Raw genomic sequence first — 57,671 nt, 5'->3', positions numbered from 1 at the left:
ACTTCGAACCCAACGGCGTGAAGCTGGACGCCATCCTCTTCGGCGGGCGGCGCAAGACCACCGTGCCGCTGGTCACCGAGTCCCGGGATTGGAACCACGGCATCTTCTTCGGAGCAACGCTGAGCTCGGAGACCACAGCCGCCGCCGAGGGGCAGGTCGGAACAGTGCGGCGGGACCCCATGGCGATGCTGCCGTTCATCGGCTACGACGCCGGCGACTACCTCAACCACTGGGTGGAGGTCTCAGGCAAGGCTGACCCGGACAAGCTGCCGAAGATCTTCCTGGTCAACTGGTTCCGCCGCAACCGCGACGGCGGCTTCGCCTGGCCCGGATTCGCTGAGAACACCCGCGTGCTGAAGTGGATCGTCGAGCGGATCGAAGGGCGCGGAGAGGCCGTGGAGACCGCCATCGGCTACACCCCGATGCCTGAGGCCTTGGATCTGAGCGGCCTGGACGTGGCGGAGACCGATATTGAGGACGCCCTGAAGGTCGACCCGCAGGAGTGGACCGAGGAGCTGGCCGACATCGAGCAGTGGTTCGCCTGCTTCGGCGAATCCCTGCCGGCCTCTATCCGCGAGGAGCTCGAGGAGCTGCGCAGCCGGGTTCAGCCCGCCTGACAGTCCGAGCAGAGGGCCGGGAAGCGCGGTGCTTCGGCACCCCTCCCGGCCCTTTCGGCTGTCAGCATGAGACGCTGCAGCGATGCGTCAGAGCGCCCGACTAAAAAAGTGTTAGGTGAACCTATGCTGCATTGGGTAATATGCAGCTGTGCAAAAAGTTGAGATGACTCGGGCAGCCACCTTCCACGGTCGCGACGTCACCGTCTCCTACGGCGAACGGCAGATTGTTCACGGGGTCGACGTCGACCTCATCCCCGGAGCGGTCACTGCCCTGATCGGTCCCAACGGCAGCGGAAAAACCACGCTCCTGCGCGGAATGTCCCGCCTCACCGCAGCTGAGGGAGCCCTCGCCCTCGACGGTGAGGAGCTGAGCTCCTTCTCCCCGCGCAGCTTTGCCAAGCGCCTGACAATACTGGCACAGCAGCGGCCGACTCTCTCCGGTCTGACGGTGGCCGAAGTGGTGGAGCTGGGCCGGCATCCCCACCGAAGCCGATTCGGGCGCACGGATCCCGGCGGGGCCGAGGCTGTGCAGCGCGCCGTGGCGCTGACCGGCCTGGAGCAGCTGAAGCACCGCCCGGTCTCCGAACTCTCCGGCGGACAGCTGCAGCGCGTGTGGTTGGCGGCCTGCCTGGCCCAGCAGACGGACGTGCTGCTGCTGGACGAGCCCACCACGTTCCTGGATCTGAAGCACCAGATGAGCCTGCTGGACCTCATCCGCGAGCTCGCCGACCTGCACGGATTGACCATCGGCGTGGTGCTGCACGACTTGGAGCAGGCCGCCGATATCGCTGACCACGTGGTGCTGCTGGACGAAGGCCGCGTCGTCGCCGCCGGAACCCCAGAGACGGTGATGACCTCCGAGCTGCTCAGCGAGGTCTACGGGGTGCCGATCCACGTGGCGCCCATGCCTGGCGGCGGACTGGCGGTGCGCGCCCAGCGGGCCGGGCGCCGCGGCGTTCACCAGGAGAAGCGCGCCGAGTACGCCTCCGCAGCACCGGCAGCCGCCTGATATCTACCACCGACCTACTGGAAGGACAATCACATGACCCTGACCACCTCTGCTCCGGTTCGCTGGCTGCTGGCAGCTGCGACGCTGAGCACTTTGGCGCTGACCTCCTGCGGCACCACCGACGTGGACGGAGGTGGCCAGAACGCCGATCCGGCCGGGGAGTCCATCACCGTCACCGATTACGCAGGCGAAGAGGTCACCCTGGAGGGACCCGCTCAGCGGGTGGTCACCCTGGAGTGGGCTCAGACCGAGAACGTGGAGCTGCTGGGCGGCAACCACGTGGGTATGGCGGATCTGGAGGGCTACGAGGCCTGGGCCTCGGCCGCGGAGGTGGATGAGGACGTCGTCGACGTCGGGCTGCGCACCGAGCCCAGCCTGGAAGCCATCGGACAGGCGAACCCTGACCTGATCCTGGGAGTGGAGGGGTCTGTCCCGGACGGCCTGCGCGCCGACCTGGAGGAGATCGCCCCGGTAGTGCTGCAGGAGCCGGCCGACGCCTCCGACCCGCTGGGACATATGGAGCGCACCTTCTTCCAGACCGCCGAGCTGCTGGGCGCCCAGGAGCGCGCCGAGGAGATCTGGGCCGACTATGAGCAGACCCTGGACGAGGCCGGCCAGCAGATCGCCGACGCCGGCGCTGAAGACACCCCGTTCGTGGTGCTCTACCCCTCAGTGGAGGGCAACACCGCGACCTTCCGGATGCACGGACCTGGGGCGTTGGCCAGTGCCGTGGGCGAGGAGCTGGGACTGAGCACCGCCTGGGAGGATGAGGGAGACCCCGAATGGGGGATCAGCACCTCCGACGTCGAAGGGCTGATGGCGCTGCCGGAGGACACCGAGATCTTCTGGTGGACCGCCTCCACTGAGCCGGAGAACCCCTTCGCGCCCCTGAAGGACTCCGCTGCGTGGAACTCCCTGAGCTTTGTGGAGCAGGACCGGATGTACCCGGTCGAGCGCATCTGGATCTACGGCGGCCCAGGCTCTGCCATGCAATGGGCAGAGTACGTCTCTGAGACTGTCGCCGGCAGCTGAGCGCAGACGCCGCGCATCGACCCGCTGACGTGACACAGACCCCCGACGCCCTGGCCGCCGGCCGCACGGCAGCTGCTGAGCGGACCACCCCCGCGCGGGCACGTGCGGCTGTGCTCACTGTGCTGGTCCTTGGTGCGGCTGTGCTGGTGCTGCTCAGCGCAGTGCACCTAACCCAGGGAACATCCCAGGCCACCGCCGGTCAGCTGCTGGGCGCCCTGCTCAGCGGTGAGGACTCACAGCTGGCAGGCATCGCAGTGGACTCCAGGCTACCCAGACTGATCGGCGGCGTGGCCGTGGGGGCCGTGCTGGGGCTTTCCGGCTGCGCGCTGCAGGCCATGACTCGCAACCCGCTGGCTTCCCCGGACACTCTTGCGGTCAACGCCGGAGCGCATCTGGCTTTGACCGCGGCCGCGGCCTTCGGCATCAGCCTGCCGCTGATGAGCTCGGCGGCACTGGCCTTCACCGGAGGCTTCCTGGCCGCCGGGCTGGTGCTTGCGCTGACCGGGTTCTCCGAGTCCGCGCCCATCCGGCTGGTGCTGGCCGGAACTGTGGTGGCGATGGGGCTGGCCTCGGTAACCGCAGCACTGCTGATGATCTATGCCCAGTCCACCCAGGGCCTCTTCCTCTGGGGCGCCGGCACGCTTAACCTCTCTGGTCTCAATGGTGTGCTGCGGCTGCTGCCGGTAGTGCTGGCCGCGGCGGCCGTGCTGGTGCTGCTGGCCCGCTCCACCGATGTGCTCTCCCTGGGCAGCGACACCGCTCAGTCCATGGGAGTCCGGGTCACCGCGGTGCGCGCCGGGCTGCTGGTCTGCTCGGTGCTGCTGGCCTCCTGCGCAGTGACCATGGTGGGCCCGCTGGGCTTCGTAGGACTCTGTGCCCCCGCCATTGTGCGGCTGCTCTCCACCCGGGTGATCCGCTTCGGCCGCTTCGGCTGGGCGCTGGCCGGCTCCGCACTGCTGGGGGCTCTGATCGTCATCGGAGCCGATGTGGGGGTGCGTGCGGTCTTCCTCGACGGAATCTTCGGCTTCACCGATCCCAGCCTTGCTGTGGGCATCCCCACCGGCGTTGTGACCTCCCTGCTGGGCGCGGGATTCCTGGTGGTGCTGGCTATCCGGATGCGCAGCGCAGGCGGAAACCAGGAGATCAGCGCAGTGGGGGTGCCCAGCGCGGTCCGGCTGAGCCGGCGAGTCACCGTGCTGGTGGTCAGCTGCACGCTGCTGGCGGCCCTGGTGGTGGCCGGCATGCTGCTGGGGGACTGGTGGCTGCGGCTGGGAGACGTACTGCTGTGGCTGGGCGGCGAGGCGCCGCGGAGCATCGAGATCACCCTGGACTTCCGTGCCCCGCGCGTGGCCGCGGCTCTGCTGGCCGGCGCTGCCCTGGCAGCGGCCGGGGCTCTGGTGCAGACGGTGACCCGCAATCCGCTGGCGGAGCCGGGAATCCTCGGGGTCGCAGCCTCCGGAGGAGCCGGTGCCGTCATCGCCCTTATTGTGCTTCCCACCGGATCGGCCTGGACGATGTCCGCCGGTGCGGCCGCCGGCGCAGTGCTGGCCGGACTGATCGTCTTCGCGCTGGCCAGCTCCCCGGCAGGGAGCCCGGAAAAAGTGGTGCTGGTCGGCATCGGGGTGATGACGGCGGCCCAGGCGGTCACTCAGCTGCTGATCGCCACCGCGCATCCGCACAGCCAGGCGATGGCGATCTCCTGGCTGGGAGGCTCCACCTTCGGCACCGCCTGGCGGGACCTGGGGCCGCTGACTCTGATGCTGGTCGCCAGCCTGCCGGTGATGATCTTCCTGCGCCGCGAACTGGACCTGATCAGCATCGATGACATCACCCCGCGCGTGCTGGGCGTCTCCCTGACCACTGTGCGCGGTGCCGCACTGACCGTGGCGGTCGTGCTCTCGGCCGCCTCAGTCACTGCAGTGGGAGTGATCAGCTTCGTCGGGTTGGCGGCTCCGCATGCCGCCCGCATGCTCATCGGCCGTGAGCACCGCTGGTTCCTCCCGATCTCCGCCCTCCTGGGAGCGGCACTGGTCTCGATCTCCGACACCTTCGGGCGCAGCGTCATCGCCCCGTACCAGCTCCCTGCCGGACTGGTGGTGGCCGTCATCGGCCCTCCGTACCTGCTCTGGCTGCTGAAGCGCTCCACAGCCAAGACCTGAGCCGTGACCGGCGCGGCAGCAGAACAGACCTGCGTCGTCGCAGCCAGCCTCAGGCGCTGCGCACCAGCTGCAGCACCTCGTCCCGCACCGCGGCCATCTGCTCCTGAGTGTGGGCCTCACCGTTGAACCGCAGGAAGGGTTCGGTATTGGAGGGCCGCAGGTTGAACCACCAGCTGCCATCGGCGGCGCTGACAGTGACTCCATCCATGCGTCCGATGGCGACGTCGCGATCTGCGAAGGCTTCCAGCACTCGAGCCACTGCAGCGTCCTTGTCCTCCACCTTGGAGTTGATCTCCCCGGAGGCGAAGTAGGGGTTGTACTCGGCAGCCAGTTCATGAAGCCCCAACTGCTGCTCACCCAGGGCTGCCAGCACATGCATCGCGGCAAGCATTCCGGTATCGGCGTTGAAGAAGTCACGGAAGTAGTAGTGCGCCGAGTGCTCACCGCCGAAGACGGCCTGCTCCTGAGCCATCACGGCCTTGATGAAGGAGTGCCCCACACGGGTCTCGACGGCGCGGCCGCCCTCGCGCTCCACCAGTTCCGGGACCGCCCGGGAGGTGATCAGATTATGGATGATGACCGGAGTGTCCTCGCCAGCCGCCTTGGCGCGGGCGATCTCACGCCGGGCCACAAGCGCGGTCACGGCAGAAGGCGAAACCGGCTCACCACGCTCATCGATGACGAAACAGCGGTCGGCGTCGCCGTCGAAGGCCAGCCCAATATCAGCCCCGTGCTCCACTACGGCCTTCTGCAGGTCGCGCAGATTCTCGCTCTCCAGCGGGTTAGCAGGGTGATTGGGGAAGGTTCCGTCGAGTTCAAAGTACAGCGGGATGATCTCCAGCGGCAGCGCCTGAAGCACAGCATCGCCCAGCACCGCAGGAGTGGTCATGCCAGCCATACCGTTAGCGGCATCCACCACCACCTTCAGCGGCCGAATGCCGGAGAGGTCCACTAGCGAACGCAGATATTCGGAGTAATCCGCAAGCAGCTCGGAAGTATCGGTGCTGCCGGTGGTTTCTACTGCGGGGATGTGGCCGGCCTTGAGGTAGGCCTGGGCGGCGTCGCGGATATCCTCCAGCCCAGTGTCCGCGCTCAGCGGGACAGCGCCGGCTTTAGCCATTTTCATGCCGTTGTACTCAGCCGGGTTGTGGCTGGCGGTGAAGACCACCCCGGGTGCCTGCAGCTGGCCCGAGGCGAAGTAGAGCATATCGGTGGAGATCACGCCCAGCTGTGTGACCTGCGCCCCGCGCGCCACCGCACCTTCAGTGAACGCGGCAGCGAATTCCGGGGACGAGGGGCGCATATCTCCGCCCACCAGCACGCGCTGGCCGGTCAGTCCCAGGACGTCCACAAAAGCCGCACCTACAGCGCGGACCGATTCGGCGGTGATGGTCTCGCCTACGAGTCCGCGGACGTCATAGGCCTTGAAAGAGGCAGAAAGATCAGTAGTCACGGGGCACATCCTATCCAGCATGCCTCGTATTCAGCTCAGTTGCGTAGACTACGCCCATGGAAATCGTGGTGGTGCTTGCGGTAGGCGTACTGCTGTTCCTGGGTGTGCGGATGTTCATGCAGCGACAGGCGCAGCGAATGAACCAGCGGCTGCAGGAAGAGATCACTCCGCAGCGGGCACGTGAAGCAGCGCTTGCTCTCAATGACGAGCAGCACAAGGCCATCTACCAGGCCATTGGCGTGGAGGATGCTCGCCGCGCCCTGGGCCTATTCAAGGAAGCCACGGGCGCTTCGATCAAGGACTCCATCGTCGCGGTGCAGGCGCTGCACAGGTATCCGCAGAGTGCGCCGTCGGCCATCCGATTCGAAGAGGACTTCAACCTCAACTCCGAGGACGACATCAAGGACGAGTCCCTGGAAGATGCCATTGATGATCTGCGAGAAGACCTCAACGAAGAGGGTCCCATTGCAGAGGCAGATCCCAATACCGGTGAAATCCTCGGAGAGAACAGCAATAACGTGCCGGATATCCCCGGCGGCGAGCAGCCCAGTGTGTGGGACGAGGAGAAGAACGACGACGACGTCGACGCCCGGGCCCGTGAACTGCTGGAGAAGTCCGGCTTCGACCCGGATAAAGAACTGACCATCCCGGAGGACTGGGATGTGGCAGGTGAGGACCAGGCTGGTTTCCATCTTGAGGTTCAGCGCGGTGAGGAGAAGATCACGCTCTCCCATGAGGACTTACAGCCCTGGGTGCATGATCAGCTCTATGCTCTGCTGCGTGACGACGAGGTAGACCAGGCCGCAAGCCTGTTGGCGGCCAACTCACCGCTGACCCATGAGGAAGCCCACCGGTTCCTGGTGGTCTTCAAGAACCAGAGCTAACCCTTAGAACTCCTGTACGCCGGGGATGCTGTGGTGATGGCTTCTTGCAGCGGCACGCGGGCTACAGCGCGAGCACTAAGTCCTCGAGTCGCGTATAGTGTCTTTCTGGACTTTTCGCAGTCCAAGGAGGGCTGTCCGAGCGGCCGAAGGAGCTGGTCTTGAAAACCAGTGTGCGGCAACCCCGTACCGTGGGTTCGAATCCCACGCCCTCCGCCATTGGGCCCGATGCATAGGCAGGTCATGAAGATCTTCACGCGCCGACGTCGCGCAAGGCGTCTGGAGAAGGAGCTCGGCACCGGGCTCTGGAGGCAGGCTCATGATCGCTATGTGCGCGGCCTGGATCGGTATCACCAGATTCTGGAAGGGATCGAGGATGATGCCGTCTATAACCAGCTGGTGCCTATCGGCGATAGTTTGGCAGAGCGGCTGAACACTGTTTTTGAACTGTGCCAACGCGCCCACCAGCATTTCCCCGCTGATGGTATGCACGTTCCGGGCGGAGCCAATGCCCTGCATTCTGCACTTTCGCGGGCAGCCAATCATGTGGCCACTACAGCTGAAGCTGCGGCGATGGTCAGGCTGCAGCACGGGGATGTTCAGGCCGTCCAGAGGCGGGCCGAACAGGTCCATGCCTGTCTGGATCAGGCTGAAGCTGCCCTCTAGATGAGCCCGGCCATTCTGCGGCCGATATCCACTAAAGTGACGCGCTCAAGCTGCTCGACCTCTTCGGGAGTGAACCAGCCGACGTCGTCCGTTGAGCCCTCCTGCTCAACTGCCAGCTCCCCACCGGTGATCTGGGCGCGGTAGACAATGCGCAGCGCCTGCAGGGCAGTGCCCTGTTCCTCCTGGCGGATGCGGCGGTCTGCAGGAATCACCATACTGTCGATTCCCAGCAGCTGCTCGAGTTCGGCGGTGTAGCCAGTTTCCTCGTAGATCTCTCGGATGACTCCATCGGCGGGGTCCTCACCGGGATCGATGCCGCCACCGGGCAGGGTCCATCCGCCGTAGTGTCCGGTCTGCCAGTGGGGCAGTAATAGGCGGTTGTTTTCGTCGGTGATGATGGCATAGGCCGCGACTCTGATATCCATGGCAGTTCCAGCCTACGGCAGAGTAGAAAGAGAGTTCGGAGCCTCCAACCGGATTTGAACCGGTGACCTTTCCATTACGAGTGGAATGCTCTACCAGCTGAGCTATGGAGGCGCGCGGGCGCGCGAGTCAACTTTACCCGCAGAGCAGGCGGCTGCGCCAACTGCGCGCTGAACGGTCCCGGAGAGTGACCAGGGCGGCGTCTTGCGGTCTGGACTTAGCAGTCCTGGCGCCCCTGGAAGAGCTCCCCGGAGGTCAAGTATTCATCCACCACGTCAGTGACGCAGCTATTGCCCGGGCGATAGGCGATATGACCCTCAGCATCGGACACCAACAGCGAGGATGCCGGAATCTGTAGGTGCATGTCCTCGGCCCAGGCCACCGGGGTCGCAGGATCGCCGGTGGTGGAGAGCAACAGGACCTGCTCCACCTCGGGCAGCTCAGGCTCCCAAGGCTCATTCACTGGCGGGTAGGGCCACTGGGAGCACAGCACGCCGTCGTGACCCATGTAGGGGCCAAAAGTCGGAGCGCGCTCATTGAGTTCCTGCTGCTCAGCCTCAATCTCTTCCTGGGTCTGCGCGGTGGGATAGTCCAGGCACATCACAGCCCGGAACGCCCAGGTGTTGATCCACTCATAACTGCCATCTGGCCCGCGGCCAGCCTGCAGGTCCGCCCAGTACTGGAAAGCGTAGAAATCATCCTCCGTCACCGCGGCGGTGAGGCCATCGCGCAAGGGACCCCATCCCTGCGGGTGGTAGAGCGGGGTGATGAAGCCGCTTACTAATGTAGAAGCATTCAGGAGGCGGCCATCGGGCATCGTCCGGGGGTTCTGCTGGACATCGGTGAAAACCTCCTGCACACCGGCCACCACGTCCTCTGCCTCGCCTTCCACCGGGCACTGGTCGGACTCAGCACACCAGGCGGCGAAGCTCTCCAGAGCCGATTCAAAGCCGGCCGTCTGGGTCACAGCAAGCTCGTGTGCATCCAAGGAGACATCCATGACCGAGTCCAGCACGAACCGGCCGACGTACTCCGGGAACAACTCCGCATAGGCCAGGCCGAGCTTGCTGCCATAGGAGAACCCCACATAGTGCAGCTCATCCTGGTCAAGCACCGCCCGCATAATGTCCATGTCCTTGGCTGCGGAGAAAGTGTCCACATAACCCAGCAGCTCACCACTGTGTTCGTGGCATTGCTGAGCGATCCGTTCAGCGTCGGCGAAGGCCGCGGCGTAGGCGGCGTCGTCGTCGAGATCCGTGTCCCCGACCTGCTGACGATAGGCATCCATCTGCGTATCATCCATGCACACCACCGGAGTGGAACGGTGCACGCCGCGGGGATCAAAACCGACGATGTTGAATTCATCCAGCACCTGAGGTGTCACCGTAGCGCTGAGATTATGGGCAACGGCGTCAACACCCGATTGCCCCGGCCCTCCGGGATTGGTCAGCAGGTAGGGACGATCCTCGAGGGAACTGGTGATCAGGGCGAGCTCAATCTGGGTCCCCTGGGGATCCTCATAATCGAGGGGGACCGCGAGGCTGGAACAGCGCATATGCTCATCCACCCCGGTTTCGCAGTCCTCCCAGTTCAGCTGCTGCTGGTAGAACTCCTCCAGTTCAGCTGGGGGAGCAGCCCGGTCCTGGGCCTCAGAGACACCAGTTCCGCCGGTTGCATCCGGTTCAGGCCCTGGCGAGGGTCCGCCCCCTGGGCTGCTGCAGGCACTGACCACAAGCACGACGGCGGCCAGTGACGTCAAGACTGATCGACGGCGGCTGGTCACAGGCGAGGTCCTCTCCACGGTGTTTTCCCCTATCCCCGAATCCGGCGGGGTATCACCTGCATCATCAGGGCCTCCATCGCCAGCGCCGGCGGAACATTCTGTGTGATCCGCAGCCGAGCGGCATTCAGCGCATCCAGGCACTGCAGCGCCTGCTCAGCGCTGATCTGCCCGGCATAGTCGGTCAGTTCCCGGCGCAGCTGTTCATTGATCAGCTCTACGCCGGCGCCGAGCTTCAGACTCAGGACATCCCGGTACACCGCAGCTAAGTCGATCAGCGTGCGATCCAGCGCATCAGCCACCGCGCGCTTAGCCCGCCGGGTGTTCTCCTCTTCGAGCCGTTTGAACTGGCTGCGCAACTTGGCCGGAATCTTCTCCTCCGGTTCAAGACCCAAAGAGCGGCGCAGCTGCTCCTGGTCCTTGGCCAGGCGAACCTCTGATTCGGCAGCGGCGTCGTCCTGCGCAGTCTTGACCAGCTCCGCGGCTGCCAGCACCGCCTGGGACGCCGTGCGCACCCGCAACGGCAGAGACACCACCTGTTCACGACGACGACGCGCCTCGGGATCTGCCGCCAGCCGGCGCGCCACCCCAATATGGTTCTGCGAAATGCGCGCGGCAAATGCGGCCTGATCAGGGCTGAGCCCGTCACGTTCAATGAGCAGCCGGGCCACCTCATCGGTGGGTGGGATGCGCAGACTCACCTGCCGGCAGCGCGAACGGATGGTCACCAGCACATCAGCCGGGCTGGGCGCGCACAGCACCCAGATAGTCTGCGGGGGAGGCTCCTCGATGGCTTTGAGCAGCACATTCGTGGCCCGTTCGGTCATGCGGTCAGCATCCTCGACGACGATGACTCGCCAGCGGGCACCCTGCGGCCGGTCCTGAGCGGTGGTCACCAGCTCGCGGACATCCTCGATCCGGTACGTCACATTCTCTGTGGAGACCATAGACACCGAGGGGTGACCGCCTGCTGCGATCAACTGACAGGACTTGCACTGACCACATCCCGGCGTGGCACCAGGCGCGGTTGCCTCGCAGTTCAGTGCAGCAGCGAAGGCCCGCGCGGCATTGGACCGGCCTGAGCCCGGCGGTCCGGTAAACAACCAGGCGTGGGTGGGCGCACCGGAGGACGCAGCGGCTACCAGCTGCTCCACCACCGGCGCCTGGCCCACCAACTCATCAAAGACACTCATAGTGCCACCGCTGAATTCTTCAGCATCGGCTGCAGTCTGACCTGGATCTGCTGGTGGATCTGCGCAGGTTCCGCGGCGGCATCAACCACCAGGTAGCGCTGCGGCTCAGCAGCGGCTCGGTCCAAGAATGCGGCGCGGAGACTGGCGCGGAAAGTGTCATCAGCTGATTCCATGCGGTCCGCTGCTCCGCCGTCGCGCTGTGCCTGGCGAGCTCGGGAGACGGCGGGGTCGATATCCAGGACCACCGTAAGATCAGGTGTCAGGCCCGACGTGGCCCAGTCATTGAGCTCTGCGATAGCAGCGGCTCCCAGCCCGCGGCCTACGCCCTGATAGGCCACCGAAGAATCCACGTAGCGGTCGCAGAGCACCAGCGCCCCACGCCGCAGGGCCGGCAGGATTCGCTGCTGAACATGTGCGGCACGGGACGCGGCGAACAGCAGTGCCTCAGTGCGCGGATCCACCTCGCCGTGACCATGTTCGAGCACCAGCGCTCGGATGCGCTCCCCGATGGGTGTGCCCCCGGGCTCCCGGGTGCGCTCCACTGTCACACCGCGCTGGGTCAGCCACTGTTCAAGCAGCGAAAGCTGGGTGGTCTTGCCCGCGCCGTCGCCGCCTTCCAGCACTATGAAGAGCCCACGATTCTGATCAGTCACGGCTTAAGCCTATCGACCGGTCCTGACATCACCGACTTATGAAGTCCGGTATCTGAACTGAGTGGCCTGCCACACCGGTGCAGGAGGCCGGACTGGGATACCGTGACCTTGTGAGCACGGAGTCCTCGAATATCAGCCAGCCCCAGGGCAGTCACCCCCAGGGCAGCCAGCACGAACGCACCTATGTGGTCTCCGCCGGGCGCGGGTCCCACCAAGGGCACGCACCGGTGAACCAGCCGGTGGACTTCACGTCCACCTACAGCTATGTCCCGGGCGCGCAGCCAGCGGAGGAGACTCCCGGCGGCCAGCACTGGGCCTACGCCCGAGAGGGGATGCCCTCCTGGCAGCCCTTGGAGGAACTGCTGGCGCAGCTGGAGGCCGGGACCCGCTCCACCTATCAGGCCCAGGGATTCATCACCACTGCTGAGGACCACCCCGTGCCGGTGCTTCCGGGTCTGCTGTTCTCATCCGGAATGGCGGCGATCTCCGCTGTGCTGCATCTGCTGCCGCCGGGAGGTCATCTCATCCTGCCGCGGCACAGCTATATGGGTTTCACCACGCTAGCCCAGCAGCTGGCTGATCAAGGTCTGCTGACCCTGCATCCGGTGGACATCGCTGATACCGACCATGTCATCAGCACCATCCAGGACATCTCCACCTTGGCGCAGGCCCAGGATGCTCCCGTCATGCTCTGGGTGGAGTCGCCCACCAATCCCATGCTGGAGGTCGCGGATCTTCCGGCGTTGCTGGCGGCGGCGAAGAAGCGCGGGGTGCTCACTGCGGTGGACAACACCTTTGCCACTCCGCTGCGGCAGCGCCCGCTGAAGTACGGCGCGGATGTGGTGGTTCACTCGGTGACCAAGTTCATCTCCGGCCATTCTGACCTCATCATGGGTGTGGCGATCACCGGCAACCCGCAGCTGCACCAGAAGCTTCACCTGCACCGCACTCTCCACGGCGCCATCCCTGGCCCGATGGAGGTCTATTTGGCGCTGCGCGGGGTGCGTACCCTGGCCGTGCGGTTGGACGCCGCAGAGTCCAACGCTGCGCAGCTGGCTCACCGGCTGCAGGAGCTCACCGGAGGCTCAGCTGCCGGCGAGCGGCCCCTGCACCTCAAAGCAGTGAACTATCCGGGTCTGCCCAGTCACCCGCAGCACGAGCGGGCAGCGCAGCAACTCGGCGGATTCGGCGCGATCCTTACCATTGAGCTCGACGGCGACGGTGAAAGAACTCCCGCGCAGGTAGCTGATGATGTTCTGGCCGCTCTGACCTTGTGGACCCCGGCCACCAGCCTCGGGGGCGTGGAGTCACTGGCCGAGCGGCGGCGTCGTCATCCCGGGGAACCCGAGTCCGTCCCGGACGGGCTGATTCGGCTCTCGACCGGCATCGAACATATTGAAGATCTCTTCGCTGACCTGCTCAACGCGCTGCGAACCGCCGCTGAGGATCAGCGGAGCATCGGCTAGCATCGAGGTATGCAGTTACCTTCCATCTGGCAGCTGGCCGTCACTATGGAGTTCTACCTCCATCTGGCTTTCACCATCGGTTGCCTTGTGCTGGCCGTGGTGGCGCTCATCAAGTGTCTGCCGAAGAACGCCCAGCGCTTCGACATCGCGTTTAAGCGCACCAAGGGCTTCTGGATGCTCATGACCGGTGGCGCCTGCCTCTTGGCGCTTATCGGCCTGCTGGGGGCAGGGCCCTTCGGGATGCTCTTCCCGGTAGCCGCTGCCTGCATCGCCGCGGTGTACCTCACCGACGTCGACCCCGAAGTTTCCTAAGACCCTTCTCAATGTGAGGATCAGCAACCGCTTATGGCATACGACCTGATTCTGCTCCGCCATGGACAGAGCGACTGGAACCAGAAGAACCTCTTCACCGGCTGGGTGGACGTCCAGCTGACCGAGCAGGGGCGTGCAGAAGCTGCCCGCGGCGGCGAGCTGCTGGCCGAGCATGATCTGCTCCCCGATGTGGTCCACACCTCCCTGCTGCAGCGAGCCATTACCACCGCACACCTGGCTCTGGAGACTGCTGGCCGACTGTGGATCCCGGTGAAGCGCGACTGGCGCCTGAACGAGCGCCACTATGGTGCTCTGCAGGGCAAAGACAAGACCCAGATCCGGGAGACCTACGGTGATGAGCAGTTCATGACCTGGCGGCGCTCCTACGACACTCCGCCGCCGGCCATCGACGCCGACGACGAGTACTCCCAGGTTGGCGATCCCCGCTATGCGGATCTTGGCGATGCCGCCCCTCAGACCGAGTGCCTCAAGGACGTCGTCGACCGTTTTGTGCCCTATTTCGAGACTGAGGTGCAGGACGATCTGAAGTCCGGGAAGACTGTGCTGCTGGCTGCTCACGGCAACTCGTTGCGCGCACTGGTCAAGCACCTGGACGGCATCAGCGATGAAGACATCGCGGGGCTGAACATCCCCACCGGTATCCCGCTGCATTACAAGCTGGATGAGAACTTCAAGCCGGTGACCCCCGGCGGAACCTACCTGGACCCCGAGGCAGCCAAGGCCGCCATTGAGGCTGTGGCCAACCAGGGGAAGAAGTAGCGCTAACACCCAACAACGTCCCTCGGGCGCAAAACGTAAAGAAACTGCCGGAACTCCTGCTGATTTGCAGGGAGTTCCGGCAGTTTCTTTACGTTTTCTTTTCCACAGCTCGACGACGGGCGTCCCGCCGCTGCCGGGTTTGGGCCAGGCTGGCACTATGCGACCGCCAACGCCTCTGCCGAGCCAGCTGATCGGCCGCGTCTTCACGCGAGCCGAGGCGTTCGCTCTCGGGATTCGGGACCGGCGCCTGGGCGCCCGCGATATTGAGCGGCTTGGCAGAGGCACCTATCGGCATCTTCCGCTGGCCGATCAAGTGGCCGTATCAGGGGCGCCGTCGCAGACCTCTTCTCCGGAGCCGGCGGAGCATGCTGCGCTGCTGGCGGCGCTGTGTCGCAGGTCGGCGGCAGTGCGGGTGAGTCATCTCAGCGCCGCCAAGCTCTACCGACTCCGCCTTCCTGCGCGATGGGAGCAGGATTCTCGGGTGACTCTGACAGCTCAAGGGAGAACTCATCAGTCCGACGTCGATCCGTTAGTGGTCATCCACAGGGTGGCTGCGGCACCGGTGCGCAGGCGATGGATTCAAGGTGTGCCCGTGACTGAACCCGCTGAACTGTTCGTTGAGTTGGCTCGGTACCTGACACGCGATGAGCTGATCAGCTTTGGGGATCAACTGGTGCGTCTCCCGCGTCCCCGTCTGGAAGGGCGCAGCCACCCTTGGTGCAGCATCGCCGATCTGAATGAGGCCGTGAAGCTGGGCAAGGGACGGCATGGCATCATTCGGGCGCGGGAAGCCGTCGAGCTGGTCCGAGTCGGCGCGGACTCGCCGCCGGAGACGGCTATGCGTCTTGGGATTGGCCGGGCCGGGCTGCCGGAGCCTGAGCTGCAGATCAAGCGCGACCCGCAGGACCCCTATTCGGCTGAGGGCGACGCCGGCTACCGAGATCGGCGGATTGTTCTGCAATACGAAGGGGAACATCATTTCAGCGCCGAACAGCAGGCCCGAGACCAGCGTCGCAACGCAGAGTTCGCTCACGCAGGATGGACGGTCATTCAAGTCAATCGCGTGGATCTGGCGGAGAACTTCTCTTCGATGCTGAGGCGGCTGAGGGTGCTGCTGGGCAATGGGCCGGAACTTACGTAAAGAAACTGCCGGAACTGACCCTGATTGGCAGGGAGTTCCGGCAGTTTCTTTACATTATTCGCAACGACGGCGGGTGGTTGCGTCTAGGCGCTCAGGCGGTGGGCTCAGCTTCCCACTGGCCTGTGACCAGGTAGAGCACCTTCTTCGCCACCGAGACACCGTGGTCGCCGAAGCGCTCGAAGTACCGGCTGGTCAGGGCCGAGTCCACGGTGGCCGAGGGCGAAGCGTCCCAGTTATCAGCCGCGATAGCGGTGAAGATTCCGGCGTGCAGCTCGTTGATCTGCTCATTCAGCGCAGCGATTTCAGCCACCAGGTCTACCTGGCGGGTGACCAGCAGCTCCACCAGCTTCTTAGCGATCTGGATGTCCTTCTCGGCCATCTGCCGGTACACATCCACCAGCTGCTGAGGAGCAACCGGATCCGGATAGCGCAGCCGCACCAGCTGAGCGATGTGTCGGGCCAGATCTCCCATGCGCTCCAGCGAGGCGGACATCCGGAGCGCACCAACGATCAGGCGCAGGTCTCCAGCTACCGGACCCTGGAGTGCCAGCAGTTCGATGGCTTTCTCATCGAGGTCGTTCTGCAGCGTGTCGATCCGGGTGTCAGCAGCGATGACTTCCTCGGCCAGCTGCACATCAGCAGTCTCGTAGGCCCGGTAGGCTTTCTCCATTGCCTCGGAGACAAGCACGGAGATATCGGTCAGTTGGTCTCCGAGCTTATGGAGATCCTCCTGGAAGAGTTTGCGCACGTTACGCGGTTCCTTTCCTCGACGGGCCCTGTGTTGGCTCCTGGGACGCAGTATGCACCCAATATCTTCAGGTACTTGGGTAAACGCGCTCTGAGGTTCTAGGCAACCAGAAGATGAACAGAACGTGAACGATTAACGCCGGGCCGTCATGTGGGCAACACGAGGGTGAGCAAGAGCATAAGCTGGAGGATCGTGGACCCCCTGCTCATTGCTGCCCTCTCCGGCGCCGTCGGACTCGCCATCGGCGTGGTGGGCATGCATGCCTTCAGAGTCAGCGAACGACAGCGTGCCGCCGGTATCGACGTCGATGAACCCACCATGCCCGAAGGCGCCACCGAGGTTCTTGCCTCTCTGGGGCTGGCCTATATCGTGGTTGACACCGTCGACGGCGTGGTGCGCGCCAACCCTGCCGCCTACGCCTTCGGCCTGGTGCGTGGCCATACCGTGGTCCATCAGGAAGTGCTGGGGCTTACTGCACGGGTCCGCAGCGACGGAGTCATCATTGACCAGCAGCTGGAGCTGACACGCGGACTGCAGGGCGAGACCACGATGGTGGTGCACCTGCGAGTGGCCCCACTGGGGGACGAGTACATTCTTGTGCTTGCTGATGACCGCACCGAAGTCTCTCGCACCGAAGCGGTGCGCAATGATTTTGTCGCTAACGTCTCCCATGAGCTAAAAACTCCCGTCGGAGCGATCTCTCTGCTGGCAGAGACTATCGAAGACGCCGCAGATGATCCCGACGCCGTGGCCCGGTTCTCCCAGCGCCTGCACAAGGAAGCCAACCGGCTGGCTGCGCTTGTCCAGGACATCATTGAGCTTTCCCGAGTCCAGGGCAAGAACGTGGTCCACGCAGGAAAGCCGGTGAACCTCAACTACGTCATCGCTGAAGCTGTGGACCGTTCCCGACTGCCAGCCGAGTCGAAGGGGATAGAGCTCCGCGTGGGCGGGAAGCTACCGCGCCGAGTTCACGGGGACTCCGATCAGCTGACCATGGCCTTCCGGAACTTGATTGATAACGCCGTGCGCTACTCCCCGGACAACACCCGGGTGGGCATCGGGCTGACCAGCCGGGACGGTATCGCCCAGGTCACCATTACGGACCAGGGCATCGGCATCGCCCCGGAGAATCAGGAGCGCATCTTTGAACGCTTCTACCGGGTCGACGCCGCCCGCTCCCGCCAGACCGGTGGCACCGGCCTGGGGTTGAGCATCGTGAAACACGTGATCACCAACCACGGCGGTGAAGTAGCCCTGTGGTCTCAGCCCGGGCGCGGTTCGACCTTCACGGTGCGCCTGCCTGAGCTGGAAGAGGGGCTGGACAGCCTCACCGGCCTCGGCGAAGACCCCGTGGATCTCACCGCCCATCTGAATACCGATGACCTGACAGAAGACACCCAGTCCGCTCGCCGCAGCGCGGGTGAAGGAGGAAACGCGTGACCAGGATTCTCATCGTCGAAGACGAGGCTTCATTCTCGGAGGCGCTCTCGTACACCCTGCAGAAGGAGGGGTACGACGTAGCGGTCGCCGAGGATGGCTTCGAGGCGGTAGAGGTCTTTGACAAAGAGGGCGCCGACCTCGTGCTGCTAGACCTCATGCTGCCTGGTCAGCCGGGTACAGAGGTCTGTCGGCAGATCAGGCTGCGCTCCAAGGTGCCGGTGATTATGCTCACCGCCAAGGATTCAGAGATCGACAAGGTGGTGGGCTTGGAGCTTGGCGCCGATGACTATGTCACCAAGCCCTACTCCTCACGCGAGCTGCTGGCCCGGGTGCGCGCAGTGCTGCGTCGGCACACCGAACCGGAGTTTGATGACTCCTCCACCATTGTGGCCGGTCCTGTCCGGATGGATATTGAACGCCATATCGTAGAGGTGGCAGGCCGAATGGTGAATCTTCCGCTGAAGGAATTCGAGCTGCTGGAGATTCTCATCCGCAACGCCGGGCGAGTGCTGACTCGCGGACAGATCATCGACCGGGTGTGGGGCTCGGACTATGTGGGAGACACCAAAACTCTCGATGTTCATGTCAAGCGGCTTCGATCCAAGATCGAGGCCGACCCCGCCAAGCCGCGGCTGCTCGTGACCGTCCGTGGCCTGGGCTATAAATTCGATGCCTGATCGTCCACGTCGATCAGCGCAGGAGACCGGCGGCTAGACTGGTTCCCGGTCTTGACGGTTCAGCACTAAGGAGCGCCCATGGGTAACGAGCAGACTCTGAATCAGGAGCAGCAGAGCGAGGCGGGAGTTCAGCCCATCAGGCGCGCGCTGATCTCCGTTTTTGACAAGACCGGTCTGGCCGAGCTGGCCCAAGGTCTCCACGATGCCGGTGTGGAGATCGTCTCCACCGGCTCCACCGCCTCCCGCATCGCAGCAGCCGGGGTCCCCGTCATCGAAGTCTCGGAGATCACCGGATTCCCGGAGTGCCTTGACGGTCGGGTCAAGACCCTGCACCCGCGAATCCACGCGGGAATTCTGGCTGATCGTCGCCTGGAGGATCACCGCCGCCAGCTCACCGAGCTCGAGGTGGAGCCCTTCGACCTCGTGGTGGTCAATCTCTACCCCTTCGCCGAGACTGTCGCCTCCGGGGCCTCGGAGGAAGAGATCGTGGAGAAGATCGACATCGGCGGGCCCTCCATGGTGCGCGCTGCCGCCAAAAACCATGCCTCGGTAGCTGTCGTGGTGGATTCGCTGCGCTATAGCGAGACGGTGGCGGCTGCCAAGGAAGGCGGCTTTACGCTGGGCCAGCGCAAGCGTCTGGCAGCACTGGCATTCGCCCACACCGCCGCATATGACACGGCAGTGGCGCGCTGGACCTCCACAGAGTTCGACGACGACTTCGACACTGCTGCACTTCCTGCGCCTCCGGCGGCGGGAGAGAAGAAGCTCCACTTTCCGCCCTACGCCGGCCTGGCGCTGGAGCGGGTCTCCACGCTGCGCTATGGCGAGAACGCGCACCAGCCGGCAGCCCTCTACGCTGAGCAGAACGCAGCCGCGGGTCTGGCCCAGGCCAGCGTGCTGCACGGCAAGGAGATGAGCTACAACAACTACGTCGACGCCGACGCCGCGGTGCGTACGGCTTACGACTTCGATCAGCCGGCCGTGGCGATCATCAAGCACGCCAATCCCTGCGGCGTGGCCGTGGGTGAGACCATTGCCGCGGCTCATGCCGGCGCCCACGCCTGTGACCCGCTCTCGGCTTTTGGCGGCGTCATCGCCGCTAACCGGCCCATCAGTGCGGAGATGGCGCAGGCCGTCAGCGAGGTCTTCACTGAGGTCGTCGTCGCCCCGGATTTCGAGGAGGAAGCGCTGAGCATCCTCACGAAGAAGAAGAACATCCGGCTGATCAAACTGGCCGCCGGACACAGCCGTGACCGCATCGAATACAAGCAGATCTCCGGAGGCATGCTGCTGCAGGCCTCCGACGCCCTGCACGCTGAAGGCGATAGCGCGAAGAACTGGAAGCTGGCATCCGGATCCGCGGCCGACGACGCGACCCTGGCTGACCTCGAGTTTGCCTGGCGCGCAGTGCGCTCGGTGAAGTCCAACGCCATCCTGCTGGCCTCGGCAGGGGCCACCGTGGGCATCGGCATGGGCCAGGTCAACCGCCTGGACTCCTGCCGCTTGGCAGTGCAGCGCGCCAACACCCTGGCTGGCGACGGAGTCGAGCGGGCACGGGGCTCGGTAGCGGCCTCTGACGCATTCTTCCCCTTCGCTGACGGACTGCAGAGTCTGATTACCGCTGGGGTGACAGCTGTGGTGCAGCCCGGCGGTTCGCAGCGCGACAGCGAGGTCATCGCCGCAGCGGAGGAGGCAGGACTGACGATGTACCTCACCGGTGCGCGTCACTTCTACCACTAAGGGCGGGTAGTCTGATGCTTATGAGTCGATCAAGTACCTAGCCCCGCGGCGCAGACCTGTGAAGGTCACGCTGCCGCAGGGGCACGCCGTGACCACAGGCCTTGACCTACTTCACCACAGGGGTGGTATTGATGACTGAACAGCTGGACGAACTTGCAGATCTGATCCGCGATGAGCGGCTGCGTGAACTGCGCGTGGCACTGGATGAGCTCCACATTGGCGACGTCGTCGACTTCCTCGAGCGTCTAGGCGTCAAAGACCGGGCGGTGACTTTCCGGCTGCTGCCCAAGGACACCGCCGTGGAAGTCTTTGACATGCTGGATCAGGCACTGCAGCACGAGATCATCGAAGGCCTCAAAGACGGAGAGGTCGCGCACTTCTTCGAGTCTCTAGAACCCGATGATCGTGTGCGTCTGATGGACGAAATGCCAGCTTCGGTGGCACGGAAGATGCTGCGTCATCTGGATCCGCGCGAGCGGTCGCTGACCAATATCGTGCTGGGCTACCCCTCCGGCACTATTGGGCGTCAGATGAGTCCGGAGTTCGTCGCCATCCCCGAGCACTGGACTGTAAGGCAGGCGATGGAGAAGGTCCGCCGCGCCGGAACCGACGCGGAAACCATCTACACCCTTCCCGTAGTGGACCGTCAGCGGCTGCTCAAGGGCGTGGTGTCACTGCGGGATCTGCTGACTAATGATGATGAGCAGATCGTCGAAGCGCTGATGACCGAGGCAGACTCAGTAGATGCCGATCATGACGCCGAGGATGCGGCACGCCGCTGTGCAGACCGCAAGCATCTGGCCATGCCGGTCACGGACAAAGAGCACCGTGTGGTCGGGATCTTCACCGTGGATGACGCGCTGGACATCCTGGAGCGAGCCGAGTCTGAGGATGCTGCTCGCCATGGTGGTGCCGAACCGCTGCACCGGCCATACCTCTCCACACCGGTGCTGACGATTATGCGCTCCCGAGTGGTGTGGCTGCTGGTGCTCGCCGTCGGAGCTACGCTGACCGTGCAGGTGCTGGACATCTTCGAATCAACCCTGGAGCAGGTCGTAGCTCTGGCGCTGTTTGTGCCGCTGCTGATCGGCACCGGCGGAAATACCGGAAACCAGGCGGCTACAACGGTCACTCGTGCATTGGCGCTGGGCGATATCACCACCAGGGACGTCTTCAAGGTGCTCTGGCGTGAAGTCCGCGTCGGTCTGACTCTGGGGTCGGTGCTGGGAGCACTGGGGTTCGTACTGGTGGGCCTGTGGGGGCCGGGCGATGGCAACCCGTGGGCCATTGCCGCAGTCATCTGCCTGACTCTGGTCTCCATGTGCACCCTGGCGGCCTCCGCCGGCGGGATGATGCCGATCCTGGGTAAGAAGCTCGGCGCAGACCCGGCAGTCTTCGCCAATCCGTTCATCTCCACTTTCGTGGATGCCACCGGCCTGATCGTCTACTTCATGATCGCCCGGGCGGTGCTGGGGCTGTGATCGCCCTGAAGCCCGACGGCGGGGCCACCGGCGGCCGTCGTCGTTGATAGGTTTAGACCCGGACAATTGAAGATCTACACCACACGATCGACCTCGAGGGAGATGCCTGCATGGCAAAGATCATCTATACCAATACCGACGAAGCGCCGATGCTGGCGACCTTCTCGCTGAAGCCCATCGTTGAAGCTTTCGCCTCCACCGCAGGTGTTGAGGTCGAGACCCGCGATATCTCGCTGGCGGGACGCATCATCTCGCAGTTCCCCGACTATGTCGGTGAGGACAAGGCTGAGGCCGATGCCCTGGCCGAGCTCGGTGAGCTGGCCAAGACTCCTGAGGCCAACATCATTAAGCTGCCGAATATCTCCGCGTCGGTGCCGCAGCTGAAAGCCGCAGTTGCCGAGCTGCAGTCCCAGGGCTATGCGCTTCCGGACTACCCGGAGAGCCCCTCCACTGATGAGGAGCGCGAGATTCGTGCCCGCTATGACAAGGTCAAGGGTTCAGCAGTGAACCCTGTGCTGCGCGAGGGCAACTCCGACCGCCGGGCTCCGGCCTCCATCAAGTCCTATGTGCGCGCTAACCCGCACCGCATGGGGGAGTGGAACTCAGCCTCCAAGACTGAAGTGGCCACAATGGGCGTCAACGACTTCGCCTCCAACGAGCAGTCGGTCATCATCGAGTCCGAGGATACGCTGACCTTCCAGCACGTGGCCGCTGACGGTGAGGTCACCGTGCTTAAGGACGGGCTGGCTGTCCAGGCCAGCGAAGTGATCGATGCCACGTTCATGAGCGCTAAGGCCCTGGATGCTTTCCTCGCGGAGCAGGTTCAGCGCGCCAAGGAATCCGATGTGCTCTTCTCCGCGCATCTGAAGGCCACGATGATGAAGGTCTCTGATCCGATCATCTTCGGGCACATTGTGAAGGCCTTCTTCCCGACGATTTTCGAGAAGTTCGGTGCTGAGTTGGCCCAGGCCGGTCTCTCGGCCAATGACGGTTTGGCCTCGATCCTCTCCGGTGCCGAGAAGTTGGGTGAGACCGGTGAAGCCATCAAGTCTGAGTACAAAAAGGCTCTGGAAGAGGGCCCCCGGATGTCCATGGTTGATGACCGCAAGGGCATCACCAACCTGCACGTGCCCTCCGATGTGATTGTGGACGCCTCCATGCCGGCCATGATCCGCAACGGCGGCCAGCTGTGGGGCCCACAGGGCGAGACCGACGACACCCTCGCGGTGATCCCGGACTCCTCCTACGCCGGGGTTTACCAGGCGGTGATCGAGGACTGCAAGGCCAATGGCGCCTTCGACCCGACCACCATGGGCACCGTCCCGAATGTGGGCCTGATGGCGCAGAAGGCGGAGGAGTACGGTTCCCACGATAAGACCTTCGAAATCGAAGCCGACGGCAAGGTCCAGGTCCTCAACTCCGCCGGTGACGTGCTGCTCGAGCACGAGGTGGAGGCAGGCGATATCTGGCGTGCCTGCCAGACCAAGGATGCCCCCGTCCGCGACTGGGTGAAGTTGGCGGTCACCCGCGCTCGGGAAACCGGCGCACCGGCGGTCTTCTGGCTCGACGAGAAGCGCGCCCATGACGCGAACCTGATCTCCAAGGTGGTGCACTACCTTGATGACCACAACACCGATGGTCTGGAGATCAAGATCCTCAACCCCGTGGAAGCCACCAAGTACTCAGTGGAGCGCCTCCGCAACGGGGAGGACACCATCTCCGTCACCGGTAACGTGCTGCGCGACTACCTGACCGACCTGTTCCCGATCCTGGAACTGGGCACCTCCGCGAAGATGCTCTCGATTGTGCCGCTGATGGCAGGCGGTGGCCTCTTCGAAACCGGTGCCGGCGGCTCCGCCCCCAAGCATGTGCAGCAGCTGACCGAGGAGAACTACCTGCGCTGGGACTCCCTGGGCGAGTTCTTCGCGCTGGTGCCCTCTCTGGAAAAGTACGCCGAGCAGGCCTCCGCGCCTAAGGCCAAGGTGCTGGCCTCGGCGCTGGATCGTGCCACTGCGACCTTCCTGATGGAGAACCGCTCCCCAGGACGCAAGCTTGGTACCACCGACAACCGCGGTTCGCACTTCTACCTGGCGCAGTACTGGGCCAAGGAGTTGGCTGAGCAGACCGAGGACGCCGACCTGGCTGAGCAGTTCAAGCCGGTGGCCGAAGCGCTGGTGGCCAACGAGCAGCAGATCGTGGAGGAGCTGCTGGCCGTCCAGGGCTCCCCGGCAGATATCGGCGGCTACTACCGCCCTGACGAGGCGAAGACCACCGCCATCATGCGGCCTTCGCAGACCTTCAACACCATCATCGACGATCTGAAGAAGTAGCCCTTCCTCCGCTCGCGGTGAGCTTCAACGCCCCCGGTCTCCTCTTAAGAGTCCGGGGGCGTTGTGCTTACCAAGGCTCTCTGTTCGGCGCAGAGGATTCCGTTACGGGGTTTAGGCTTGGGCTATGAGCGATGACACAGCGCAGGATGACACAGCGCAGCAGGTGCAGCAGCATTACGACGCTGACGCCCGGGTGATTGCCCCGGTGATTGTTTCTACTCGAGCCGCCACCGGCGAGCGCGAGGACCTCTCGGCGCCGATCATCGAAGAGTTCGCTCACGAGATCGGCTTCATATGCCGCCCTCCAGTGATCATCCCCGATGGCGAAGGTGTGCTCGCCGCGCTCTCGGAGCTGCTGGTGCAGGTGGCCCCGGCGGTCATCATCACCTCTGGCGGCACCGGGCTGACTCCGGATGACCTGACTCCTGAGTTCACCAAACCGATGCTGGATAAGGAGATCCCCGGCATTGTGGAGGCCGTCCGGGCACACGGCCGAGACCGCACTCCGCTTGCTGCGCTGAACCGGGGTGTGGCCGGAGTCAAGGAAGGCACAGTCATTGTGAACCTGCCGGGTTCCCCCACTGCCGTGCGCTATGGCATGGAAGTGCTCGTTGAGCTGCTGCCCGAGCTCTGTGATCAGGTCGCTGACATCCGTTCCTCCGACAGCTGGGGCTGAATTCACTCACCGCCTCAGGTCAGCAGTGCTGAGCCGAGGATGAGCGAGACTGCCAGAGCCGCCATCATCACGCCGATGCAGATATCGATCACCCGCCAGACGCCAGGTCGGTTGAGCACTGCCGAGAGTGCCCTCGCGCCGAAACCCAAGGCGGTAAACCACAGTACAGAGCCCGCCGCGGCACCGGAGGCGAAGATCCACCGGCCCTGCACGCCGTGCTGATTGGCAAGGCTGCCCAGCAGCACCACGGTGTCCAGATACACGTGGGGGTTCAAATACGTCAGCGCCGCAGCAGTGAGGACCACCGAGCCGCGGGAGCGGGGCGTCTGCTCCTGCAACGCAGTGGGTTTCCATGCCGCACGGAATGAGCGCACCGCCCACCACAGCAGATATCCCGCGCCCGCCCAGCGCAGAATCTCTAGAACCGCAGGGAAGGTTGCGACAAGCGCACCGATACCGGCAGTACCTGCGAAGATGAGCAGCACATCGCTGAGGATGCACAGGGCCACGACGGCGCCGACATGCTCCCGGCGCAGCCCTTGCCGAAGGATGAAGGCGTTCTGCGCCCCGATGGCGACGATCAGGGCCAATCCAGTCAGTGTCCCCATCCCAAAAATGCTCATAGCCTCACGCTAGGCAGACCGGGGCTATCAGACAAATGAATGCGACTGCTGCTGGATTAGCATTGCTTCATGAACCTGGACCAGTTGCGAACTCTGGCCGCCATCATCGACGAGGGTTCCTTTGAGGGCGCTGCATATCAGTTGCGGATCACCCAGTCTGCGGTCAGCCAGCGAGTCAAAGCCCTAGAGGCGCACGTCGGGCAGCTTCTGGTGCGCCGCGAATCACCGTGCTCAGTGACTGCTGCGGGATCGGCAATGCTCCGCCTGGCACGTCAAGTGCAGCTACTACAGGAAGAGACCTGGCAGGAGCTGAGCCCAGGACCTGCCGCCCGCACTATCACGCCACTGGCCGTCAACGCTGATTCTCTTGCCACATGGCTCTATCCAGTCCTGCGGTCAGCAGCCGGGTGGAGCGACATCACGCTTGATCTGCACGTGGAAGATCAGGATCACAGCAGCGCACTGCTGCGCACCGGCGAGGTCCTCGGAGCGATCACCGCAGAACCGCAACCCATCAACGGCTGCACAGTTGAACACCTGGGGGATATGCGCTACCTGCCGGTGGCGGACCCGCTGCTGGCTAAGCGGCACACCACAGCCGCAGGAGTGGACTGGGAGTCGATACCGGCGCTGCGGTTCAACAGCAAAGATGACTTACAGCATGACCTGCTGCGCAGCAAAGGGATCACCGCATCAGCGCCGGCGCACGTGATTCCCTCCTCGGAGGGATTTCTGGATGCGGTGCGCGCCGGCCTGGGCTGGGGCATGTTGCCTCAGATGCAGCTGGGTACCTTGATCAGCGATGGCTCGCTGGTGCTGCTGGAGGAGGGACTTCACCGCGACGTCGCCCTGTACTGGCAGACCTGGAATCTTGAATCCGCGCGGCTGACGCGAGTCACTCAGGCCATCCGCGAAGCCGCAGCTGACCTGCACTGACTCGGACTGCACTGACTCGGACTGCACTGAAACATCGGGCCGACGCGCAGGCCCGGGGGTCAGGTCCGGGGCTCAGCGAGCGGAGCGCTCCATCGCGATGGCCCTGCTCATCGATTTGCGTGCCCGTGACCGGTCACCGGCTACGTCATAGGCCACCGCCAGCCGGTACCAGGACCGCCAGTCCTGCGGAGCTGCCTCGACCTCAGCCTTATAGCGCTGGAACTGCGCGTCGGCCTGTTCGCGGTTGGGCCGTCCGCCCGGTGAGCGCTCCACAGTGTCTTCCGGCAGCGCATCCTCGGCCTGAAGAATCCGTCCCAACCGCTCGGTACGGAAGCCGAAGGCAATGGCGTGATACAGGAACCAGACGCCAATGGCCACCAGCAGCAGAGTGCCGATGCCCAGCGCGCGGGCAGCGGCGTCGTCGACTCTGAGGAAACGCCACGCACTGATGACCGCGCCGGTCATGACGATGCCCACCAGCACGATCATGACCCAGGTCCAGAACTTATCCCGCACCGCTACAGCCCCAAATCCAAGTAGCCATCAAGACCGTAGGTCAGCCCCGGCCGGGAGGCCGCGGTGCGCAGCCCCAACAGGACACCGGGCATGAAACTGGCGCGGTCGAAGGAATCGTGCCGGATGCTCAGCTGTTCCCCGGCAGACCCCAGCAGTACCTCCTGATGCGCTACAAGCCCGCGCAGCCGCACCGAATGAACATGGATATCCTCCACCACCGCCCCGCGGGCACCATCCAGCTGGGACTCGGTGGCATCGGGAGAAGGCGGCACGTGAAGCTCGCGGCGAGCGGCAGCCATCAACTCGGCAGTGCGCACCGCAGTGCCAGAAGGGGCATCGACCTTATTCGGATGGTGCAGCTCAATGATCTCCGCGGACTCGAAGTACTGGGCAGCTTTGGCCGCGAAGGCCGATGCCAGCACTGAACCCAGTGCAAAGTTCGGGGCGATGAGCACTGCCACCCCGGCGTGCTCGGTGAGCTTCTGTTCCAACCGCTGCAAACGCTGGGCGTCCCAGCCGGTGGTCCCCACCACCGCATGCAGCCCGTTCTCCACGGCGAAATGCACATTGGCCTCTGTGGAATCAGGCACCGTCAGATCAACGATGTGGGTAGCGCCGGCTTCCACTACCTGATCAAGTGAATCTCCGCGGCCCAGGGCTGCAACAAGCTGCATATCCGAGGCCGCCTCAACGGCCTTGACCGCCTCTGAACCCATCCGGCCCCCGGCTCCCAGGACCGCTACTGAAATCTGCTGCGCACTCATAGCCACCAGCCTATCGGTGAGTTGTCTATGGCCGCGGACCAGCCACTGCGGTACCGGCGGCATATGTGGCGGCCTCCAGCGGTCCGCGGCGTCCCAGCGCGGTCTTCAGCAGACCCAGCGCCAACGCCGCCACTACCAGGATCAGCAGCAGAGTCTCCGCGCTGAGATCATTCAGCACCGCGCCGTCGGGACGCCACAGATGCAGGATGACCAGATGCCCTGCATAGAGACTCAGCGGCATGGATCCGGCTCCGGCCAGGGGGCTCAGCAGCAGTTTGAACGGCCGGGCCAGCAGCAGGCAGAGCCCGAGCACAGCGGAAGCCACCCCAATACTGTGCAGCAGCTCCACCGGGGTCCCCTGATGCGGTGTGGACAGCAGGAACCACCGGGGATCAGTTACCAAGGGAAGCACATGATCCCCGGCGGTCAACGCACCCCGAACCCGGTCCTGGCTGTAGCCGGAGACTGCTGCCATATTGACCACGATGTCCGACTGCCACATGATCAGCCGGCCAATCAGCAGCATCACCCAGGCGGTGGCTGCGCCTGCCACGGTGAGCCAGACCGCCGTCGTGACACTTTTGAGGTTCAGCCGGCCGATGGCCATCCCGGCGAAGAAATACGCAGGCCAGATCAACAGCGGATAATAGCCGGTGACCAGTAGGTCCATGCCAAGCAGTGCAGGATCGGTCAGATCCAACGGGCTCGGGGAACTCCACAACCGGGCCGGATGGTCCAGCGGAGCCAGCGTCTCACGCAGCGCGTTCTGCCAGTACCAGTAGAGCAGCGGTCCGATCGCCACCCAAGCTGCGGCAATTGCAGCCAACGAGCGGGCTCCCAGGCGCAGAAACGGCAGCGCCAGAACGAACATCACGCCGTAGTGCACCAGAATGATCGCCACGCCTGAGGTCAGCAGCGAGAGAACCAGGCCTATCAGGATGATCAGCACCGCCCGCACCGCCACCACTTTGCGATCCCAGTTCAGCCGGTCACTGGAGCGCTCACCGGCGGACCCGCCGGTCAGCAGCGCTAGGCCGACGCCGGCCAGCACGGCGAAAAGCGCTGCGGAGCGTCCGGAAAAGAGCAGTCCGGCCCATGTCGCCTCCCCGGAAAAACCGGTGGTGGGAATCACGTGAACCGTCATCATCCCCAGCAGGGCCAGTCCACGGGCGGCATCAACGCCCCACAAGCGTCCTGCAGCGGAACGACGGCGGGCGGAAGAAGTTCGGGTGCGAGAGCTCACAAACGGTAGGCTACGTCCTATGGCAGCAGAGAATGAGGTGGCGCGCGACGACGTCCACGAGGCACCCCGCGAATTCGACCCCTACCTGGCAGAGGGGCAGGTTCAGCACCCTGACCAGACCGACCCGCATTTCGGTCACCTCATCACCGCCATGGTGACCCCATTCACTAAAGACGACCGCGTGGACTTCAAGGCCTTCGAAGCGCTGGCCGCGAAGCTGGTAGACGAGGGCAATGACGCCCTTGTGGTCTCCGGAACCACCGGTGAGACCTCCACATTGGAGGACTATGAGAAGGCCGATCTGGTCCGTGCGGCGAAATCCGCAGTAGGGGACCGGGCCAAGATCATCGCCGGCACCTCCACCAATCACACCAGCCACGATCTGGAGATGGCAGCCAAAGCCGAACGGGCCGGTGCCGATGGCCAGCTGGTGGTCACCCCCTATTACAACAAGCCCTCCCAGGACGGCGTGCTGGCCCACTACCGGGCAGTGGCAGATGCTGCTGACCTGCCGCTGATGATCTACGACATCCCCGGTCGTACTGGCATCCCGATCGCTACCGAGACCATCCTGAAGCTCGCTGAGCACCCGCGGATCATGTCGCTGAAGGACGCCAAGAACGACATCACCGCCACCACAGAGGTCCTCACCAAGACTGACCTCGAGGTCTACTCCGGTGATGACCAGAACGTGCTGGCCTGGATGGCCATGGGCGCTGCCGGTGTGGTTTCCGTGACCTCTCACGTGGCCAGCCCCACCTTCCGGCGGATGATCGACGCCGTGCTCGGCTATGACCTGAAGGAGGCCCGCATCGCCCATAGCGAGCTGGGGCCGGTGATCCGTGCACTGATGACCCGGGTGCAGGGTGCGGTGTCCTCCAAATTGGTCCTGAACTGGATGGGCTTCCCCATCAACACAGACGTTCGCCTGCCCCTGGTGCAGGCCAATGAGGCCGAGCAGCAGCTCGTCCTTGCCGACCTGCGAGAGGCAGGCTGGAAGCTCTAGAAAGGAACCCGTCACATAGTGGCACCTGAAACACTTCAGACCCCGCCCAAGCTCAAGAACGGCACGCTGAGGATCGTGCCGCTGGGCGGTCTCGGGGAGGTGGGCCGGAATATGGCCATCTTCGAGATCGACGGCAAAATCCTCATCGTTGACTGCGGCGTGCTCTTCCCCGAGGAAGAGCAGCCCGGCGTCGACCTCATCCTGCCTGACTTCAGTTACATCGAAGACCGGCTGGACGACGTCGTCGGCGTCGTACTCACCCACGGCCACGAGGACCATATCGGCGCAGTGCCCTATCTGCTGCGCAAGAAGCCGGATATTCCGGTGATCGGTTCCAAACTGACCCTGGCGCTGGTGGAGGCCAAACTGGCCGAGCACCGGATCAACGCCTATACGCTGACGGTGGCCGAGGGGGAAGTGGAGCGATTCGGCCCCTTCGAGCGTGAGTTCGTGGCGGTCAACCACTCCATCCCAGATGCCCTGGCAGTCTTCATCCGCACCGAGGCAGGCACAGTGCTGCACACCGGTGACTTCAAGATGGACCAGCTGCCGCTGGATGGGCGGATCACCGATCTGCGGCATTTCGCCCGGCTCGGCGAAGAGGGCGTGGACCTCTACATGTCCGACTCCACCAATGCCCATATCCCCGGGTTCACCACTCCTGAGAAGGAGATCGGACCGGTGATCGAGCAGGTCTTCGGCCGCGCTCAGCGCCGCATCATCGTGGCCAGCTTTGCCAGCCATATCCACCGCGTCCAGCAGGTGCTCGACGCCGCTGTGGCCCATGATCGCAAGGTCGCCTTTGTCGGCCGCTCTATGGTGCGCAATATGTCCATTGCCGCCAAGCTGGGCTACCTCAATGTGCCGGAGAACATCCTGGTGGACATCAAGAAGGTGGACCAGCTGCCCGATCACAAGGTGGTGCTGATGTCCACCGGATCCCAGGGTGAGCCGATGGCCGCCCTGTCCCGGATGGCCAATGGCGATCACCAGGTCCAGGTGGGGGAGGGGGACACCATCATCCTGGCCTCCTCACTGATCCCTGGTAACGAGAACTCGGTCTACCGGGTGATCAACGGACTGATGAAGCTCGGCGCCGACGTCATTCACAAGGACAATGCCAAGGTGCACGTCTCCGGACACGCCTCCGCGGGCGAGCTGCTTTACAGCTACAACATCCTCAAGCCGAAGAACGCCATGCCCGTCCACGGTGAAACCCGGCACCTGATCGCCAACGGCAAACTGGCCGAACAGACCGGTGTGCCGGCACAGAACGTGCTGCTGTGCGAGGACGGATCGGTGGTGGACCTTCGTGCCGGCACCGCCCGGGTGGTGGGGCAGATCGAGGCCGGCTACGTCTATGTGGACGGATCCTCCATCGGTGAGATCACCGACACCGATCTTAAGGATCGGCGTGTGTTGGGCGAAGAAGGCTTCATCTCCGTGGTGACCGTGGTGAACCGGCAGACCGGCAAGATCGTGGCCGGACCGGATATCCACGCACGTGGTGTCGCCGAGGAGGATGAGGTCTTCAAGGGCATCAAGCCCAAGATTGCCCAGGCTCTCACTGAGGCGATCCAGGAGAACAAAGAACACACCACCCACCAGCTCCAGCAGGTGGTTCGCCGCACTATCGGGGCATGGGTCAGCCGCAAGCTGCGGCGCAAGCCCATGATTGTCCCGGTGGTAGTCGAGACCTGAGCACCTCAGGCTCGATGAGACGCTAACCAGCGCAGGGCTGCCGCTGTCATGGCGTAAGTCCCTGCGCTGAGCGTAGGCTCCAGAAGCGGTGCGAAATACGGTGAGTGGTTCCCCGGTGGATTCACCACATCCGGCGCAGAGCTGCCGAAGAACCACAGCACACTGGGCACACCAGCGGCGCGGCCCAGCAGTCCGAAGTCCTCTGAACCCATCCGCGGGCGCTCCACAGTCACGTTCTCCTCGCCCAGGGCTTCTCCCAGGCTGGCGAAGACTTCGGCGGCGGCCTCGGCGTCGTTGACAGTGGCCGGAAGCTGAGCGTAATGCTCAATCTCCGGCTCCGGCGCACCTGAGGCCTGAGCCTCTGCTCGGATAATCCGGTGGATGGCGGCCAGCACCTGCTCGCGCACTGATTCGGTCAGGGTGCGCACATTCACCTGGAACTCCGCCTGCTCTGGGATGATGTTCTCCTTCACACCGCCCTGGAAGACACCGACGGTGACCACCGCCGCATCATGGGCATCCACCTCCCGGGAGACGATGGTCTGCAGGCGCAGCACCATAGCTGCCCCGAGCACAATGGGGTCAATGCCCAGATGAGGCCGCGAGCCATGGGCCTGTTTGCCGTAGACGGTGACCTTCAGCGAATCCAGAGCCGCCATCGCTGGGCCCATCGCCATGGTCACCGTGCCGGCCTCACCAGGGGAGACGTGCTGTCCCAGGACTACCTGCGGCTGCGGAACACGGTCCCAGAGCCGGTCATCGATCATCGCCTGAGCGCCCTGCCCGGTCTCTTCTCCGGGCTGAAAGACCAGCACCAGCGTTCCGCTCCAGCTGCTTCGGCAGCGCAGCAGCACCCGCAGGGCACCTAGCAGGGAAGCCACATGGGTATCGTGCCCGCAGCCGTGCATGACTGCGGTGGGTGTCCCGTTGGGCAGCACCCCGTGCTGCTGGGAGGCATACTCCAGGCCAGTCTTCTCCTCAATGGGCAGCCCGTCCATATCCGCTCGCATCGCCACCACTGGGCCTTCTCCGTTGTGCACCACTGCCACCACGCCGGTGTCAGCGCAGCGAAAGTGCTCAACATCGAGTTCGCTCAAGACCGTCTCTATCCGTGCGGCCGTCTGATGCTCCTGCATGCTGAGCTCTGGATGGGCGTGCAGTGTCCGGTAGAAGTCGTGGAGACGAATGCGCTCCTGATCAGTCATCTCGAATTCGCGCGGCAGTGCCATGGGATCCTTCTGCGTGGGTGATAGGGTCCTGTGCGCTATCGTACGGGGCGCAGATATGCGGACCGCTGCGGCGTGGAGTCCTACACATCGGGGGTGTCAGCGGCTAAGTTGGGGACCATGGCGACACGTACTTCCCCCTCGCGAGCCGTCGGATCGAAGAAGAGCTCCTCTTCCAAGGCTCGCGCGACGACGTCGAAAAACTCCTCAGCACAGCCCGAGGAGCGCGGCAACCTGCTCTTTGCAGCCCTGCGCGGCATCTGGCTGGCCCTGGCTACCCCGGTGGGCAGTTCAGTGCGCAGCGTCGGGCGGCAGGTGAAGATCCACCCTGATGACCGGCGCGACGGCGCGGGACTGGTCTTCTTCCTGCTGGCAGGTCTGACCGCTGTGGTCGACTGGTGGGGTGCCGCCAACTGGGACCACTGGATCTCTGCGGTGGTGCACCGCGCCACGGCCGGGACCTTCGGCTGGGCCTCGGTCATCCTGCCGCTGGTGCTGCTGATCACCGCTGTGCGCTACTTTCGAACCCCGCAGGAGCACGAAGCCAACGGCCGCGTCGCCATCGGCCTGAGCATCGTCCTGGCTTCTGCTGCTGGTCTGTCCCACCTTGCCGGCGGGATGCCCACTATTAACGAAATGTTCGAGGCCGGAGACACCGGGGGCTTCGCTAACCTGCTGACCTCCGGCGGGATCCTGGGCTACCTGGTCGCGGCCCCCATCGCCTCGCTCATCACTCAGTATCCGGTGTGGATCTTCTTGAGCCTGACCCTGGCAGCTGGTCTGCTGGTGCTCACCGACACCCCTGTGCGACGCATCCCGGAGCGGATTGCCGTGGCCCGCAATTACGTCATCGGCGAGGCCAGCCAACCGCAGTACCGGGACTACGAAGACCTGCCCTCCGGTGGGGAATCCCAGCAGCGTCAGGCTGAGGATGAACCTGCCCCGCGCCCGCGTCGGGCCAAGAAAGCTGCCGTTGAGCCGGAAGAGTCCGGAACTTCGCTGCTGGCCAAGATCGCCACTGGTGGCCTGGCCGGGAAGAAGAACGACGACGCCCGGGCCGCCACCCAGCCCACCGAGGTCTTTGATATCGACACCCACGCCAGTGGATCCGGTGAAGGTGAAGCCGATGCTGCCGCCGAGGGCGCGTATGAAAGTTCGGTGCTCACCGAGCCTGCGGCAGAAACCGCCGAGACCAAGGCGGCACCGCGACTGCGCCCGGGTGTGAAGCGCCCCACGAAGCAGGAACAGGAGATCGCCGAGATCAAGCGCGCCGCAGGTGTCGCTGAGCCGGAGGAAGAACCGGAGCGCTCTGCTGCTGCGCCTGTTTCTACACCCAAGCCGGTTTCCACGCCGGAGGCACCGGCAGCACCTACGGATTTCCCCGCCCGCAGCGAACAGCTGGAGCTCTCCGGGGACGTCACCTACACCCTGCCGGATCAGTCCATGCTGCCGGCAGGCCCGCCGCCTAAGGAGCATTCCGAGGCCAATGCGGAGATCGTCGAAGCGCTGGACAACACCTTCCAGCAGTTCAAGGTCGATGCCGAGGTCACCGGATTCTCCCGTGGACCCACTGTGACCCGGTACGAGATCGAGGTGGCACCGGGCACCAAGGTGGAGAAAGTTACTAACCTGGAGAAGAACATCTCCTATGCGGTGAAGAGCCCCGAGGTTCGTATTCTCAGCCCTATTCCGGGCAAATCCGCCATCGGCATCGAGATCCCCAACCGGGACAAAGAGGTGGTATCCCTAGGGGATGTGCTGCGTTCCAACGCTGCGCGCAAGACCGAGCACCCCATGGTGATGGGTGTGGGCAAGGACGTCGAGGGCGGCTACGTAGTGGCCAACCTCGCCAAGATGCCGCATCTGCTGGTTGCCGGCGCCACCGGTGCTGGTAAGTCTGCGTTCATCAACTCCATGGTGACCTCGGTGCTGATGCGGGCCACCCCGGATGAGGTCCGCATGGTCATGGTGGACCCCAAACGTGTGGAACTGACCGCCTATGAGGGCATCCCTCACCTGATCACCCCCATCATCACCAACCCCAAGAAGGCCGCAGAGGCCCTGGAGTGGGTGGTCAAAGAGATGGACAACCGCTACGACGATCTGGCCCACTTCGGCTATAAGCACGTCGATGACTTCAACAAGGCGGTGCGAGCAGGCAAGATTCAGCTGCCCCCGGACTCCAAGCGGGTGCTGCGCCCCTACCCCTACCTGCTGGTGATCGTGGATGAGCTGGCAGATCTGATGATGGTGGCCCCGCGCGACGTCGAGGATTCGATCGTCCGCATCACTCAGCTGGCCCGCGCTGCCGGCATCCACCTGGTGCTGGCTACCCAGCGCCCCTCCGTCAATGTGGTCACCGGCCTGATTAAGGCCAATGTGCCCTCCCGGATGGCCTTCGCCACCTCATCGGCAACTGATTCGCGCGTGGTGCTGGACTCCGTGGGTGCGGAGAAGCTGCTCGGCCAGGGCGACGCGCTCTTCCTGCCCATGGGCATGTCCAAGCCGATGCGCGTCCAGGGCGCCTGGGTCAATGAGTCGGAAGTGCACGCCGTCGTCGACCATGTGAAGTCCCAGCTCAAGGCCCAGTACCGCGAGGATGTGGTGCCCAAGGAGACTGCGCGCAAGAAGGAGATCGACGAGGATATCGGCGATGATCTCGAGCTGTTGCTGGCGGCCACCGAACTGGTGGTCACCACCCAGTTCGGCTCAACCTCCATGCTGCAGCGCAAACTGCGCGTTGGTTTCGCCAAGGCTGGTCGCCTCATGGACCTCATGGAGTCCCGCGGCGTGGTCGGCCCCTCCGAAGGATCCAAGGCCCGCGACGTGCTGGTCACCCCGGAGGAGCTGCCGGAGGTGCTTGCCACTATCAAGGGGGAGGGGCCATCGTCCGCCGAGGATGATGCCGAAGCCCCCTATGAGCATGATGTGGTCAAACGCGAACCCGGCCGCTCGGTGCCTGCCGAGAAGCCCGCGCAGGCTGACCAGGAGTACAGCCAGGACTACAGCCCGGCGCAGAGCAGCAGCCCGTCAGCAGCCGAACCCGACGCCGAGTCCGGAGCGGAGTACAGCACTGCGCAGAACCCGCAGCAGGACTGGGGGGAGGACCTCATCGCCAGGGATATGGCCGCTCGGACTGCTGGGCTGCCCCAGGCGCAGGAGTACTATGACGGTCACGAGAACACCAGCTCTGAAGATGCCTGGCAGCTGACCGGACGATAAGGACATTGACTCCCACGTGACCACACCTCAGCAAGCTCCCCTGTGGAACATCGCCAATATTCTCACCATGGTGCGCATCGCGCTGGTACCGGTTTTTATCTGGTTCCTGCTCCTTGACACTGCCGGTACTGAAGAAGCCTTCGCCGCGGAGAACGGCCCGTGGCGCTGGGCTGCAGCCGGTGTCTTCGCTGCGGCGATGATCACCGACAAGATCGACGGCGACTTAGCGCGGGCGAGAAATCTGGTCACCGACTTCGGCAAAATCGCTGATCCCATCGCCGATAAGCTGCTGATCGGTGCAGGTTTGGTGATGCTCTCGCTCTTGGGTGAGCTGCACTGGTGGGTCACCATCGTGATCTTGGTACGCGAAATCAGTGTGACGGTGCTGCGGATGGCCGTTATTCGTTACGGGGTCATGCCGGCATCACGGGGCGGGAAGCTGAAGACAGTGCTGCAGTCTGCAGGCCTGCAGCTGATGTTGCTGCCGCTTGTGGTTATTGCCCCCTGGCTGGCCGATATTGCGTTCTGGATCATGGATCTGGCCGCTGTGGTGACCGTGGTGACCGGCGTTGACTATCTGATCTCGGCGCTGCGGATGCGGGCGGCTGCGCTACGTTCCCGTGGCGACTGACTCCGCGTCGACGTCGCTGACGTTCTCAGCAACTGTGCGGACTTCGGGTCTAGGCTTGGGTCCATGCCTGTTGAAGGAGACGCGCAGAAGGTGGCCGAGGAGGCCGAATCCAGTACCGACCCGGTAGAGATCGTCCAGCGCTGCGCCCACCGCGGTCTGACTCTGGCCACCGCCGAATCTCTGACAGCCGGTTCCCTGGCTGCCCGTATTGCGGATGTGCCTGGTGCAAGCCAGGCGCTGCTAGGCGGGGTGATCGCTTACAGCAACCAGGTTAAGGAGCACGTGCTGAAGGTCTCGGCGGATCTTCTGGAGACCCGTGGCGCCGTTGATCCCATTGTGGCGGCTTCGATGGCTCAGGGAGCAGCAGAACGTTGCGGAACTGATATCGGCATTTCAACCACCGGGGTGGCCGGGCCTGCGCCGCACCAAGGTAAGGACGTCGGCACCGTCTATCTGGGCATTGCCTGCCGTGAGGATGCTGTTCAGCGGCTGGGCCTGAGCCTTCCGCAGGGCTGTGACCGGATTGACCAGGACATATCGCAGCAGTGGCTGGCCGGTGCACTGCTGCTGCATCTGGACCCTTCGGCTGATCCTGACCAGATGCGGGTCGAGATCCGAAAGGCTTCAGTGCAGGGAGCGTTGAAACTAGTGGAGGATTTTCTGCTGACCGAACCGGCGGGACTGCCCGCCAGCGCCGGTTCTTAGCTAGAGTGGGGAACAAAACGGCGGGCAGGTCAGTTGTTTCTTAGGCGAGACGCATGAATCTTAAAGGAGCGATTTCCATGGTTCGACAGCCAGTCACCGTCAACGGAGTCACCCGTTGGAAGGACATGGACGTTGATGGTGCCGCCGGAGCGGACACCCGAGAGTCCAAGGGAGTGGTCCTGCGTCAAGAGATTGGTGACGTGCTGCGAAGCATTCGTCAGTCCGAAGGTCGCACCCTGCGTGATGTGTCCCACGATGCCCGAGTATCTCTGGGCTACCTTTCAGAAGTGGAGCGCGGACAGAAGGAAGCCTCCTCTGAACTGTTGGCATCTATCTGCACGGCGCTGAATGTGCCGCTTGCGGTCATGCTCTTCCAGGTTGCTGAGCGCATCGCTACAGCCGAGGGCCTGACAGTGCCGGATACAGTGCCCACCGAATTCCAGCGCGAGTTCGGTCACGAGGAGCTCGTCTCCTACTGATGTTCGAAGGCGGCCGTCCGTGAAAGCGGGCGGCCGTTTCACTTCCGCTTAGACTGGCACGCATGACATCGACCGACCGCCGTGCCAAAGTCAAGGAGCTCCAGGAGGAGTTCTACAGGCTGTTCGTCCGCCGCCGCCATAATGCTATTCAGCTGGCGCAACGGATCGATCCGGAGATTGAGCCTGCATCCTATTCGGTGCTCTCGACCCTGCAGACTAACGGTCCGCAGCGAATGACGACTATCTCGCGGCATCTGGGCATCGGCAAGCCGACTCTTTCCCGTCAGCTGAGCACTTTGGCTGAGCGCGGTTTCATCACCAAGAAAGCAGATCCCGACGACGGGCGCGCGCTGGTCATCTCCTTGACTGAGGAAGGGCGCGAGCGCCTAGAAGCGGCCCAGAAGGAGCGCTCGGAGCGTTACCTGGACATGCTGAGTCCCTGGACGTTGGAGGAGATTCAGACCCTCTCGGGACTGTTGTCCAAGCTCAACCGGACCTACGCAGAGTACGACGACGCCCCGCGCAGCCCAACGCCCGGGCGGGCTGAGGCCGATGGAGCAGCTCAGTGAGGGAGTCGCGGTTCTGGACGCTGATGGAGGACGAATTCGGCGCATCCTATGCTCACGTGCTGGCCGGGGAGCTGGTGATCTCCCGGTACCAGCTCACTGCCAAGCAGGCCCTGGCTGCGGGAGTGTCTCCGCGCGAGGTATGGGAGGCGCTGTGCATCCAGCAGGACATTCCTGAGGAGCGCCGGTTCGGCAAAGATCGGCCTCCCAAGCGAGACTGATTCGAGACACGCGCAGCACACTATCGAAACTGTGTTCGATCAAGGGTACAGTTTTCCCCAGAGCAGTAATACGTGGCCCGATGGTGTTTCTCTCCACAGTAGGACAGTGGCCCATCAACATGTCCGAGGCTCTCAGTAGCCTTAAACATGTATCGAGCATCGGTGCGCAGGTCGCATCACTCAAGACCCGTGAGGTGAAACATGGCAGTCAATCCGAATAAGCAGAGCGGCGACCGGCAGAAGGCGCTGGAAGCTGCACTGTCGCAGATCGACAAGCAATACGGCAAGGGTTCGGTGATGCGCCTCGGGGATGAGACCCGCGCGCCGATCGAAGCAATCCCTACCTCTTCGATTGCCATGGACGTGGCACTGGGCATTGGGGGTTTCCCACGCGGTCGCGTGGTGGAGATCTACGGTCCTGAGTCCTCCGGTAAGACCACCGTGGCTCTCCATGCGGTGGCTAATGCCCAGCGCAATGGCGGTATTGCAGCATTCATCGATGCTGAGCACGCCCTTGACCCTTCCTATGCCGAGAAGCTTGGTGTGGACACTGATGCGCTGCTGGTCTCGCAGCCGGATACCGGCGAGCAGGCGCTGGAGATCATGGACATGCTGGTCTCTTCAGGCTCGCTGGACATTGTGGTGATCGACTCGGTGGCAGCTCTTGTGCCGCGCGCTGAGATCGAGGGTGAGATGGGTGATAGCCATGTGGGCCTGCAGGCTCGGCTGATGTCCCAGGCGCTGCGAAAGATCACCGGACGCCTGGCCCAGACCAAGACTACCGCGATCTTCATCAACCAGCTGCGTGAGAAGGTCGGTGTCTTCTTCGGCTCACCGGAGACCACCTCCGGCGGTAAGGCCTTGAAGTTCTATGCATCTGTGCGTGTTGATGTTCGGCGTATCGAAACCCTCAAAGAGGGCACTAATGCTGTGGGCAACCGTACTCGCGCCAAGATCGTGAAGAACAAGATGGCGCCGCCGTTTAAGCAGGCTGAGTTCGACATCCTCTACGGCGAGGGCATCTCCCGAGAAGGTGGACTGATCGATATGGGCGTAGAGCACGGAATGGTGAAGAAATCCGGTGCCTGGTTCACCTATGACGGTGACCAGCTCGGTCAGGGCAAAGAGAAAGCTCGGCAGTTCCTCAAGGACAATCCGGACTTGGCTGATGAGATCGAACGCCGGATCAAGGAAAAGCTCGGCATCATCAAGCCTGCCGAGGATACCGATGGCCCGGCTCTGAAGGCCGTAGACGCCTAGGGTCGGAGTCATGAGTATGCAGGATGACCGCGGAGGGCAGCAGCAGAAGCTGGATGCCCTCCGCGAGACTCTGGCCAAGCTCGAGGCGGGAGAGTTGTCCTCGGATCTCTTTGACCCCGCACCACAGGACAGCGCCACGCAACCACAGGGCAGCCCAGCGGATACCGAACCGCAGGGGATCACAGCCGACACTGAACCGCAGGGGACCGTCGACGCTGCACCACAGGGCAGTACCGCCGACGCCGAACCGGCCGGGTCTGGCTCTGCTGCACCGGCAGCCGAACCTGACTTCAACAAGGCATCCAGTGCCTCTCGGGAGGATCAGTACGCCAAGGCTCGGGCAGTGGTTCTGCGTAAGCTCACAGGCTCGCCTAAATCCCGCCACCAGCTGGCGCAGGCATTACGGGAACGTGAGTTCAGCGAGGAGACACTCACCGCTGTGCTAGACCGTATGGAAGAAGTCCACCTCGTCAATGACCGCGAGTTTGCCCGGATGTGGGTACGCACGCGGCATGAGACCAAAGGCCTTGGCAGTGCGGCCCTGAAGCGCGAACTGCGCGATAAAGGCATCAGCGAAGCAGATGCCGGGGAGGCCCTTGAGCAGCTCAGCGCCGATGATGAGACAGCAGCAGCGCGGGAACTCATCGCCGCTAAGCTCCGCGGCGTGGTTGTCCCTCCGGCGCACAGTGTTGAAGACCGCAAGGAGCGTGACAAGCTCACGCGCCGACTGGTGGGCATGCTCGCCCGCAGGGGGCACAGCCCGGGCGCCGCGTTCAGCCTGGTGCGCGAAGAGCTCGACGCGCGAAGCCGGTAGAATTGCCGAGCACTGAAGCACCCGAACCCGCATTGAGTTGAGCCATGACTGAGACCCTTCTGGAACGCCCTGACACACAGCACACTGAACGCACCTACGAGGTGCGCACTTTTGGGTGCCAGATGAATGTCCACGACTCGGAGCGGATCTCGGGGCTGCTTGAAGATGCCGGCTATGTACCGGCCGAGCAGGGACAACAGGCAGACCTTGTCGTCTTCAACACCTGCGCTGTCCGGGAGAACGCCGATAACCGCCTCTACGGGAACCTCGGGCAGCTGAAGCCGATCAAGGCCAAGCACCAGGGAATGCAGATCGCCGTCGGCGGTTGCCTCGCGCAGAAGGACCAGAACGCGGTCCTGGAAAAAGCACCCTGGGTCGATGTGGTCTTCGGCACCCATAACATCGGTTCACTCCCTACTTTGCTGCAGCGTTCTCGGCACAATGCTGAAGCTTCCATCGAGATTCTTGAATCTCTTGAGACCTTTCCCTCCACCCTGCCAACCAAGCGCGAGTCCGTGCATTCGGGCTGGGTGTCGATCTCCGTGGGCTGCAACAACACGTGCACGTTCTGCATCGTTCCCTCCCTGCGAGGCAAAGAGCGCGACCGCCGCCCCGGGGAGATCCTGGCAGAGGTGCAAGCGCTGGTCGACGACGGCGTGGTTGAAGTCACCCTGCTGGGGCAGAACGTCAACACTTACGGTGTGGAATTCGGCGACCGCCAAGCATTCGCGAAGCTGCTGCGAGCCTGCGGTGACATCGAAGGTTTGGAACGCGTGCGATTCACCAGCCCGCATCCGGCCAGCTTCACCGATGACGTCATCGACGCGATGGCTGAGACGCCAAACGTCATGCCGCAGCTGCACATGCCCCTGCAGTCTGGCTCGGACCGAATCCTGAAAGTCATGCGACGCTCTTACCGCGGGAAGAAGTTCCTGGGCATCCTGGAGAAAGTTCGCGAACGTATCCCGCATGCGGCAGTGACTACGGACATCATCGTGGGCTTCCCCGGCGAGACCGAGGAAGACTTCGAAGACACCATGCGCGTGGTTGAGCAGTCCCGCTTCTCCAGTGCCTTCACCTTCCAGTACTCACCGCGTCCGGGCACCCCAGCGGCCACGATGGATGAACAGATCCCGAAGAAGATCGTCCAAGAACGATTCGAACGCCTCGTAGCCCTTCAGGACAGGATTTCCGCAGAAGAAAACGCCGCCCTTATCGGTACCACACAGGAACTGCTGGTCACTGCCGATTCCGGATCCAAGGGGGCCAGCACGGGTCGGCTCTCCGGCCGGGCAGCAGATAACCGACTGGTCCACTTCTCCGTCCCAGACGGTGCTGCCACGCCCCGGCCGGGTGATTTTGTCTCCGTGCCGATCACTGAAGCAGCAGGATTCCACCTGGTCTCAGACCCCCAGCTCGAGCAGTATTCATTGCGCCGCTCCCGTGCCGGTGACGCCTGGGACCGCTGGCAGGCTGATTCTTGTGGAGTGGGAACAACCCAGGTCGAAGGAGCCAAGCCCGGTGCCGTCTCTTTGGGGATGCCCGCCCTGCGCCCGGCAGTCGGCATCAGCCGGTGATGGACTCAGCTGTAGGGACACCACCGCTTCTCGTCGTCGTAGGTCCCACTGCCTCCGGCAAGTCCGGGCTGGCGATTGATCTCGCGGACCGCCTCCACGGCGAAGTCATCAATGCCGATTCCATGCAGTTCTATCGCGGCATGGATATCGGCACCGCAAAAGTCACCGACCAGGAACGTCGATCGGTGCCGCACCACCTTCTCGACACACTAGACCTGAGTGAAGAGGCCTCAGTGGCCACTTTCCAGCAACAGGCCCGCGAAAAGATCACTGAGGTCCGCTCACGCGATAAGACTCCGATCCTTGTCGGAGGTTCCGGTCTCTACATCCGCGCTGCCATCGATGACATTGAATTCCCACCCACAGACCCTGCGGTGCGTCAACGCTTACAAGACCGGCTGGAGCAGGAGGGGGCTGCGGTGCTGCGCGATGAACTACGCCGCACCGATCCAGAATCGGCCAGTGTGATTCGAGACGACCGCCGACTAGTGCGTGCCCTTGAAGTCGCCGAAATCAGTGGACGCAGCTTTACCTCATTCATGCCGCAGCGGGTCTATCACCCGGAGATGACGCCGGTGGTGCAGTTGGGGCTCAATGTGGAGCGGGGACTGCTGCATCAGCGGATCGCTGAGCGGGTTCACCTGATGCGCGAACAGGGGCTCCTCGATGAGGTCAAGCGCCTTGAGCAGGCCGGACTGCGCGAGGGACGCACCGCAGGTCAGGCCATCGGGTACCAGCAGTGCCTCCGTGTCCTCGATGGGGCATTGAGCCTGGAACAGGCAGTGGAAGAGACCATCGTGGCGACCCGAAAGTTCGCCCGCCGTCAGGAAACCTGGTTCCGTGCCGACCCGCGCATCACATGGTTGCAGGCCCCGGCCGAGGATCTCCTGGATTCAGCCCTGGAAGCTATTGAGACAGCAGGTGGTTGACTATGACTATGGAGTTCACCAAAGCCCACGCCACCGGCAATGACTTCGTCATGATCGCCGACCCCGCAGGGGGCATCACACTTAGCCCCGAACGTGTGGCGCAACTGTGCGACCGCCACCTCGGCGTTGGTGCAGATGGGCTCATCCGTGCGGTACCCGCTCATGCCTTTGATGAAGGTCGCGACGCGCTGGAGGCCGTCGGGCTGACCAGCACCGAGCAGGCGCCGCTGTGGTTCATGGACTACCGCAACGGCGACGGGTCCATCGCCGAGATGTGCGGCAATGGTGTGCGGGCTTTCGCTCATTTCCTGCTCAGCAATGGCTACGCGGAGTTGGAGGACGGCGGAAGCCTCCCGGTGCTGACCCGCGGTGGGCTCAAGACTGTGCAGAAAGTGCCGGAAGGCTATGCCATCGGCATGGGCATCTGGTCCTTCATCGACCCGGAAATGGCGGCGGAACGGGCCAGCGATTCACTGGTCCAGGCAGCCGGCCTGGAGGACCCGCGACCTGCCCTCAGCATCTCTATGGGGAACCCGCACACTGTGGTCGCATTGCCAGATACGGCGTCCCTGCAGCGGCTCGACCTGCACCAGGCCCCGAAGGTGGAGCCTGTTCCGCCTCACGGCACCAATGTGGAGTTCGTGGTACCTGCCGAACCTCTGGTGGAGACCGGAGTGGGACGCGTCAGTATGCGAGTCCACGAACGAGGCGTGGGGGAGACCCTGTCCTGCGGCACCGGCGCGTGTGCCGCCGCAGCGGCTGTCCGCGTGTGGGCGGCCGGCGACGGCGTCGATACGTGGAAGGTGGGCGTGCCCGGCGGGGAAGTGACGGTCCGTTTCCGTGCCCGGCCTGACGGCGCCGAGGAAGTGGAACTCGCCGGTCCAGCTGAGCTGGTCTACACCGGCACAATGCACTGAGGACCTCAGGCCAGGAAGAGCCGCTCGGCGTCGACGCGAAGGGTGCGCAGCACCAGCGAGGTGAACAGTACGGTCCCCGCCGCCAAAGTATGACCCTGGCGCAGCAGTGAATCCAGCTGGTCATCGGTGACCCACTCCCAGGGCCAGGCATCGCGCTCAGGCATGCCGGTATAAGCCCCCGGAATCTCCACGAAGACCTTGCGGCCCGGGAACTGCCGCAGTCGCTGAATGAAACCAGCAAGGTCCTTCGACGGCGGCAGGCACACCAGCACCTGGTGGTCCTGATGCCCCCAGGTCTGCCGGCAATAATCCAGCGCCGCATCCAAGCCCGCAGCTGAAACAGCTGAGTCCACCACGCACTCCTGCTCACCGAATCGATGCAAAGACAGCCTGCCCGGATACTGCACGGAGCGCAGCGCCGCCAACAGGTCGGCCTCCTGCTCAGCCCCGACCACCCCGTGGAGGGCGCGCGCTGCGGCCACACCGAGAGCCGCATTGGTGCGGCCAAAGCCGGCCGGCAGGTGCTCGACCATTCGGTACTCCCAGGGACCGGACTCCAGAAGCACGGCCTCACGGCTGCTGCACCGCTGGATGAGAATCTGTGCGACTTCTGCAGATTGCGGGAAACTCACGCAGAATCGCGTGCTGGAGGTGACCACCGAGGCCTTATCACGGGCGACGTCGGCCACCGTGGGGCCAAGGATCTCCAGGTGCTCCGCAAAGATCCCGGTGGCGACCACACCCTTGAGAGGCCAGTGCGAGAGATCATCGGAGGCACCACCGATTCCAGCTTCTGCCACGGCCACGTCGATGCCCTCCTGGGCGAAGATCAGCATCCCCATCAGCAGGAACAGTCCAGTCGGTGCCAAATACCCGGACTCGGCTGTCGCGGGCGGTAGCTGCCTGCGCGCTGATTCGATCTGCAGCAGCACCCGACGGCGTACTGGCTCCTCAACGACCCGCCCGGCAATCCGGATTCGGTCCGCATTGGACACCGCTCCGGGACTCATGACTGTCCCCACCCGGTAGCCGAGACCGGCCAGTGCCGCCGAGGCATAGGCGGCTGCCGTTCCCTTACCTTTGGAGCCCACGACGCCGATCACCTGATGGGGCGGCTGCGTGGGCTCGTAATTCAGTGCCGTCATCAGCGCAGCTGTGCGCGTCAGCGATCGTGTGGACGCCCGGCGCAGCTCGCGCCACTCGGAGAAGATCACCGCCTCTTCAAGCTCGGCGATGGGAAGCTCGGCCAGCTGTTCCAGTGTCACTGTGGGTGGCCCCGGCGGACTCGCAGCAGCCGGAATCCTTTATCCGTCTCTGGTCGGTCGACAAGGAATTCGCTATCAATATCGGCGAGCATGCTGCTCATCCACTTTTGAAGTGAGTCTGCTCCTAGATTCTTCTGCACCACCAGCCACGCGGTGCCACCAGGTTCCAATCGGGGGAGCCATGTCTGAAGCAGTTCATGCAGCACCGCTTTGCCCACCCGGATAGGAGGATTGGACCAGATCGTGCTGAACCGGACGTCGTCGGGAACATCCTCTGGGGCGTGGACTCTGACCTGAGGCAGATCCAGCGCTGCGGCGTTCTCGGCACAGAGGGTGCGCGCCCGGTCATTGACATCCACCGCCCACACCTCGGCCTCGGGGGAGCGCATTGCCATGCTCAAGGCGATCGGGCCCCACCCGCAGCCGATATCAAGCAGATTGCCTCCGGCTGCAGGGTCCGGAACGTGGTGCAGTAGCACCGCGGTGCCCTTATCCAGGCCGTCAGGGGAGAAGATGCTGCCGGCGGTGGTGACGTGAACGTCCCGACCCTCAAGGGTGACCGGGATAGTGCGGCGCTGCATCGGAGCGGCTGGATCTGGGGAGAAATAGTGCGAGGAGCTCACCTAAGAGATCGTATCCTCCGCACCTGTTCGATGCGGATTCCCCCTGTCCAATACTGGCTTGATGTGCGATACTAGAATACATGTGGATTCGTCACACCGTGTTTGCCCGCCCCCGCGGCTGAAACACCTCACTGGAAATTGCTCCCGGGCTCTGAAGTAAGCCGCCGGTTGAGCTTGTCCGAATCCCTTTAACTATTTGGACCCCGATCCGGGTCCCCGAGGATTTATGACTGAATATAAGAACTCAGAAAAAGACAACGCTCAGTCGAGCATTGATGCCACTATCGCCCGCATCCTCGCGGCAGATGAGGCCAACACCGACGGCAAGGCGACCCGCTTCGTCGCTGATCAAGAACACCTCAATGAGGACGCCAGGCAGCGTCGTCTTTCGATCCTGGGTGATCGAGCCCGCGAACTTGCTGACTCCGATGCCCACACCGAACACGACGGCGAGCAGTACGACCTCTTCGAGCGCCGCTCACTGCGCCGCGTGGAGGGCCTCTCCACAGAACTTGAAGACGTCACCGAGGTCGAGTACCGGCAGCTGCGCCTAGAACGGGTGGTCCTGGCCGGGCTGTGGACTGAAGGAACCATCACCGAAGCCGAGTATTCGCTGCGCGAGCTCGCGGCACTGGCCGAGACTGCCGGTTCCACAGTGCTTGACGGGTTCATCCAGCGTCGCGGCAAGCCCGACCCGGGCACCTTCTTCGGCTCCGGCAAAGCGGTAGAGATCAAAGAAGCGGTCGCTGAACTCGGCGCCGACACTGTCATTGTCGACTCCGAGCTGGCCCCCTCCCAGCGCCGAGGTCTTGAAGACATCGTGAAGGTCAAGGTTATCGACCGCACCGGCCTGATCCTGGATATCTTTGCCCAGCACGCGAAGTCCCGTGAGGGTAAAGCCCAGGTGGAGCTGGCCCAGATGGAGTACATGCTGCCTCGCCTCCGTGGCTGGGGTGAGTCACTGTCCCGTCAGGCCGGTGGTCGAGTCGGCGCTGCCGGCGGCGGCATTGGTTCCCGCGGCCCCGGTGAGACGAAGATCGAGCTGGACCGTCGGCGCATCAACCAGCGCATGGCCAAACTGCGCCGCGAGATTGCTGGTATGAAGCCAGCCCGTGATGCCAAGCGGGCTAACCGTAAGCGCAACGCTGTGCCGTCGGTGGCCATTGCCGGGTACACCAACGCGGGCAAGTCCTCCCTGCTGAACCGCCTCACCGACGCCGGGGTGCTGGTGGAGAACGCGTTGTTCGCCACCCTGGATCCCACCACGCGTAAAGCCGTGACCCCTGATGGCATCGGATACACGCTCTCTGACACGGTCGGGTTCGTTCGGCAGCTGCCCACGCAGCTCGTGGAGGCATTCCGCTCCACCCTGGAAGAAGTCGCCGACGCGGATCTGATCCTGCATGTTGTTGACGCCTCCCACCCGGAGCCCGAAAGCCAGATAACTGCCGTGCGCAAAGTGCTGGCCGAGGTGGACGCCCACGAAGTCGATGAGATTATCGTGCTGAATAAGGCTGACGCCGCCGAGTCGCATGTGATCGATCGGATCCGGCGTCGCGAGCCGCATGCCATTGTGGTCTCCGCCCATACGGGTCAGGGTATTGACGAGCTGAAGCAACTGATCAGTGACTCCATCCCACGTCCCACAGTGCCTTTGCAGCTGTTGGTGCCTTATGCCGACGGCGAGGTTGTCTCGCGCCTGCACGCTGAGGACGCCGAGATTCTCTCCACGGATTACCAGGAGGAGGGCACCAGGATTCATGTACTGGTGCGTCCGAGCCTTGCCGCGGAACTGAGTCAGTACCAGGTGAAAGACTAGGAGCGTGACTTCGGCTTCCACTTCTACCGCGCGCCCTGCTGAGATCAGCCCCGCTGCTGACCGAGCTGAAGAACTGCTCACCACAGCAGTAGACGCCTTCGACGGCAGTCGGCGTGAGGGGCAGGTGGAGATGACGCGACGAGTGGCAACTGCGTTGCGTCGTCGAAAGCATCTGCTGGTTCAGGCCGGTACCGGTACTGGTAAATCCATGGCCTATCTGGTGCCTGCAGTGGCCCATGCGGTGGAGGCTGACAAACCCGTTGTGGTCTCCACCGCGACTCTTGCCCTGCAGGCCCAGATCATGGGTCGGGACCTGCCGCGTCTGCTGGAGAGCATTGAGCCTGAGCTGCCGCGCCCTGTGGAGGTCGCCCTGATCAAGGGCAGGGCCAACTACCTGTGTAAGCAGAAACTGGCCGGCGGATTCCCCGAGGGCGACGACGATCAGGAAGCCCTTTTCGCCGCGGCCGTGGAGCCTACCGACGGTGTGACCACCTTCGAACCCACCTCACGGCTGGGCAAAGAGGTGGTCATGCTGCGCGAATGGGCTGAGACCACAGACACCGGAGATCGCGACGACCTGCCCGACGGTGTCACAGATCAAGCCTGGCGTCAGGTGTCGGTCAACGCGGTGGACTGCATCGGCCCACGTAAATGCCCGATGGCCGAGGAGTGTTTCTCGGAGCTGGCGCGACGCGACGCCGCTGACGCGGACTTGGTGGTTACCAACCACGCGATGCTCGCTATTGATGCCTTCGAGGGGTTGGAGGTCTTGCCTGAGCATGATGCGGTCATCATCGATGAGGCTCATGAGATGGCCGAGCGGGTCACCTCTGCGGTGACTGCACAGCTCTCGGCGCAGATGATCCAGGCTGCCGCCAGTTCCGCGCGAAGGCATACCGCCATCAGCGTCGATGCTCTGCAGGCCGCCGCATCGGCCGTGGAGACGGCTTTCGGCGCTGCCGAGTCCGGTCTGTTGGTGAGCACCCCGCGGCGACCGACCGGAATGAACGAACAACAGCTCCAGGCCGTTGAGCTGGCTAGAAATGCTGCCCGGACTGCGCTCTCTGATTCCAAGCCCTCGGGTGACGGTGAAGCAGATATTGGCCGCACTACGGCGCGTTCACGTCTGCAGGCGGTGATGGATACTGCCAACCGGATGCTGGATGCGGGGGAGACCCCGGATGTGATCTGGTTGTCCCGCCCTGGAACATTCACACCGGGGCAGGGGTATCGGGAGGCTGATATTTCCGAGCCGCCCATCATCTATGTGGCACCGACCTCGGTGGCCGGCCGTCTCCGGGAGGGACTCTTCGGGGAACGCACCGTAGTGCTCACGTCGGCGACACTGACTATCGGTGACAGTTTCGATCCGGTAGCCGGCCAGCTTGGCCTGAAGGGCGAATCAGCCCCGGCGTGGGAGGGCATTGATGTCGGCAGCCCATTCGACTATCCGCGCCAGGGAATGTTGTATGTGGCGAAGCACCTCCCGGCGCCGTCACTGAAAACCCAGGATGTCCAGCGCGAGGAGCTGGCAGGGCTGATCGAAGCCTCAGGAGGCGCAACTCTTGCGCTGTTCTCCTCGCGGCGAGCTGCCGAAGGAGCCGCAGAGGAACTGCGCACCAAGATGGATGTCCCGATCCTCTGCCAGGGGGACGCGACCATGTCTGCCCTAGTGCGGCAGTTCGCAGAGGATGAAGAGACCTGCCTTTTCGGCACTATGAGCCTGTGGCAGGGCGTTGATGTTCCAGGTCGGTCCTGCCGGCTGGTAGTTATTGACCGGATTCCGTTCCCGCGGCCCGATGATCCGCTGACCAACGCCCGCAGTCAGGAGACGGCCCGAGCTGGCGGCAATGGATTCATGCAGGTCTCTGCCACCCATGCAGCCATCCGATTGGCCCAGGGCGCAGGGCGATTGATCCGCACCGCAGAGGACCGAGGCGTACTCGCAGTATTGGATTCGCGGTTAGCAACTGCGCGTTACGGCGGATTCTTGAAGAAGTCCATGCCGGACTTCTGGGCCACTACTGACCAAAAGGTCGCTCGCGGTGCCCTAGCCCGACTCCGCGAGGGCTAGCTCAGACTCCGCAGTACGGTGACGACCTTGCCCATAATCGTGGCGTCGTCGCCCAGAATTGGCTCGTACATGCGGTTCTGCGGCAGCAACCACTGATGACCATCACGACGCTTGAGGGTCTTGACAGTGGCCTCGTCCTCGAGGAGAGCGGCCACAATGTCCCCGTTATCAGCATCCTGCTGACGGCGGACCACAACCCAGTCGTCTTCGAAGATTCCAGCTTCAATCATGGAATCGCCGCGCACCTGAAGCATGAAGAGCTCGCCCTCACCAGTGATCTGGCGAGGCAGCGGCATGACTTCTTCCACGTTCTGTTCGGCAAGGATGGGACCACCAGCGGCAATGCGTCCTACCAAAGGCACCTCTGAGACACGGCTATCGCTATCAGTGCGGTAGGCGTCCAGCTGGATCACGGTCTCGTCCTCGGCGCCCTGGCCGCGAGACTGTGCTGAATCGCTGCTGCTGTTCTCGGTGGCCAGCAGACGTCCAGACGAGTCACGAATGACCTCCATGGCGCGAGGTTTACCCGGGACGCGTCGCAGGTAACCGAGCTGCTGAAGTCGAGCCAGCTGGTGCGTCACCGATGAGAGCGAGGCAAGACCGCAGGCATCTCCAATCTCCCGCATAGACGGCGGATAGCTGCGCTCAGCCAGAGACTTCTGGATGACATTGACGATCTGGCGCTGACGCTCAGTCAGTGCTGGTGCTTCATCGGTCTCCGGTGCCGCCATGTGCCGGTCCTCCCTGTGACGGACTTTCGTGTCAGACCCTCCCCGTTGAATAGGGAACGTCATCGAAAGTCACTTCGAACATTACGGTCAGGCTACTCGAAATCGCAGAAAGATTCCATAGATATATGCGAGTGTCTGGCCACGAGTCGAAGATATGTGCTAGAAATAGAACACAGGTTCGAAACAGGAGGTTTTTCCCCATGACCACCTCATCTCAGGTCCCCACCAATATGCTTCGCTCTCATACGGCTCGCACCGATAAGGATCGGACAAATACAGCCCGCGCCAAAGGACACCTCTCTGGGGTCGCTTTGCGCCTGACCCGCCGGGGCCGCTTGATGTTCCTTGGCCTGCCTGCACTGCTGCTTGCCGCAACAGTCGTGGCGGGTGCCCTCTTCGTCTCCGCTTCCTTCTTTAATCAGGTCCAGGCCGGATCGACAGAAGCCGCTGGTGTCCATGCCGAAGAAATGAAGGTCAATGCCGGGGACACTCTCTGGTCGATCGCCTCTCGTGCTGACACCAACGAAGACGTCCAGACGGTGATCCTGCAAATTGCGGAACTCAATAGCTTGGATTCGTCAGAGCTTCAGCCAGGCGAGGTCATTTATGTCCCCACCTCGGGGCCGCAGAACTGAGTCATTTCACTCTGTGGTCTTCGCCCCGGGGTCGTATACCTCCAATTCAGGCGAGGACTAGGATAGTCGGGTGAGCGAACAGCAGACCCGCACTTCCCGACTGGCAGCCCTACCGCTGCGTGATGAGCTCCGCGGTCAGGCGCCCTACGGCGCACCTCAGCTAGCAGTTCCAGCAATGCTGAATGTCAACGAAACCACCTATGACGTCCCGTCAGATGTCGTTGATGCCATCGCGAAAGAGGTCCGCAGGGCTGCAGAGAGCCTCAATCGCTATCCAGACCGTGAGTTCAGCCTGCTGCGCCAGAAGCTCGCGGAGTACCTCAACCGTGAACTTGCTCGCGACGCCTCTGACTTTGGAGCTGCGGCGCTCCAGCTCACTGGTGAACACATATGGGCGGGCAACGGCTCCAATGAGGTGATGCAGCATATCCTGCAGGCCTTCGCCGGCCCGGGTCGTAGCGTGATGTCCTTCCCGCCGACATATTCGATGTACCCGCTCTACGCCCGTGGTGTATACAGCGACTACATTGCAGGCACCCGCGGTCCCGGCTACACCCAGACACCTGACGATGTCGCGGCCCAAATCCGTGCGCACCGTCCCCATGTGGTCATTCTGTGCTCACCGAATAATCCGACCGGTACGGCACTGGACCTGGCTGTGGTGGAGGCCGCCTACGAGGCCGCGCTGGACACAGAGACCATGGTCATCGTTGACGAGGCTTATGGAGAGTTCCGTCAGCCCGGCAGGCCCTCAGCCCTGACGCTGCTTCCCGGACGCCCACAGTTGATCGTCACCCGCACCATGAGTAAGGCCTTCGCCCTTGCCGGCGGCAGACTCGGTTATCTTGCCGCAGCCCCAGAAGTCACCGACGCCCTGCGCCTGGTTCGTCTGCCTTATCATCTCTCGGCCATCACCCAGGCTGCCGCCTGTGCTGCCCTGGATCATGCGGCTGACCTCATGGCCAACGTTGAGCGGATCAAAGCCCAGCGCGACCGGATCGTCGTCGAACTTCGGGGGATGGGCCTTGACCCATACCCCTCGGACTCTAATTTTGTGTTCTTCGGGGGTTTGTTGAATGAGAAGGACGCTTGGCAGCACCTGCTCGACGACGGCGTGCTCGTCAGGGACGTTGGTATTCCGGGGCATCTGCGCGTCACGGCTGGCACCGAAGAGGAAACCACGGCGTTTCTGACATCCCTTGCACGGCTCGCAGAGAACTCCACAGCCGGCGTCACAGCGGAAAGATAGACTGGAGCTCTTATGGCAGCTGAACTGATGAGCGGGCGCATCGCGCAGATGGAACGCACCACCAGCGAATCGCAGGTACGTGTGCGGATGAACCTTGACGGCACAGGCACGTCAAATATCAACACCACTGTGCCCTTCTACGACCATATGCTGACCGCTCTGGCCAAGCACTCCCTGATCGACCTGGACATTGAAGCTGAAGGCGATACTCATATCGATGTTCACCACACGGTTGAGGACACCGCCATCGTGCTTGGTGAAGTGCTGCGCACCGCACTTGGGGACAAGCGCGGCATCCGACGTTTCGGTGAAGCGACCGTCCCCTTAGATGAGGCCCTGGCCCACGCCGTCGTTGATGTCTCCGGGCGCCCCTACCTCGTGCACTCCGGTGAACCGGAAGGCCAGCAGTATCACCTGATCGGCGGGCACTTCACCGGCTCCATGACACGCCATGTCTTTGAGGCGGTCACCTACCACGCTGGTATCTGCCTGCATATGCGGGTCCTGGGTGGTCGCGATCCCCACCACATCGTCGAAGCCCAGTTCAAGGCCTTCGCCCGCGCGCTGCGTGAGGCCGTGGAATCAGATCCGCGCACAGATGACATTCCATCCACCAAGGGGGCACTGTGAGTGCTAGGCCCACCGTCGCGGTGCTGGACTACGGCTCCGGGAACGTGCACTCGGCAGTGCGCGCCCTGGCACGCGCCGGTGCCGAGGTTGAATTGACCCAGGACACTGAGAAGATCCTCAACGCCGAGGGTCTGGTAGTTCCCGGCGTCGGAGCCTTCGCTGCGGTGATGGACGCTCTTAAAGCTATTGATGCACCACGCTGGATCGGTCGCCGCGTTGCCGGGGGTCGGCCGGTGCTGGGCATCTGTGTAGGACACCAGATCCTTTTCGAACGCGGGGTAGAGCACGGTATTGCCGCAGACGGCATGGGGGAGTGGCCAGGCGAGGTCACCGCGCTGCCCGATGACGTCGTCGTTCCCCATATGGGGTGGAACACCGTACGTGCTCCGGAGGACAGCGTGCTCTTCGAAGGGCTGCAGGATGAGCGTTTCTACTTTGTGCATTCCTACGCAGTGCAACGCTGGGATTTTGATCAGAGCGTGGAAGCGATGCATCCGCCCCAGGTCACCTGGGCACATCACGGCACCGACTTCATCGCCGCAGTGGAGAACGGTCCGCTAGCGGCCACGCAGTTCCACCCGGAGAAGTCCGGGGATGCCGGTATGGCGCTGCTGCGCAACTGGATCAAGAGCCTCTGAGCGCCCACACGGACGCAGGCTGAGACGAACCATAACGGGTAAGAGAAAGAGACACCGCCATCATGACTGAGACTGCCACCGTGCCCGCTGCAGCAACACCCGCACTCGAGCTGCTGCCTGCAGTGGATGTCGCCGGAGGTCAGGCCGTGCGCCTGGTCCAGGGTGAGGCTGGGTCTGAGACCAGCTACGGGGATCCGCTCGAGGCGGCTTTGACCTTCCAGGAGCAGGGGGCTGAGTGGATTCACCTGGTGGACCTCGACGCCGCATTCGGTCGCGGACATAACCGCGAGGTGCTGGCACGGGTAGTCAAGGAGGTCGGCATCAAGATCGAACTCTCCGGAGGAATTCGCGACGACGAGTCCCTGGATCGCGCACTGGAATTCGGCGCTACCCGAGTCAACCTCGGCACCGCGGCGCTGGAGGATCCGGAATGGACCGCCCGTGCCATCGCCCGCCATGGCGATGCGATCGCGGTGGGTCTCGATGTTCGTGGGGAGACGTTGGCAGCCCGAGGCTGGACGCAGGAAGGCGGGAACCTCTGGGAGGTGCTGGCGCGCCTGGAGGACGCTGGCTGCCCCCGGTACGTGGTGACTGACGTGACCAAGGACGGCACCCTGCGCGGTCCCAACACCGACCTTCTGGCGCAGGTCTGCTCTAAGACTGATAAGCCTGTTGTGGCTTCCGGTGGTATCTCTTCCCTGGAGGATATCCAGGCATTGGCCAAGATGGTGAGCCTCGGTGTTGAGGGCGCCATAGTGGGCAAGGCGCTCTACGCAGGGAAGTTCACGTTGCCGCAAGCTTTGAAGGCTGCCGCCGCCTCGGCCTAAGCACAACATGTCCAAAGAGCTACCGGCGCATATCGCGAATCTGCTGCAGCGTCAGCAGCGCAGCCCTGATGGGCGCGCTGCTGATTCGGCAGGGGTGCCCTGGGAGGGGCGCGATCTGGCCGGTGAAGGCAATCCGTTACACACCTTCGACGGCGACGACGGGCTAGCTACCCCGCAGGTGCTGACTGCCGGGCAGGCGCTTATCTCCGGCACCGGGGACGAGGCTGGTTTTGTGAACGCCCTGGTCGGGCAGCGGCTTTTCGCGCCGGTGATCGCCACCGTGGCAGAAGAAGGCGAGGCCTTGGAAGCTGGCGGTCCGGTGGGGGATAAGCAGGCCGATATTGCGCTGGTGACTCTGACAGCTCCAGATGGACGCCAGGCGATGCCGGTATTCACCTCTGTGCAGGCGTTGACGGACTGGCACTCCGAGGCCCGTCCGGTGGCCGCTGAAGCCGAACGCATTATGCTGGCCGCGCTGGCAGAGGGCGCGGAGCTGGTTGTCCTGGATCCGGGCGCGGAGCTGACTTTTGTGATTCGCCGTCCAGCGCTTGAGGCTCTGGCTCAGGGCGGCACCTGGGTGCCCAGTTATGCTGACGCCGAGCTGGCCCAGGCGCTGTCCGAGGTCCCCGACCTCTGCCCCGGCGTGGAGTCTCTGGTGCTGCAACCTAATGCCGGCATTGTCACGACCACAGCAAGCGGTACCCAAGTGGTAGGCGGCGGAGCCGGTCCGGAGCTGAGCATTGGGGTGATCTGCTCACCGGGGGCCGATGCGGTGGATGAGCGGCTAGCCCTGGCCGCGGTTCAGGCAGCGCTGGAGGATGTGGAGATCCTGCGTCGCCGTGCTGACTCATTGCAGATTCTGTCTGCGCGGCGGCAGTAATCTCGTTCTTCAACCGAGGCCTGGATCAGCAGGGGTCCGGGTCAGCAGGGGTCCGCTTCAGCTGAAGCTACGGTCTGCAGGATCTGGTCGCAGATCCGTTTGAGTTCTTCGGCTTCTGTGTTGTCCAGTGCCGGGTGGAACAGCTGCTTGATGTGCTGGGCGTGGAGCTTGGATGCCGTGGCGAAGACGCTACGTCCCTCGTCGGTGAGCCGGGCGGTCATTCCGCGCTTGTCCTGTGGGTCTGCGCAGCGCTCGATGAGCCCACGGGAGGTCAGCGACTTCACCTGGTAGGAGAGCCGGGATGGAGAGAACACCATCTTCTCGGCGAGCTCGCCCATCCGCAGCTGCTGGCCTGGGGCTTCTGAGAGCAGCAGCAGTAGGTTGTAATCGGTGAGCTTCAGGCCTGTGGTGGCGTGCAGTCGCTTTTCCATCCGGTCGCTGATGATGGCGCTTGTTTCGAAGAAGGCTCGCCAGGCGCGCGCTTTGGGGGTGTATCCGGTGAGGTCGCGGCGCTCTGGCTGCGGTTCGGCGGGGTGGCCGCTCTGTTCGATGCTCACGGAAACACCTCTTTCTTAGACAACGGCTGTGGGCCCTACTGGCAGTTGAATTAGTCTACCGGCAGGGCCCACAGGCCGTATTGAGTTAGGTGGAGATCACTCCAGATCAGTCGCTGGTGCGCACCACATCTCCGGTGGCTACATCCACATAGATCTCGGTGCCGTTGGTCAGTTCGATCTCCCACACGACGGTGCCGTCTTCAGTGTCGAGTTCGCCCTGATAGGGCTCGGCGCCGCCTTCGGACTCGGCGGTCTGAATAGCCTCAGCGATCTCGATCTCTACGGCTTCGGCCTCATCGCGGTCATCTCCGTCGATGCCGTCATCTTCGCTGTCGATGATCTCGAAGGACTGCGAATCGATCTCGAGCTCCCACTCGGTCTGGCCGTCGTAGACGAATACCTCAACGTAGCCATCGTCATCGGTATTGTCCTCGAACTCGGTCACTACACCGTCGGGGTACTCCTCGAGAGCTGCGTCGATCGCCTGATAGACCGGGTGATCCCCAGTAGCACCCGTTGCAGCGTCATCGGTGGCTTCGTCTGTCGCGGTGTCTTCAGTGGCCGCGTCGGTGGGGGATTCTTCAACTGCGGGGGACTCCTCCGGAGTGGGGGAGTCCTGGACTTCGGCGGCGCCGTCGTCTGTGGTCTGCTCGGTGTCATCTGGGGCGCAAGCTGCCAAAGCCAGAGCGGCAGCAGCAGTAACGGAGAGGATTCCCAGCGGGTTTGATGAAAGATCAGCCATGGGAATATGTCTACGCACTGTCTCTTCACAGGAGCTAATAGCAAGCTGGAAGGTTCCTCCATGTGCCTGCACCCTCATAGGGCTGCACCCTCATGTGGCTGCTCCTTCCGGTTCCGCGAACGCCCACTGGAAAATCCGTGGCCCTTCGGGCCGCAGCTGAACCGCCCTGCCCGGGATGGTCTGTTCCAGCAACGGCATCATGGCGGGTACTGCATCCGTCTCACTCCGGCTTACTGGTGAGAGGAAAACCACCCCTCCCGAGTAGCGAGCCGGGTGGGCCCACGGAAGCTGGCTGAAGAGTGTTGCTGAGGGGGATGCGGTCGCCACAATAGCGGCCCCTCGCGAGGCCCATTCCTGGAGCTGTTGATGCTGGGCGGAGCTGCACCGCTCGGCGTCGTCGACCAGGATCAGGGACAGTCCAGCTGCTGATCCTTCAGCAATCTGGTCCGGGAGGTGCAAACCCCAGTCGTTGCCGCCTGACAGGCACAAGAAATGGGAGGAAAGCTGCTGAAAAAGTCGCAGACAGCTGGTCTTGCCAGTACCAGGGGAACCCACAATGAGGGTCACCGGCGCTACCTTCAACCTCACCGGACGCCAGGTGAACTGTTCAATCCCGACCACGAATGAGTCGGAGGGTCCCTGGTCTTCGGGATGCCTCGCGAGGGCATCCCTCAGCTGCGAATGCGGAAGTCGCTGGGGTAAAGGCCGAATCCACAGTGGGGGTCGCGGGCTAGGCTCTTTAGTCACAGTCGGGGGCTGCGCGGCAGTGATGAGCTGTACTTGCAGCCCAGGTGGAGCGACGGTGGGGTCGAGAAGCACGCCTCTGCCCGGTTGGGAGTCACTGGAACGCAGCTTGGGCCACAGATACGTGATGTCCTGGGACGAGCCGAAAGGCAAGTACACCCGCCGCGGTATCCGTCCCACTAGTTTTCCGACTGCTAGTTCCCTGCCGCCGCAGATCATCAGCGACATCCCTGCTGCGGAACCTTCGGCAGCAATGAGCCCCAG

Annotated in this window: 53 protein-coding genes, 2 tRNA genes and 1 pseudogene (1 of these 56 running past the window's edge); 39 read left to right on the top strand and 17 right to left on the bottom strand. The window is 63.4% G+C overall.

Annotated features, from left to right (window positions below; genetic code table 11):
• The 4 genes and pseudogenes from TX78_RS02130 to TX78_RS02115 all read left to right on the top strand — a co-directional run.
• Positions 1-617: pseudogene (locus TX78_RS02130) on the top strand (phosphoenolpyruvate carboxykinase (GTP)) (it extends 1,256 nt beyond the left edge of the window).
• 148 nt (positions 618-765) lie between these two features.
• The gene (locus TX78_RS02125) at positions 766-1,626 is read left to right on the top strand and encodes an ABC transporter ATP-binding protein (protein WP_233722126.1); all 861 of its coding nucleotides are present in this window, start codon (positions 766-768) and stop codon (positions 1,624-1,626) included.
• Between the two features lie 33 nt (positions 1,627-1,659).
• A complete protein-coding gene (locus TX78_RS02120; protein WP_044493141.1) occupies positions 1,660-2,658 on the top strand; it encodes an ABC transporter substrate-binding protein in 999 nt (332 codons plus the stop codon).
• A 29-nt stretch (positions 2,659-2,687) separates the two neighbouring features.
• A complete protein-coding gene (locus TX78_RS02115) occupies positions 2,688-4,817 on the top strand; it encodes an iron ABC transporter permease (RefSeq protein WP_049897326.1) in 2,130 nt (709 codons plus the stop codon).
• Positions 4,818-4,866: 49 nt separating this feature from the next.
• Here the strand turns inward: TX78_RS02115 and TX78_RS02110 are convergent, their stop codons facing one another.
• On the bottom strand, positions 4,867-6,279 hold the full coding sequence (locus tag TX78_RS02110) for a phosphomannomutase/phosphoglucomutase (RefSeq protein ID WP_044493574.1): 1,413 nt from the start codon (positions 6,277-6,279) through the stop codon (positions 4,867-4,869).
• 47 nt (positions 6,280-6,326) lie between these two features.
• Here TX78_RS02110 and TX78_RS02105 point away from each other — a divergent pair, with 47 nt between their 5' ends.
• The 3 genes from TX78_RS02105 (at position 6,327) to TX78_RS02095 (ending at position 7,817) form a co-directional block, all read left to right on the top strand.
• Complete coding sequence (locus TX78_RS02105) at positions 6,327-7,154, top strand: hypothetical protein (protein WP_044493140.1); 828 nt, start codon at positions 6,327-6,329, stop codon at positions 7,152-7,154.
• A 125-nt stretch (positions 7,155-7,279) separates the two neighbouring features.
• Positions 7,280-7,370, top strand: a tRNA-Ser gene (locus TX78_RS02100).
• A 24-nt stretch (positions 7,371-7,394) separates the two neighbouring features.
• A complete protein-coding gene (locus TX78_RS02095) occupies positions 7,395-7,817 on the top strand; it encodes a hypothetical protein (protein ID WP_044493138.1) in 423 nt (140 codons plus the stop codon).
• On the opposite strand, the gene TX78_RS02090 is transcribed toward TX78_RS02095, so the two are convergent.
• The 5 genes from TX78_RS02090 to tmk all read right to left on the bottom strand — a co-directional run bounded on the left by TX78_RS02090 (position 7,814) and on the right by tmk (position 11,866).
• Positions 7,814-8,242: an NUDIX hydrolase gene (locus tag TX78_RS02090; protein ID WP_044493136.1), complete on the bottom strand. Its 429-nt coding sequence runs from the start codon at positions 8,240-8,242 to the stop codon at positions 7,814-7,816. The two genes, TX78_RS02095 and TX78_RS02090, sit on opposite strands and share 4 nt — an antisense overlap.
• 39 nt (positions 8,243-8,281) lie before the next feature.
• Positions 8,282-8,354 (bottom strand) — tRNA-Thr (locus TX78_RS02085).
• A gap of 103 nt (positions 8,355-8,457) precedes the next feature.
• Positions 8,458-10,023: an alpha/beta hydrolase gene (locus tag TX78_RS02080; protein ID WP_049897324.1), complete on the bottom strand. Its 1,566-nt coding sequence runs from the start codon at positions 10,021-10,023 to the stop codon at positions 8,458-8,460.
• Positions 10,024-10,052: 29 nt separating this feature from the next.
• Positions 10,053-11,213 (bottom strand): DNA polymerase III subunit delta', encoded by a 1,161-nt coding sequence (locus TX78_RS02075; RefSeq protein WP_044493131.1) that lies wholly within the window; start codon positions 11,211-11,213, stop codon positions 10,053-10,055.
• Positions 11,210-11,866, bottom strand: coding sequence for a dTMP kinase (gene tmk / locus TX78_RS02070; RefSeq protein WP_044493129.1), 657 nt, complete (start codon positions 11,864-11,866; stop codon positions 11,210-11,212). Before tmk ends, TX78_RS02075 begins: the two co-directional genes overlap by 4 nt.
• Before the next feature lie 110 nt (positions 11,867-11,976).
• On the opposite strand from tmk, the gene TX78_RS02065 reads away from it, so the two are divergent.
• The 4 genes from TX78_RS02065 (at position 11,977) to TX78_RS02050 (ending at position 15,565) form a co-directional block, all read left to right on the top strand.
• Positions 11,977-13,332 (top strand): trans-sulfuration enzyme family protein, encoded by a 1,356-nt coding sequence (locus TX78_RS02065; RefSeq protein WP_233722125.1) that lies wholly within the window; start codon positions 11,977-11,979, stop codon positions 13,330-13,332.
• Positions 13,333-13,341: 9 nt separating this feature from the next.
• A complete protein-coding gene (locus TX78_RS02060; RefSeq protein ID WP_049897322.1) occupies positions 13,342-13,644 on the top strand; it encodes a DUF2516 family protein in 303 nt (100 codons plus the stop codon).
• A gap of 33 nt (positions 13,645-13,677) precedes the next feature.
• Complete coding sequence (locus TX78_RS02055; protein WP_044493127.1) at positions 13,678-14,424, top strand: phosphoglyceromutase; 747 nt, start codon at positions 13,678-13,680, stop codon at positions 14,422-14,424.
• 157 nt (positions 14,425-14,581) lie between these two features.
• Complete coding sequence (locus TX78_RS02050; protein ID WP_049897320.1) at positions 14,582-15,565, top strand: hypothetical protein; 984 nt, start codon at positions 14,582-14,584, stop codon at positions 15,563-15,565.
• 91 nt (positions 15,566-15,656) lie between these two features.
• On the opposite strand, the gene phoU is transcribed toward TX78_RS02050, so the two are convergent.
• Positions 15,657-16,313, bottom strand: coding sequence for a phosphate signaling complex protein PhoU (gene phoU / locus TX78_RS02045; protein WP_044493125.1), 657 nt, complete (start codon positions 16,311-16,313; stop codon positions 15,657-15,659).
• Positions 16,314-16,505: 192 nt separating this feature from the next.
• Between phoU and TX78_RS02040 the strand changes: the two genes are divergently transcribed.
• The 6 genes from TX78_RS02040 (at position 16,506) to TX78_RS02015 (ending at position 24,657) form a co-directional block, all read left to right on the top strand.
• Positions 16,506-17,753 (top strand): sensor histidine kinase, encoded by a 1,248-nt coding sequence (locus TX78_RS02040; RefSeq protein WP_081652494.1) that lies wholly within the window; start codon positions 16,506-16,508, stop codon positions 17,751-17,753.
• Entirely contained in the window at positions 17,750-18,430 is a 681-nt protein-coding gene (locus TX78_RS02035; protein ID WP_044493124.1) for a response regulator transcription factor, read from the top strand. The genes TX78_RS02040 and TX78_RS02035 overlap by 4 nt, the downstream gene beginning before the upstream one ends.
• A 78-nt stretch (positions 18,431-18,508) precedes the next feature.
• Positions 18,509-20,170 carry a bifunctional phosphoribosylaminoimidazolecarboxamide formyltransferase/IMP cyclohydrolase gene (gene purH / locus TX78_RS02030; RefSeq protein ID WP_044493119.1) on the top strand — a complete coding sequence of 554 codons (1,662 nt, stop codon included), beginning with the start codon at positions 18,509-18,511 and terminating at the stop codon, positions 20,168-20,170.
• A 131-nt stretch (positions 20,171-20,301) separates the two neighbouring features.
• Entirely contained in the window at positions 20,302-21,651 is a 1,350-nt protein-coding gene (mgtE, locus tag TX78_RS02025; protein WP_049897318.1) for a magnesium transporter, read from the top strand.
• Positions 21,652-21,761: 110 nt separating this feature from the next.
• Complete coding sequence (locus TX78_RS02020) at positions 21,762-23,981, top strand: NADP-dependent isocitrate dehydrogenase (protein ID WP_044493117.1); 2,220 nt, start codon at positions 21,762-21,764, stop codon at positions 23,979-23,981.
• 124 nt (positions 23,982-24,105) lie between these two features.
• Entirely contained in the window at positions 24,106-24,657 is a 552-nt protein-coding gene (locus TX78_RS02015) for a MogA/MoaB family molybdenum cofactor biosynthesis protein (protein WP_044493116.1), read from the top strand.
• Between the two features lie 14 nt (positions 24,658-24,671).
• On the opposite strand, the gene TX78_RS02010 is transcribed toward TX78_RS02015, so the two are convergent.
• Positions 24,672-25,280 (bottom strand): LysE/ArgO family amino acid transporter, encoded by a 609-nt coding sequence (locus TX78_RS02010; RefSeq protein WP_044493115.1) that lies wholly within the window; start codon positions 25,278-25,280, stop codon positions 24,672-24,674.
• Positions 25,281-25,349: 69 nt separating this feature from the next.
• On the opposite strand from TX78_RS02010, the gene TX78_RS02005 reads away from it, so the two are divergent.
• Complete coding sequence (locus tag TX78_RS02005; RefSeq protein ID WP_044493114.1) at positions 25,350-26,216, top strand: LysR family transcriptional regulator ArgP; 867 nt, start codon at positions 25,350-25,352, stop codon at positions 26,214-26,216.
• A 72-nt stretch (positions 26,217-26,288) separates the two neighbouring features.
• Here TX78_RS02005 and TX78_RS02000 read toward each other — a convergent pair whose 3' ends face one another.
• The 3 genes from TX78_RS02000 to TX78_RS01990 are packed head-to-tail and all read right to left on the bottom strand — an operon-like array spanning position 26,289 to position 28,739.
• The gene (locus TX78_RS02000; protein WP_049897316.1) at positions 26,289-26,732 is read right to left on the bottom strand and encodes a hypothetical protein; all 444 of its coding nucleotides are present in this window, start codon (positions 26,730-26,732) and stop codon (positions 26,289-26,291) included.
• Positions 26,733-26,734: 2 nt separating this feature from the next.
• Positions 26,735-27,496, bottom strand: coding sequence for a 4-hydroxy-tetrahydrodipicolinate reductase (gene dapB, locus TX78_RS01995; protein WP_044493564.1), 762 nt, complete (start codon positions 27,494-27,496; stop codon positions 26,735-26,737).
• A 25-nt stretch (positions 27,497-27,521) separates the two neighbouring features.
• A complete protein-coding gene (locus tag TX78_RS01990; protein WP_044493113.1) occupies positions 27,522-28,739 on the bottom strand; it encodes a heparan-alpha-glucosaminide N-acetyltransferase domain-containing protein in 1,218 nt (405 codons plus the stop codon).
• 19 nt (positions 28,740-28,758) lie between these two features.
• On the opposite strand from TX78_RS01990, the gene dapA reads away from it, so the two are divergent.
• Together dapA and TX78_RS01980 are read left to right on the top strand one after the other, a co-directional pair.
• Positions 28,759-29,745 (top strand): 4-hydroxy-tetrahydrodipicolinate synthase, encoded by a 987-nt coding sequence (gene dapA, locus TX78_RS01985; protein WP_081652492.1) that lies wholly within the window; start codon positions 28,759-28,761, stop codon positions 29,743-29,745.
• An 18-nt stretch (positions 29,746-29,763) separates the two neighbouring features.
• Entirely contained in the window at positions 29,764-31,446 is a 1,683-nt protein-coding gene (locus TX78_RS01980) for a ribonuclease J (protein ID WP_081652491.1), read from the top strand.
• Positions 31,447-31,451: 5 nt separating this feature from the next.
• Here TX78_RS01980 and TX78_RS01975 read toward each other — a convergent pair whose 3' ends face one another.
• Positions 31,452-32,675: an amidohydrolase gene (locus tag TX78_RS01975; RefSeq protein ID WP_081652490.1), complete on the bottom strand. Its 1,224-nt coding sequence runs from the start codon at positions 32,673-32,675 to the stop codon at positions 31,452-31,454.
• A 117-nt stretch (positions 32,676-32,792) separates the two neighbouring features.
• Here TX78_RS01975 and TX78_RS01970 point away from each other — a divergent pair, with 117 nt between their 5' ends.
• The 11 genes from TX78_RS01970 to dapF all read left to right on the top strand — a co-directional run bounded on the left by TX78_RS01970 (position 32,793) and on the right by dapF (position 43,993).
• On the top strand, positions 32,793-35,894 hold the full coding sequence (locus TX78_RS01970; RefSeq protein ID WP_044493110.1) for an FtsK/SpoIIIE family DNA translocase: 3,102 nt from the start codon (positions 32,793-32,795) through the stop codon (positions 35,892-35,894).
• 16 nt (positions 35,895-35,910) lie between these two features.
• Positions 35,911-36,525 (top strand): CDP-diacylglycerol--glycerol-3-phosphate 3-phosphatidyltransferase, encoded by a 615-nt coding sequence (pgsA, locus tag TX78_RS01965; protein ID WP_267878911.1) that lies wholly within the window; start codon positions 35,911-35,913, stop codon positions 36,523-36,525.
• Positions 36,526-36,588: 63 nt separating this feature from the next.
• Positions 36,589-37,230 carry a CinA family protein gene (locus tag TX78_RS01960; RefSeq protein ID WP_049897315.1) on the top strand — a complete coding sequence of 214 codons (642 nt, stop codon included), beginning with the start codon at positions 36,589-36,591 and terminating at the stop codon, positions 37,228-37,230.
• Positions 37,231-37,307: 77 nt separating this feature from the next.
• A complete protein-coding gene (locus TX78_RS01955; RefSeq protein ID WP_044493106.1) occupies positions 37,308-37,709 on the top strand; it encodes a helix-turn-helix domain-containing protein in 402 nt (133 codons plus the stop codon).
• Between the two features lie 62 nt (positions 37,710-37,771).
• Positions 37,772-38,278, top strand: a complete 507-nt coding sequence (locus tag TX78_RS01950; RefSeq protein WP_049897313.1) for a MarR family winged helix-turn-helix transcriptional regulator — start codon at positions 37,772-37,774, stop codon at positions 38,276-38,278.
• Complete coding sequence (locus TX78_RS01945; RefSeq protein WP_044493103.1) at positions 38,275-38,496, top strand: DUF3046 domain-containing protein; 222 nt, start codon at positions 38,275-38,277, stop codon at positions 38,494-38,496. The genes TX78_RS01950 and TX78_RS01945 overlap by 4 nt, the downstream gene beginning before the upstream one ends.
• Before the next feature lie 201 nt (positions 38,497-38,697).
• Positions 38,698-39,756 (top strand): recombinase RecA, encoded by a 1,059-nt coding sequence (recA, locus tag TX78_RS01940; protein WP_044493101.1) that lies wholly within the window; start codon positions 38,698-38,700, stop codon positions 39,754-39,756.
• 10 nt (positions 39,757-39,766) lie between these two features.
• Positions 39,767-40,570 carry a regulatory protein RecX gene (locus tag TX78_RS13045; RefSeq protein ID WP_233722124.1) on the top strand — a complete coding sequence of 268 codons (804 nt, stop codon included), beginning with the start codon at positions 39,767-39,769 and terminating at the stop codon, positions 40,568-40,570.
• Positions 40,571-40,614: 44 nt separating this feature from the next.
• A complete protein-coding gene (miaB, locus tag TX78_RS01930; protein WP_044493098.1) occupies positions 40,615-42,147 on the top strand; it encodes a tRNA (N6-isopentenyl adenosine(37)-C2)-methylthiotransferase MiaB in 1,533 nt (510 codons plus the stop codon).
• Positions 42,147-43,076: a tRNA (adenosine(37)-N6)-dimethylallyltransferase MiaA gene (gene miaA, locus TX78_RS01925; RefSeq protein ID WP_044493097.1), complete on the top strand. Its 930-nt coding sequence runs from the start codon at positions 42,147-42,149 to the stop codon at positions 43,074-43,076. Before miaB ends, miaA begins: the two co-directional genes overlap by 1 nt.
• An 8-nt stretch (positions 43,077-43,084) precedes the next feature.
• A complete protein-coding gene (gene dapF / locus TX78_RS01920; RefSeq protein ID WP_233722123.1) occupies positions 43,085-43,993 on the top strand; it encodes a diaminopimelate epimerase in 909 nt (302 codons plus the stop codon).
• 5 nt (positions 43,994-43,998) lie between these two features.
• Here dapF and TX78_RS01915 read toward each other — a convergent pair whose 3' ends face one another.
• The gene (locus TX78_RS01915; RefSeq protein ID WP_049897308.1) at positions 43,999-45,258 is read right to left on the bottom strand and encodes a folylpolyglutamate synthase/dihydrofolate synthase family protein; all 1,260 of its coding nucleotides are present in this window, start codon (positions 45,256-45,258) and stop codon (positions 43,999-44,001) included.
• Entirely contained in the window at positions 45,255-45,881 is a 627-nt protein-coding gene (locus TX78_RS01910) for a class I SAM-dependent methyltransferase (RefSeq protein ID WP_044493092.1), read from the bottom strand. The genes TX78_RS01915 and TX78_RS01910 overlap by 4 nt, the downstream gene beginning before the upstream one ends.
• A 226-nt stretch (positions 45,882-46,107) precedes the next feature.
• Here TX78_RS01910 and hflX point away from each other — a divergent pair, with 226 nt between their 5' ends.
• Positions 46,108-47,700, top strand: coding sequence for a GTPase HflX (hflX, locus tag TX78_RS01905; protein ID WP_044493090.1), 1,593 nt, complete (start codon positions 46,108-46,110; stop codon positions 47,698-47,700).
• A gap of 4 nt (positions 47,701-47,704) precedes the next feature.
• On the top strand, positions 47,705-49,774 hold the full coding sequence (locus TX78_RS01900) for an ATP-dependent DNA helicase (protein ID WP_407635372.1): 2,070 nt from the start codon (positions 47,705-47,707) through the stop codon (positions 49,772-49,774).
• Here TX78_RS01900 and lexA read toward each other — a convergent pair.
• A complete protein-coding gene (lexA, locus tag TX78_RS01895) occupies positions 49,771-50,505 on the bottom strand; it encodes a transcriptional repressor LexA (RefSeq protein ID WP_044493088.1) in 735 nt (244 codons plus the stop codon). The two genes, TX78_RS01900 and lexA, sit on opposite strands and share 4 nt — an antisense overlap.
• A 200-nt stretch (positions 50,506-50,705) precedes the next feature.
• Between lexA and TX78_RS13040 the strand changes: the two genes are divergently transcribed.
• The 6 genes from TX78_RS13040 (at position 50,706) to TX78_RS01865 (ending at position 55,364) form a co-directional block, all read left to right on the top strand.
• The gene (locus tag TX78_RS13040) at positions 50,706-51,140 is read left to right on the top strand and encodes a LysM peptidoglycan-binding domain-containing protein (protein ID WP_049897307.1); all 435 of its coding nucleotides are present in this window, start codon (positions 50,706-50,708) and stop codon (positions 51,138-51,140) included.
• A gap of 70 nt (positions 51,141-51,210) precedes the next feature.
• On the top strand, positions 51,211-52,389 hold the full coding sequence (locus TX78_RS01885; protein ID WP_044493086.1) for a histidinol-phosphate transaminase: 1,179 nt from the start codon (positions 51,211-51,213) through the stop codon (positions 52,387-52,389).
• A gap of 12 nt (positions 52,390-52,401) precedes the next feature.
• Positions 52,402-53,019: an imidazoleglycerol-phosphate dehydratase HisB gene (hisB, locus tag TX78_RS01880; protein ID WP_044493083.1), complete on the top strand. Its 618-nt coding sequence runs from the start codon at positions 52,402-52,404 to the stop codon at positions 53,017-53,019.
• Positions 53,016-53,657: an imidazole glycerol phosphate synthase subunit HisH gene (gene hisH, locus TX78_RS01875; RefSeq protein WP_233722122.1), complete on the top strand. Its 642-nt coding sequence runs from the start codon at positions 53,016-53,018 to the stop codon at positions 53,655-53,657. The genes hisB and hisH overlap by 4 nt, the downstream gene beginning before the upstream one ends.
• A gap of 62 nt (positions 53,658-53,719) precedes the next feature.
• The gene (gene priA / locus TX78_RS01870) at positions 53,720-54,484 is read left to right on the top strand and encodes a bifunctional 1-(5-phosphoribosyl)-5-((5-phosphoribosylamino)methylideneamino)imidazole-4-carboxamide isomerase/phosphoribosylanthranilate isomerase PriA (protein ID WP_044493077.1); all 765 of its coding nucleotides are present in this window, start codon (positions 53,720-53,722) and stop codon (positions 54,482-54,484) included.
• Positions 54,485-54,491: 7 nt separating this feature from the next.
• Positions 54,492-55,364: an SseB family protein gene (locus TX78_RS01865; RefSeq protein ID WP_044493075.1), complete on the top strand. Its 873-nt coding sequence runs from the start codon at positions 54,492-54,494 to the stop codon at positions 55,362-55,364.
• 41 nt (positions 55,365-55,405) lie between these two features.
• Here the strand turns inward: TX78_RS01865 and TX78_RS01860 are convergent, their stop codons facing one another.
• Both TX78_RS01860 and TX78_RS01855 read right to left on the bottom strand, forming a co-directional pair.
• Positions 55,406-55,921, bottom strand: a complete 516-nt coding sequence (locus TX78_RS01860) for a MarR family winged helix-turn-helix transcriptional regulator (RefSeq protein ID WP_233722121.1) — start codon at positions 55,919-55,921, stop codon at positions 55,406-55,408.
• A 106-nt stretch (positions 55,922-56,027) separates the two neighbouring features.
• Positions 56,028-56,663, bottom strand: coding sequence for a PepSY domain-containing protein (locus TX78_RS01855; protein WP_044493072.1), 636 nt, complete (start codon positions 56,661-56,663; stop codon positions 56,028-56,030).
• Between the last annotated feature and the right edge of the window lie 1,008 nt (positions 56,664-57,671).

The organism is Nesterenkonia massiliensis (genome assembly GCF_000455245.1).
GTDB classification, from domain to species: domain Bacteria; phylum Actinomycetota; class Actinomycetes; order Actinomycetales; family Micrococcaceae; genus Nesterenkonia; species Nesterenkonia rhizosphaerae.
This window is presented reverse-complemented; position numbering and strand designations above follow the sequence as displayed.

Excerpts from the sequence above, each read along its gene's own strand:
- dapA (WP_081652492.1), top strand. The coding sequence starts at position 28,759 with ATGGCAGCAGAGAATGAGGTGGCGCGCGACGACGTCCACGAGGCACCC.
- hflX (WP_044493090.1), top strand. The coding sequence starts at position 46,108 with ATGACTGAATATAAGAACTCAGAAAAAGACAACGCTCAGTCGAGCATT.
- TX78_RS01970 (WP_044493110.1), top strand. The coding sequence starts at position 32,793 with ATGGCGACACGTACTTCCCCCTCGCGAGCCGTCGGATCGAAGAAGAGC.
- dapF (WP_233722123.1), top strand. The coding sequence starts at position 43,085 with ATGGAGTTCACCAAAGCCCACGCCACCGGCAATGACTTCGTCATGATC.
- TX78_RS01950 (WP_049897313.1), top strand. The coding sequence starts at position 37,772 with ATGACATCGACCGACCGCCGTGCCAAAGTCAAGGAGCTCCAGGAGGAG.
- TX78_RS02110 (WP_044493574.1), bottom strand. The coding sequence starts at position 6,279 with ATGTGCCCCGTGACTACTGATCTTTCTGCCTCTTTCAAGGCCTATGAC.
- priA (WP_044493077.1), top strand. The coding sequence starts at position 53,720 with ATGACTGAGACTGCCACCGTGCCCGCTGCAGCAACACCCGCACTCGAG.
- recA (WP_044493101.1), top strand. The coding sequence starts at position 38,698 with ATGGCAGTCAATCCGAATAAGCAGAGCGGCGACCGGCAGAAGGCGCTG.
- purH (WP_044493119.1), top strand. The coding sequence starts at position 18,509 with ATGGGTAACGAGCAGACTCTGAATCAGGAGCAGCAGAGCGAGGCGGGA.
- TX78_RS02055 (WP_044493127.1), top strand. The coding sequence starts at position 13,678 with ATGGCATACGACCTGATTCTGCTCCGCCATGGACAGAGCGACTGGAAC.
- TX78_RS02015 (WP_044493116.1), top strand. The coding sequence starts at position 24,106 with ATGAGCGATGACACAGCGCAGGATGACACAGCGCAGCAGGTGCAGCAG.
- TX78_RS02120 (WP_044493141.1), top strand. The coding sequence starts at position 1,660 with ATGACCCTGACCACCTCTGCTCCGGTTCGCTGGCTGCTGGCAGCTGCG.
- TX78_RS02105 (WP_044493140.1), top strand. The coding sequence starts at position 6,327 with ATGGAAATCGTGGTGGTGCTTGCGGTAGGCGTACTGCTGTTCCTGGGT.
- TX78_RS01955 (WP_044493106.1), top strand. The coding sequence starts at position 37,308 with ATGGTTCGACAGCCAGTCACCGTCAACGGAGTCACCCGTTGGAAGGAC.
- dapB (WP_044493564.1), bottom strand. The coding sequence starts at position 27,496 with ATGAGTGCGCAGCAGATTTCAGTAGCGGTCCTGGGAGCCGGGGGCCGG.
- TX78_RS13040 (WP_049897307.1), top strand. The coding sequence starts at position 50,706 with ATGACCACCTCATCTCAGGTCCCCACCAATATGCTTCGCTCTCATACG.
- mgtE (WP_049897318.1), top strand. The coding sequence starts at position 20,302 with ATGACTGAACAGCTGGACGAACTTGCAGATCTGATCCGCGATGAGCGG.
- TX78_RS01865 (WP_044493075.1), top strand. The coding sequence starts at position 54,492 with ATGTCCAAAGAGCTACCGGCGCATATCGCGAATCTGCTGCAGCGTCAG.
- TX78_RS01975 (WP_081652490.1), bottom strand. The coding sequence starts at position 32,675 with ATGGCACTGCCGCGCGAATTCGAGATGACTGATCAGGAGCGCATTCGT.
- TX78_RS02050 (WP_049897320.1), top strand. The coding sequence starts at position 14,582 with ATGCGACCGCCAACGCCTCTGCCGAGCCAGCTGATCGGCCGCGTCTTC.
- TX78_RS02020 (WP_044493117.1), top strand. The coding sequence starts at position 21,762 with ATGGCAAAGATCATCTATACCAATACCGACGAAGCGCCGATGCTGGCG.
- miaA (WP_044493097.1), top strand. The coding sequence starts at position 42,147 with ATGGACTCAGCTGTAGGGACACCACCGCTTCTCGTCGTCGTAGGTCCC.
- lexA (WP_044493088.1), bottom strand. The coding sequence starts at position 50,505 with ATGGCGGCACCGGAGACCGATGAAGCACCAGCACTGACTGAGCGTCAG.
- TX78_RS13045 (WP_233722124.1), top strand. The coding sequence starts at position 39,767 with ATGAGTATGCAGGATGACCGCGGAGGGCAGCAGCAGAAGCTGGATGCC.
- hisB (WP_044493083.1), top strand. The coding sequence starts at position 52,402 with ATGGCAGCTGAACTGATGAGCGGGCGCATCGCGCAGATGGAACGCACC.
- miaB (WP_044493098.1), top strand. The coding sequence starts at position 40,615 with ATGACTGAGACCCTTCTGGAACGCCCTGACACACAGCACACTGAACGC.
- TX78_RS02010 (WP_044493115.1), bottom strand. The coding sequence starts at position 25,280 with ATGAGCATTTTTGGGATGGGGACACTGACTGGATTGGCCCTGATCGTC.
- TX78_RS02075 (WP_044493131.1), bottom strand. The coding sequence starts at position 11,213 with ATGAGTGTCTTTGATGAGTTGGTGGGCCAGGCGCCGGTGGTGGAGCAG.
- TX78_RS02095 (WP_044493138.1), top strand. The coding sequence starts at position 7,395 with ATGAAGATCTTCACGCGCCGACGTCGCGCAAGGCGTCTGGAGAAGGAG.
- TX78_RS02005 (WP_044493114.1), top strand. The coding sequence starts at position 25,350 with ATGAACCTGGACCAGTTGCGAACTCTGGCCGCCATCATCGACGAGGGT.
- TX78_RS01960 (WP_049897315.1), top strand. The coding sequence starts at position 36,589 with ATGCCTGTTGAAGGAGACGCGCAGAAGGTGGCCGAGGAGGCCGAATCC.
- TX78_RS02090 (WP_044493136.1), bottom strand. The coding sequence starts at position 8,242 with ATGGATATCAGAGTCGCGGCCTATGCCATCATCACCGACGAAAACAAC.
- TX78_RS01855 (WP_044493072.1), bottom strand. The coding sequence starts at position 56,663 with ATGGCTGATCTTTCATCAAACCCGCTGGGAATCCTCTCCGTTACTGCT.
- TX78_RS02060 (WP_049897322.1), top strand. The coding sequence starts at position 13,342 with ATGCAGTTACCTTCCATCTGGCAGCTGGCCGTCACTATGGAGTTCTAC.